General features: G+C 64.5%; 59 protein-coding genes (1 of these 59 running past the window's edge). 21 read left to right on the forward strand and 38 right to left on the reverse strand.

The genetic code is table 11. The annotated features are described in order from the left end of the window. Positions 1-175: transposase (locus tag A39O_RS0116150; protein WP_020505705.1), on the reverse strand; the 175-nt coding region annotated here is incomplete at its 3' end. Positions 176-239: 64 nt separating this feature from the next. Here A39O_RS0116150 and A39O_RS0116155 point away from each other — a divergent pair. Then, on the forward strand, positions 240-605 hold the full coding sequence (locus A39O_RS0116155; RefSeq protein WP_020505706.1) for a Mor transcription activator family protein: 366 nt from the start codon (positions 240-242) through the stop codon (positions 603-605). Between the two features lie 640 nt (positions 606-1245). Here the strand turns inward: A39O_RS0116155 and A39O_RS0116160 are convergent. Then, a complete protein-coding gene (locus tag A39O_RS0116160; protein ID WP_020505707.1) occupies positions 1246-1629 on the reverse strand; it encodes a hypothetical protein in 384 nt (127 codons plus the stop codon). A 744-nt stretch (positions 1630-2373) separates the two neighbouring features. Here A39O_RS0116160 and A39O_RS40880 point away from each other — a divergent pair. Next, on the forward strand, positions 2374-2655 hold the full coding sequence (locus A39O_RS40880; protein ID WP_157640187.1) for a hypothetical protein: 282 nt from the start codon (positions 2374-2376) through the stop codon (positions 2653-2655). Here the strand turns inward: A39O_RS40880 and A39O_RS0116165 are convergent. The 13 genes from A39O_RS0116165 to A39O_RS0116205 form a co-directional block, all read right to left on the reverse strand. After that, positions 2583-3257: a hypothetical protein gene (locus A39O_RS0116165; RefSeq protein WP_083924712.1), complete on the reverse strand. Its 675-nt coding sequence runs from the start codon at positions 3255-3257 to the stop codon at positions 2583-2585. The genes A39O_RS40880 and A39O_RS0116165 overlap by 73 nt on opposite strands. After that, positions 3206-3520, reverse strand: a complete 315-nt coding sequence (locus A39O_RS43595; protein WP_407635643.1) for a phage minor head protein — start codon at positions 3518-3520, stop codon at positions 3206-3208. The genes A39O_RS0116165 and A39O_RS43595 overlap by 52 nt, the downstream gene beginning before the upstream one ends. After that, positions 3414-3737: a hypothetical protein gene (locus A39O_RS40890; protein WP_157640191.1), complete on the reverse strand. Its 324-nt coding sequence runs from the start codon at positions 3735-3737 to the stop codon at positions 3414-3416. Before A39O_RS40890 ends, A39O_RS43595 begins: the two co-directional genes overlap by 107 nt. Before the next feature lie 348 nt (positions 3738-4085). Beyond that, positions 4086-4229, reverse strand: coding sequence for a hypothetical protein (locus A39O_RS40895; protein ID WP_157640193.1), 144 nt, complete (start codon positions 4227-4229; stop codon positions 4086-4088). Next, complete coding sequence (locus tag A39O_RS42205; RefSeq protein WP_020505710.1) at positions 4213-4386, reverse strand: hypothetical protein; 174 nt, start codon at positions 4384-4386, stop codon at positions 4213-4215. Before A39O_RS42205 ends, A39O_RS40895 begins: the two co-directional genes overlap by 17 nt. 183 nt (positions 4387-4569) lie before the next feature. Beyond that, positions 4570-4971 (reverse strand): DnaT-like ssDNA-binding domain-containing protein, encoded by a 402-nt coding sequence (locus A39O_RS43155; RefSeq protein WP_281170086.1) that lies wholly within the window; start codon positions 4969-4971, stop codon positions 4570-4572. 246 nt (positions 4972-5217) lie between these two features. Next, on the reverse strand, positions 5218-5370 hold the full coding sequence (locus A39O_RS41760) for a hypothetical protein (protein WP_169338452.1): 153 nt from the start codon (positions 5368-5370) through the stop codon (positions 5218-5220). Between the two features lie 3 nt (positions 5371-5373). Then, entirely contained in the window at positions 5374-5523 is a 150-nt protein-coding gene (locus A39O_RS40905; protein WP_245561911.1) for a hypothetical protein, read from the reverse strand. Further along, entirely contained in the window at positions 5520-6170 is a 651-nt protein-coding gene (locus A39O_RS40910) for a hypothetical protein (RefSeq protein WP_157640195.1), read from the reverse strand. Before A39O_RS40910 ends, A39O_RS40905 begins: the two co-directional genes overlap by 4 nt. A gap of 99 nt (positions 6171-6269) precedes the next feature. Next, entirely contained in the window at positions 6270-6494 is a 225-nt protein-coding gene (locus A39O_RS0116190; RefSeq protein WP_020505713.1) for a hypothetical protein, read from the reverse strand. Between the two features lie 15 nt (positions 6495-6509). Next, the gene (locus A39O_RS0116195) at positions 6510-6836 is read right to left on the reverse strand and encodes a hypothetical protein (protein ID WP_020505714.1); all 327 of its coding nucleotides are present in this window, start codon (positions 6834-6836) and stop codon (positions 6510-6512) included. A 31-nt stretch (positions 6837-6867) separates the two neighbouring features. After that, a complete protein-coding gene (locus tag A39O_RS0116200; protein WP_020505715.1) occupies positions 6868-8073 on the reverse strand; it encodes a tyrosine-type recombinase/integrase in 1206 nt (401 codons plus the stop codon). A 719-nt stretch (positions 8074-8792) separates the two neighbouring features. Beyond that, a complete protein-coding gene (locus tag A39O_RS0116205; protein WP_020505716.1) occupies positions 8793-9113 on the reverse strand; it encodes a YMGG-like glycine zipper-containing protein in 321 nt (106 codons plus the stop codon). Positions 9114-9546: 433 nt separating this feature from the next. On the opposite strand from A39O_RS0116205, the gene A39O_RS40915 reads away from it, so the two are divergent. Both A39O_RS40915 and A39O_RS43160 read left to right on the forward strand, forming a co-directional pair. Beyond that, the gene (locus tag A39O_RS40915) at positions 9547-9723 is read left to right on the forward strand and encodes a hypothetical protein (protein ID WP_020505717.1); all 177 of its coding nucleotides are present in this window, start codon (positions 9547-9549) and stop codon (positions 9721-9723) included. Between the two features lie 9 nt (positions 9724-9732). After that, positions 9733-9864, forward strand: a complete 132-nt coding sequence (locus A39O_RS43160) for a hypothetical protein (RefSeq protein ID WP_020505718.1) — start codon at positions 9733-9735, stop codon at positions 9862-9864. Between the two features lie 43 nt (positions 9865-9907). Here the strand turns inward: A39O_RS43160 and A39O_RS0116220 are convergent, their stop codons facing one another. The 13 genes from A39O_RS0116220 to A39O_RS0116280 form a co-directional block, all read right to left on the reverse strand. Continuing rightward, a complete protein-coding gene (locus A39O_RS0116220) occupies positions 9908-10672 on the reverse strand; it encodes a hypothetical protein (RefSeq protein ID WP_020505719.1) in 765 nt (254 codons plus the stop codon). 412 nt (positions 10673-11084) lie between these two features. Further along, positions 11085-14942, reverse strand: coding sequence for a DUF3683 domain-containing protein (locus tag A39O_RS0116225; RefSeq protein ID WP_020505720.1), 3858 nt, complete (start codon positions 14940-14942; stop codon positions 11085-11087). A gap of 253 nt (positions 14943-15195) precedes the next feature. Then, positions 15196-15840, reverse strand: coding sequence for a lipoyl(octanoyl) transferase LipB (gene lipB / locus A39O_RS0116230; RefSeq protein WP_020505721.1), 645 nt, complete (start codon positions 15838-15840; stop codon positions 15196-15198). A gap of 14 nt (positions 15841-15854) precedes the next feature. Further along, a complete protein-coding gene (locus tag A39O_RS0116235) occupies positions 15855-16163 on the reverse strand; it encodes a YbeD family protein (RefSeq protein ID WP_020505722.1) in 309 nt (102 codons plus the stop codon). Positions 16164-16196: 33 nt separating this feature from the next. Continuing rightward, positions 16197-17393: a D-alanyl-D-alanine carboxypeptidase family protein gene (locus A39O_RS0116240; protein ID WP_020505723.1), complete on the reverse strand. Its 1197-nt coding sequence runs from the start codon at positions 17391-17393 to the stop codon at positions 16197-16199. A 103-nt stretch (positions 17394-17496) separates the two neighbouring features. Continuing rightward, positions 17497-18654, reverse strand: a complete 1158-nt coding sequence (locus tag A39O_RS33820) for a septal ring lytic transglycosylase RlpA family protein (RefSeq protein ID WP_245561912.1) — start codon at positions 18652-18654, stop codon at positions 17497-17499. 201 nt (positions 18655-18855) lie between these two features. After that, positions 18856-19977, reverse strand: a complete 1122-nt coding sequence (gene rodA, locus A39O_RS0116250) for a rod shape-determining protein RodA (protein ID WP_026199465.1) — start codon at positions 19975-19977, stop codon at positions 18856-18858. Further along, positions 19967-21796, reverse strand: coding sequence for a penicillin-binding protein 2 (gene mrdA / locus A39O_RS0116255; protein WP_407635644.1), 1830 nt, complete (start codon positions 21794-21796; stop codon positions 19967-19969). Before mrdA ends, rodA begins: the two co-directional genes overlap by 11 nt. Positions 21797-21859: 63 nt before the next feature. Continuing rightward, on the reverse strand, positions 21860-22348 hold the full coding sequence (mreD, locus tag A39O_RS0116260; protein WP_020505727.1) for a rod shape-determining protein MreD: 489 nt from the start codon (positions 22346-22348) through the stop codon (positions 21860-21862). Next, positions 22345-23358 carry a rod shape-determining protein MreC gene (gene mreC / locus A39O_RS0116265; protein ID WP_281170089.1) on the reverse strand — a complete coding sequence of 338 codons (1014 nt, stop codon included), beginning with the start codon at positions 23356-23358 and terminating at the stop codon, positions 22345-22347. The genes mreD and mreC overlap by 4 nt, the downstream gene beginning before the upstream one ends. Beyond that, positions 23283-24329, reverse strand: a complete 1047-nt coding sequence (locus tag A39O_RS0116270) for a rod shape-determining protein (protein WP_026199467.1) — start codon at positions 24327-24329, stop codon at positions 23283-23285. Before A39O_RS0116270 ends, mreC begins: the two co-directional genes overlap by 76 nt. 299 nt (positions 24330-24628) lie before the next feature. Beyond that, positions 24629-24979, reverse strand: a complete 351-nt coding sequence (gene mazF / locus A39O_RS0116275) for an endoribonuclease MazF (protein ID WP_020505730.1) — start codon at positions 24977-24979, stop codon at positions 24629-24631. Beyond that, positions 24979-25221: an AbrB/MazE/SpoVT family DNA-binding domain-containing protein gene (locus A39O_RS0116280; RefSeq protein ID WP_083924715.1), complete on the reverse strand. Its 243-nt coding sequence runs from the start codon at positions 25219-25221 to the stop codon at positions 24979-24981. Before A39O_RS0116280 ends, mazF begins: the two co-directional genes overlap by 1 nt. Positions 25222-25489: 268 nt before the next feature. Between A39O_RS0116280 and gatC the strand changes: the two genes are divergently transcribed. The 4 genes from gatC to gatB all read left to right on the forward strand — a co-directional run bounded on the left by gatC (position 25490) and on the right by gatB (position 29867). Next, the gene (gene gatC / locus A39O_RS0116285; RefSeq protein ID WP_020505732.1) at positions 25490-25777 is read left to right on the forward strand and encodes an Asp-tRNA(Asn)/Glu-tRNA(Gln) amidotransferase subunit GatC; all 288 of its coding nucleotides are present in this window, start codon (positions 25490-25492) and stop codon (positions 25775-25777) included. After that, on the forward strand, positions 25777-27231 hold the full coding sequence (gatA, locus tag A39O_RS0116290) for an Asp-tRNA(Asn)/Glu-tRNA(Gln) amidotransferase subunit GatA (protein WP_020505733.1): 1455 nt from the start codon (positions 25777-25779) through the stop codon (positions 27229-27231). The genes gatC and gatA overlap by 1 nt, the downstream gene beginning before the upstream one ends. Positions 27232-27459: 228 nt before the next feature. Continuing rightward, positions 27460-28398 (forward strand): J domain-containing protein, encoded by a 939-nt coding sequence (locus A39O_RS0116295; protein ID WP_020505734.1) that lies wholly within the window; start codon positions 27460-27462, stop codon positions 28396-28398. A gap of 32 nt (positions 28399-28430) precedes the next feature. After that, on the forward strand, positions 28431-29867 hold the full coding sequence (gatB, locus tag A39O_RS0116300; protein ID WP_020505735.1) for an Asp-tRNA(Asn)/Glu-tRNA(Gln) amidotransferase subunit GatB: 1437 nt from the start codon (positions 28431-28433) through the stop codon (positions 29865-29867). Here gatB and A39O_RS0116305 read toward each other — a convergent pair. Further along, positions 29864-30562: an SDR family NAD(P)-dependent oxidoreductase gene (locus A39O_RS0116305; protein WP_020505736.1), complete on the reverse strand. Its 699-nt coding sequence runs from the start codon at positions 30560-30562 to the stop codon at positions 29864-29866. The genes gatB and A39O_RS0116305 overlap by 4 nt on opposite strands. A gap of 518 nt (positions 30563-31080) precedes the next feature. Here A39O_RS0116305 and A39O_RS0116315 point away from each other — a divergent pair. The 10 genes from A39O_RS0116315 to ccmI all read left to right on the forward strand — a co-directional run bounded on the left by A39O_RS0116315 (position 31081) and on the right by ccmI (position 39991). Next, positions 31081-32004 (forward strand): SDR family oxidoreductase, encoded by a 924-nt coding sequence (locus A39O_RS0116315; RefSeq protein WP_026199469.1) that lies wholly within the window; start codon positions 31081-31083, stop codon positions 32002-32004. Positions 32005-32501: 497 nt separating this feature from the next. Then, entirely contained in the window at positions 32502-33119 is a 618-nt protein-coding gene (gene ccmA / locus A39O_RS0116320) for a cytochrome c biogenesis heme-transporting ATPase CcmA (protein ID WP_020505739.1), read from the forward strand. Between the two features lie 23 nt (positions 33120-33142). After that, positions 33143-33814 (forward strand): heme exporter protein CcmB, encoded by a 672-nt coding sequence (gene ccmB / locus A39O_RS0116325; RefSeq protein ID WP_020505740.1) that lies wholly within the window; start codon positions 33143-33145, stop codon positions 33812-33814. Positions 33815-33837: 23 nt separating this feature from the next. After that, positions 33838-34596 (forward strand): cytochrome c biogenesis protein CcsA, encoded by a 759-nt coding sequence (gene ccsA / locus A39O_RS0116330; protein WP_020505741.1) that lies wholly within the window; start codon positions 33838-33840, stop codon positions 34594-34596. A 64-nt stretch (positions 34597-34660) separates the two neighbouring features. Then, positions 34661-34855, forward strand: a complete 195-nt coding sequence (gene ccmD, locus A39O_RS0116335; protein ID WP_020505742.1) for a heme exporter protein CcmD — start codon at positions 34661-34663, stop codon at positions 34853-34855. A gap of 8 nt (positions 34856-34863) precedes the next feature. Further along, positions 34864-35379 carry a cytochrome c maturation protein CcmE gene (ccmE, locus tag A39O_RS0116340; protein ID WP_020505743.1) on the forward strand — a complete coding sequence of 172 codons (516 nt, stop codon included), beginning with the start codon at positions 34864-34866 and terminating at the stop codon, positions 35377-35379. Beyond that, the gene (locus A39O_RS0116345; RefSeq protein ID WP_020505744.1) at positions 35376-37364 is read left to right on the forward strand and encodes a heme lyase CcmF/NrfE family subunit; all 1989 of its coding nucleotides are present in this window, start codon (positions 35376-35378) and stop codon (positions 37362-37364) included. Before ccmE ends, A39O_RS0116345 begins: the two co-directional genes overlap by 4 nt. Before the next feature lie 101 nt (positions 37365-37465). After that, a complete protein-coding gene (locus tag A39O_RS0116350) occupies positions 37466-38035 on the forward strand; it encodes a DsbE family thiol:disulfide interchange protein (RefSeq protein WP_020505745.1) in 570 nt (189 codons plus the stop codon). A gap of 13 nt (positions 38036-38048) precedes the next feature. After that, positions 38049-38564: a cytochrome c-type biogenesis protein gene (locus A39O_RS0116355; RefSeq protein WP_020505746.1), complete on the forward strand. Its 516-nt coding sequence runs from the start codon at positions 38049-38051 to the stop codon at positions 38562-38564. Then, the gene (gene ccmI / locus A39O_RS0116360; RefSeq protein WP_020505747.1) at positions 38561-39991 is read left to right on the forward strand and encodes a c-type cytochrome biogenesis protein CcmI; all 1431 of its coding nucleotides are present in this window, start codon (positions 38561-38563) and stop codon (positions 39989-39991) included. Before A39O_RS0116355 ends, ccmI begins: the two co-directional genes overlap by 4 nt. A gap of 32 nt (positions 39992-40023) precedes the next feature. Here ccmI and A39O_RS0116365 read toward each other — a convergent pair whose 3' ends face one another. The 5 genes from A39O_RS0116365 to A39O_RS0116385 all read right to left on the reverse strand — a co-directional run bounded on the left by A39O_RS0116365 (position 40024) and on the right by A39O_RS0116385 (position 49197). After that, the gene (locus tag A39O_RS0116365; RefSeq protein ID WP_020505748.1) at positions 40024-40506 is read right to left on the reverse strand and encodes a YbhB/YbcL family Raf kinase inhibitor-like protein; all 483 of its coding nucleotides are present in this window, start codon (positions 40504-40506) and stop codon (positions 40024-40026) included. Between the two features lie 433 nt (positions 40507-40939). Further along, positions 40940-43420, reverse strand: coding sequence for an amidohydrolase family protein (locus tag A39O_RS0116370; RefSeq protein ID WP_020505749.1), 2481 nt, complete (start codon positions 43418-43420; stop codon positions 40940-40942). A gap of 109 nt (positions 43421-43529) precedes the next feature. Further along, on the reverse strand, positions 43530-45968 hold the full coding sequence (locus A39O_RS0116375; protein ID WP_020505750.1) for a hypothetical protein: 2439 nt from the start codon (positions 45966-45968) through the stop codon (positions 43530-43532). 85 nt (positions 45969-46053) lie between these two features. After that, entirely contained in the window at positions 46054-46857 is an 804-nt protein-coding gene (locus tag A39O_RS0116380) for a hypothetical protein (RefSeq protein ID WP_020505751.1), read from the reverse strand. 30 nt (positions 46858-46887) lie between these two features. Further along, a complete protein-coding gene (locus A39O_RS0116385; RefSeq protein ID WP_085954699.1) occupies positions 46888-49197 on the reverse strand; it encodes an ATP-binding protein in 2310 nt (769 codons plus the stop codon). A 268-nt stretch (positions 49198-49465) separates the two neighbouring features. Between A39O_RS0116385 and A39O_RS0116390 the strand changes: the two genes are divergently transcribed. Next, positions 49466-49744 (forward strand): hypothetical protein, encoded by a 279-nt coding sequence (locus A39O_RS0116390; protein ID WP_020505753.1) that lies wholly within the window; start codon positions 49466-49468, stop codon positions 49742-49744. Positions 49745-49749: 5 nt separating this feature from the next. On the opposite strand, the gene A39O_RS0116395 is transcribed toward A39O_RS0116390, so the two are convergent. Further along, on the reverse strand, positions 49750-50499 hold the full coding sequence (locus tag A39O_RS0116395; RefSeq protein ID WP_020505754.1) for a hypothetical protein: 750 nt from the start codon (positions 50497-50499) through the stop codon (positions 49750-49752). A gap of 387 nt (positions 50500-50886) precedes the next feature. On the opposite strand from A39O_RS0116395, the gene fusA reads away from it, so the two are divergent. Beyond that, entirely contained in the window at positions 50887-52932 is a 2046-nt protein-coding gene (gene fusA / locus A39O_RS0116400) for an elongation factor G (RefSeq protein WP_020505755.1), read from the forward strand. Positions 52933-53299: 367 nt separating this feature from the next. Here the strand turns inward: fusA and A39O_RS0116410 are convergent, their stop codons facing one another. The 3 genes from A39O_RS0116410 to corA all read right to left on the reverse strand — a co-directional run bounded on the left by A39O_RS0116410 (position 53300) and on the right by corA (position 55729). Further along, positions 53300-53602: an RNA recognition motif domain-containing protein gene (locus A39O_RS0116410; RefSeq protein ID WP_020505757.1), complete on the reverse strand. Its 303-nt coding sequence runs from the start codon at positions 53600-53602 to the stop codon at positions 53300-53302. Between the two features lie 319 nt (positions 53603-53921). Continuing rightward, positions 53922-54497, reverse strand: a complete 576-nt coding sequence (locus A39O_RS0116415) for an RNA recognition motif domain-containing protein (protein WP_020505758.1) — start codon at positions 54495-54497, stop codon at positions 53922-53924. A 293-nt stretch (positions 54498-54790) separates the two neighbouring features. After that, positions 54791-55729: a magnesium/cobalt transporter CorA gene (gene corA, locus A39O_RS0116420; protein ID WP_020505759.1), complete on the reverse strand. Its 939-nt coding sequence runs from the start codon at positions 55727-55729 to the stop codon at positions 54791-54793. Positions 55730-55951: 222 nt separating this feature from the next. Between corA and A39O_RS0116425 the strand changes: the two genes are divergently transcribed. Further along, positions 55952-56477: the 5' portion of a Uma2 family endonuclease gene (locus tag A39O_RS0116425; RefSeq protein ID WP_020505760.1), read on the forward strand. It continues 92 nt past the right edge of the window; only the first 526 of its 618 coding nucleotides appear in the window; its start codon is at positions 55952-55954; its stop codon lies off the right edge, out of view.

Raw genomic sequence — 56477 nt, forward strand, 5'->3', positions numbered from 1 at the left:
TTTCAAACAGCGTCCCGGCCTGCTCCAGGATCTCCTTTTTCCACTGCCCCACCTGGACCGGATGGACTCCATGCTCCTGTCCGATCTCGTTCGTCGTTTTGACCCCGCGGATCGCCTCCAGGCCGACTTTGGCCTTGAAGGATGCCGTGTACGTCTTGCGCTTCGCTTCGCCCATTATGATATGCCCCTTTTGGTTCGACGCGAGCTTAAATTACTGTCCGGTTTTCAGGGTCCACTATATGGCCCCCGGCAGCGCCCCCACCCCGCACCAGCGTAACCTGCGCGATGCCCTGGGGCCGGACGGCCTAGCCGTGCTGGTGCGGGCCTATGGCGGGCTGCGCATCCGCGTGCATACCAAGCCGCGGCTTGACACCGAACTGGCGCGGCGGCTTGGCCCCGAGATCTACGCCCAGCTTCAGCGCTGGTATGCCGGCGAGGAAATCGGCGTGCCGAAGCTCTTGGGCTTGGCCGCGGCAGAGCGTGCGCAGCGCGTGCTGCAACTGCGCGCGGATGGGCAGACGGCGGGGGCGATTGCGCGGGCCGAGGGTATCTCACTGCGGTGGGTGCGCACGATACTGGCGCGCGAGCAGTCGGGGACGGATTAGGACGAGCGATACAACAAACTGTAATCCCACAAACGGCCCGAAAAAGCCGCTTACACGGATACAACACCGAACGGCCCCCACGAATCCCATAGGGCGCAAGTAATCCATGGGACAATTAAGGGACACTGAAGGCGACAAATTGCAATAATTACCAATTCAGTCTGACACCATAAGGCGCACAATAGACTGATTTGTATGTTAGTTCTTGTTGTGTCGTGCTAAAGGCGCGGACTTTTAATCAGGTGGTCGCGCGTTCGAGTCGCGCAGGGCGCACCAAAAAAACAACGGCTTAGGCGCTTCGGCCCTGAGCCGTTTTCGTTTGAGTCACCATAGAGTCACCACGCGGAGCAAAGTCACCAGCGGCCTACCGCTCGTCAGTCTGACAAACGGTAGTCTCACGGCGTCGGCGCCGGACACCAGGGCGAGCCGGCCGCGTGCCCATGGGAGGTTAAGCCGGATTTCAAATCCGACTTCTTTGAGCCGACACCGGGACCTCGAACCAGCCGCGGCGGGCTTGGGCTCCTGGAGGGTGTCCAGGGCCTCGGGCTCGGGCTCCTGGAGGGTGTCTTTCCGGCCGTTCAGAGTTCAGAAAAAAGCCCGCACAGGGCGGGCTCGGTTGGTATCGGCGGGGGTCAGGTGGTCAACTGCGGCTGGACCGGAACAGGTCCCCGTCCAGGTGGTCATCAGAGCCCCACATCATGCGGTCGTCGGCGCCTTCCCCGATCACCCCACGGATGGTGTCATGTGCATACCGCGCCAGCACGGCAGCGGCGCCGATCAGTGCGCAATGACGGCCAGCGGTGAAAGGTCGTTGCCAGCCTGGGGCGTCGCCTCCCTCGTCAATGGCTCCCTCGCGGTCTACCTCGGCAGCGATCAACAATTCCGCAATCGCCTCGATACCACGCAAGGCCGCGCCGATATCGGGCGCGCCATGAAGCAGGCGGTACCGGGTGTACAGGGCGAGTTCGTGGGCTTCAAGGGGGTTGGCTGGTGTGGTGTCGGTGGGTGTCGTGGATGCGGTCATGTCGTGGGGTTCCTGAGTTGGTGAGGGAACCGCAGCACCCTGGGTTCGAATCGGGGGCGGCGGGAACACGCGGGGTTCGAACTACCGGACTCAGGGACCGGCCTACCCGAAGGTAGCCCCGCGCATCCCGCCATGGACAAACCACGCGGGCATGAAAAAAGCGCCGGCATGGACAGGGGGCGCTTGATGCGCCTGAGTGTTCCGGGGTTCGAATCCCGGCCGCCCATGTGGAGCGGCAGGATCATCATCAGTCGGCAGGTGCGGGTGCGTCAAGAGCTATCCGAACCTCGGGCGCCGGTCGATAGGCAACCACTATCGGGCATGGGCTTTACGCTCGCGGCAAATACGACACGCGTGTCGTATTTAGGGTCTACCCCGCGCGCGAGGACGGAAGTCTCGCTCCTTGACCTCAAGGTGTACGCCTATACGTGCGCCCCACGCGCGCGAGGACGGAAGCTACTAAAGTAGACAGCACGCCAGAGGGTGACGGCCGTCCGCGGTTCCTGGGAGGTTGCCAGCGGGTCAGGATCGGCCCCGGAATCCGCCCGGCCGCCAACCTCGAACCGGGACCTCGAACCAGCTGCGGCAGGATCGGCGCCAGTGCCTTCGCGATGCGGCGCCCGTGGATCTTCAGGGCGGCCAGATCGAGCGGACACCCACGGGGTGTCAACTGGAGGGCACGGGCCGGGATCACTCGCACTGGCTGGGCTATACTGACACTAGGCAACGACGAGGACACCGACCATGGAAACCATCTTCGACCACCACCCGACCCCTGACGAACTGCGCTATTTGGGGGACGGGGATGCAGACGCCTATCGGGCCGGGCTCACGCTGGATCGGGCGCTTGAGGACTTGAGTATGTTGTTCGCCATGCGCGGCGATGGACAACGCGCTGAAGCCTACGCCCGCCGGATATCAGATCAGGATTACGTCAGACTCAACCTGCTGAATCATGACTTGATCCCGCCAAGTCGAGAGAGAAACAGCGCATCCTTCGCCAGCAACAAGTCTAAGGCCGCCTGAATCTTGTCCGCCGGGTAACCGCTACGCCGGCCAAGAAGTTTCGCAACCTGCTTGGCGCCTTCCAGTAGATTGGCCTCGCGATTCACCGTGGCCAACTCCCCGGCGACATCCAGCGGACTAAGACCGCATTCCCGCACGATCTGCCAGAAGCGGCTGACGGTGGCCGCGTAGCCATAACCGTTGTCAATGACCCAATCCTGATGCACCGATTGCCCTCCCAATCGCTCGATAAAGCTCGGGTAGGTCAGCCTGGCAGCCGCTTGATTCAAGGTTTCGGCAAATCGGCGCACTGGATGCGTCGGCTCCAGCGCCGCAACGGCATCCATCCCCGTTTGCCGGTTGTGCCAAATTTCGTGCCACAGGGATTCGAGGGCGTATTCCTCGTCACGTGTCATCTGGGGGCGCTGCTTGTCCGCACACTTCGCCAGCCCGCCAAAGAGGTCACGGCGCGAGTTGAAGGTTCCATACTCGACTTCGCGGAAATAGAATCCGCCCTTGCCGTTGGTGCCCATGTAGAAATCATCATCCGGTCCGCCTTCCTTCACGAACTTCACCCCGTGTGGCAGGTCACCCGGCAGGCGGTAGGCGTACTCGCTGAGCAAGGTCTCAAGGGATCCCAAGTCTTTCCATCCATTGCGGAATGAGCCGGGCGAGTACGTGAATCGTTCACAGCGTCATAAAGAAACCAGGGGAAAGCAGCAACCGCAGCCATCTGTTGTTCATAGCGCCCGCGGTTATAGGCTCCCTGCACATTGGTCCTAAAAATATTTTCCAGGCGATGGGGGCGGGAGGTCCAGGGGAATCTCGCCGGACGCCACCCGCTTCTTCCAGCCGCCGAAACTTTCGCCCGTCTCCAGCACGGCATCGAGCGAATCCTTGACCGCCTGCAACTGATCGAGCTTGGCGAGCCCCGCGATACTGAAGGACATGGCCCGCGCCAGACCCTGCAGGTCGTTATAGTAGGGGCCGGGCAGAACCACTCCCCTGGCCTTTGCCCAGGTGATCGCTTCAGCGAATGGCAAAGGCTCCAGCGGCTGGAGAGGGCCAACGCCACCATCGGCGGCAAGGGTGACATCGTTCACTCCGCGGGCCACTCGTAATGGTTGCCATCGTTGAAGCGACCACCCCAGATGCCTCCTTGCGGCTCCCCCGCGCGTTCCCGCCATAGAAGGCAGGCACGACAAAACCGCTTTCGCGGCCTGTGGGCCTCATGCTGTCCGGGGTACCAAACCCGGCCGCCAATGAGTGACGGCGGGGGCATCATCGGTCGGCGAGTGCGCCGTCGTCAAGGGATACCCAAACCTCGGGCGCCGGTCAATAGGCGGTGCCTATTGGGCATAGGGTTTGCTTTATTCGCGCACGTCATTTATTCCCCGTATGAGCAAAAACCGTACCTGATAGGTTGCGCCGATGAATCGACCGGGCTCCGGTCAAGCCCGATGAACCCGTGCGGTCGCCTGTGCCAGCATGGTTGCAAGCTCGACAGGGCTTCGGTAGATCAGCAGGGTCGATTGCTCTACCGTGGCGGTCTTGGCTTCCAGGGCCTCAAGCCTGCGTTCAAGGCTTTCTGCCATTGGCGGATTCCTCCAATCGAATGATGCGGGCTTCAAGTTCGGTTGCCTCGCGGACCTTGACCAGCGACGCCATGACGCCAGCCAGGGCGCCGGCCTGATCGGTGCCGATGGTCCCCGCCGATAGGGCCGCCAGGACGGCCGTAGGGGCGCCGGCCAAGTCGGACAGGTCAACCCAGGGGGCAGCGGCACAGGCGCGTCCTGGGGCCGTAGGGCAGGCAAACAGCGGTCTAGGATCAGGCGGGCCGCCCGCGCATCCCCTCCCTTGGCTTGAGACAGCCAATCAAAGCCTGCTCGGCATGGATCGAATGCGGCGGAACGTGAAGGTCTGACAGGTTCATGGTCAATCCTCGGGGGCGAAGTAGCGGTAGGCGGCTCCGGTCGGTTCGGGTCCGGATGCGCGGAAACTCGCCCCGGCCGATTTGCTGCCAGCGTCGCGGAGCCTGATTAGGGTTCCCTCGACCTTGCCGTTCTTGCGAAAGCTGGACTGCCAGTCGGCGCGCTTCGTGGTCCGTTCAGCCCAATAGCCGCGGAACTCCAGAACCGCAGGACGCGCGGCCTCGACAGTTACCCCGAAGCTCTCGATCCACTTCTGAGACATCGCGTCAGGCTCCCAGTCCGAAGGGCATTTCGTCGGTGACGCACGCAACGCACGCGACGCACGCGACCGACGTTTTTCGTCGGCGCGTACTCCTGACGGTTCTCCTGACGGATCCCCTGATGGTTCATAGCCCCTGCAACCCATTGCCGGTTTGCCTACGCTGGATTGTCGGCTTGAAGCGGCAATGGATTGCCGGTTTGCCCAGTCAAAGCGGCAATGGGTTGCCGGTTTGGTTTGGTCGGCGGATAGGGCAACGCCTCAAGGTCGAACTGGTACCCGTTCGACGTGCGCCCCCCTCCCAGCTTCCCCCGCGGGTGTGCGGTCAGGATGCCCCGACATCTCAGTTCCGCGAGGTTGTAACGGGCCTGTCGCTCACCCTGCCCAAGCTGTTCAGCGATCCGCGCAATACCAGGGTAGGCGTAGCCTGCTCTGTCCCTTGGTGCCGCGGTTTGCCCCCGCGGCATTCTCACGTTTGGGGCGTGGATCCTTGGCAGGATCGCCCGGCCGGCCGCTCTGGGCCGGGGTCTGGTTGGTGGGGTCCATGGTTCAGCATCCCCGCGCCCGACTTGCTGGGGCGGGTCCGGCCGATGGTCCGGTATTGGTGCGGATGCGATCATTCAGCCAGGCGTCAACCGCCGTGGGGTCGTAGCGCACGCTCGGGCCGATCTTCAAGAAGGGCGGGCCGTCCCCCTTCAACCGCCAGCCTTGCAGGGTCTTGACGGAGAAGCCAAGCCGGGCGGCTTCGCGTCGCTCGGTGTGAAGGGTCTTGAGGGGTTGCTATTGATTCTGACATTGTGAGTTCCTTTACCGTGGTTTTCGTTCCACGGCAAAGGTACGCGGGGCGGTGGTGGTCGCTCTACCGAACTGGTACGAGTGCTAAGCAAACGTACCGGATTTTTTTCGGCGCGGCGGTTAGCGAGATAGGCGCGGGCGTGGCGGTCCTTGATATCGCCGCGGCGGTGGTGATCCGGGTGTCCAGTTCCTACGATACGAAGCGTCACCAACAGCAGCTTGGTATGTCCGCGCTGCTTTGATCCGTCTGCCTCAAGCTGGGAATACGCTTGATCGAAGATCGGGCGCATCCATTCGTTATCGGCTCGGGCCTTCGCCGCGCGCGCCTTGGCACCCATGCTGCGTGCATTTGATGCGCGGTCCATATCGTATGCAGCGCGCTCTAATGCGTCCTTTATGCGGCTATTCACGTCATCTTCCCACCAATTATCCGACTCCGGTGTATGGCCGGTGCAATGCCTTTTCCCATTGCCGTATCGGAGTATTGGCGGTAATTCCTTATGCGCTTCCAAGTCATACAGATCGTCCAATAACTCGGAAATTTCAGTCATAACGCGCACCTTCGGGCGCAAGCCTTCAAGAAGGTGGCCGGGTCAGGGCGGTGAAGGGGCCGCCCGTTCGGGGATCAGCCTAGACCCGGCCGTAACAGGTCAGTGGTCGGTCAGTTCCAACCGCCGTTCGATGCGCTCAACGCGATGAATAACGGTTTGTAGGGTTTCCCGGTCACTGGCAGAAAGGGCATACAGGCCGCCTAGCGTCTGTTCCATGACAGACATCCTCAGGTCCATACGGTCGAGCCGTTGCTTGATGTCTGCGATATCCCCTCGCATCGCGCGCAAGTGTTCGAGTACCAGGCTTTCAATGTCTGCGGTCATAGGTTTCTCGTGTTGTTAAACCAGCTTCGCGACCTTCAACAGAACGCCGATGATGATGGTCGTTTGCAGAAAGCCCACGCCAATAACCCATCGGGTCAAGTCGGCTTTCGTCTCGGCAATCCGGGTGTTGGTCTCGGCAAGGTCGCGCTTCAATTCCAGGCGTAAGACTTCAATTGCGTGCTGTAGGTTGTTCTCGTGCTCGGCAACCTCGGCCTTGGTCGCCATTTGCCGATCCAGGATTTCGGCCAATGCGCGGGCCTGGGTTGCGGCTTGCTGCTCGCTGAACCCGCCAGCTCTGAGGGTTTCGGAATAGGCCAGGGTGTCAAGAATGAAGGTGGTCACGGGTGCGGGCTCCGGGTGAAAGAGGGGCGGGTCACTTGGCGGCGGTCCGGGCACGGGGCGCAAGCTCGGCAACCTCTGCGCTTGGGGTCAGTCCGGCCGCCCCCATGAGCCGGGCGCCGTGTTGGTCCAGGGCCGCCCGTACCGAGTCCTCGCCGAACCGGGCATAGACCGCGGTGGTTGACTGGTTGGAGTGATTCAGAACCCGGCCGATCAGGTGCAGGGAATTGCCGGACTGTGCGAGCCATGAACCGACCGTGCGGCGAAGGTCATGCAGTCGCACATCAGCGACCCCGGCCGCCGTGCGGACTCGCCCCCATGGCTTGCTGATGTTGACCAGGTGGGCGCCTGGCAGCTTGCCGGGCAGGACGTAGGGGTTGCCCTCGGTCTGGGGCAGGTCGCGCAGCAGGGCCACGGCAGGCGGGCTCAGCGGGATGTAATGCACCCGGCCGGCCTTGGTGTCGGGCAAGCGTAGTTCCGCCCGTGTCCAATCCACATCGGACCATTGGGCCGTGAGTAGCTCGGTCTTGCGGGCGCCAGTCAGCAGGTACAGCCACAGGGCGGCGCGGGCCGATGCGTTCGGTTCTTCGTTGATCGCCTGGGCGAGACGGGGTAGTTCGTCATGCGTTACCCAGCGGTCGCGCTTGGCTTCCGTGAAGCGGTCAATGTCGCGGGCCGGGTTGCCGTGGCCGTCGGGAACGAATCCCCAGCGGCGGGCAAGCTCGAACATCTTGGACAGCAGGGCAAGCACCCGGTTGGCCTCATAGGGGGCGCGCTTGCCGATGGTGCGATGCAAGGTTTCCACGTCCGGCCGGGTGATCGCCCGCGCCTTGAGGCTTCCCCACTTGGGCAGGACGTAGGCGTTGATCCGCCGTTGGTCCTCGTCGCCTGACTTCTTGGCGTTGCCGTGCCGATCCATGTAGGCGGCGCACAGGTCGCGCATGGTCTCGCCTTGGCGTTCCTGCTCGCGGGTCGCGACCGGATCGGCGCCTTCGGTCTCGACCTTCGCCAGTTCCGACCGGGCTACGGTGCGGGCTTGGTCCAGGGTTAGGACGCCATAGGTCCCGATGGTCAACAGGCGCTTGCGGTCCCCGACTCGGTAGGACAGCACGAATGCCTTGCGACCTCCCGGATAGACCCGACAGCCGAACCCCGGCACTTCGTCATCCCACAGGACGCACCGGGCGTTGTTCTCGCCCGCATACCGGGCCGCGTCTACGACTCGCTTTGTCAGCTTCACCTTTCCGCCCTCAAATTTGAGTCACCACTGAGTCACCAGAAGGGGGCGAATCAGGGCGTACCGTGCAGTAAAGGATAGCACAAGCGAACGGGCTAAACTGTTGTTGCAGCGTAAGGAATCGTAATCGATAGTAACCGAGCGAAAGGGCGACTCTCAGACTTTTAATCAGGTGGTCGCGCGTTCGAGTCGCGCAGGACGCACCATACTTTCAATAACTTAAGGCGCCTTTATGGCGCCTGTTCTTTTCAGGTGTGCCGCAGAATGTGCGAAGCGTTTATTGATCGTCATTTTTCACCAGAGTGACCCGTCCCTCGATCGTCCTTGCGTGCTCCGCCAAGTGTCCCGGGGCGAGACGAGCGCAGCGCCTCAATATCTCCTGAAGACCATCCGCCAGGGACGCGGCATTCGCTCAGCCGCCTCGCTGAGCATCGGGCAGCAGTGGTTGAGGCCAGTGCCCGGGAAACGGCGCTGACCGGGGAGAAGAATGCCCTGACCCTAGAGCCGCAGCGGTTGCGACAGCATCTTCGGATGATGCAGTCCGAGATCAATGATGAGGTTCGCACACCGGGAAGGCGGTACGGCGCCTGCGACGCCTATTCTCCAAGAGGAGGGGGAGGCACCGCACGCAGCGCCGACCACGGGGCTGGGCTGTCGGCCAGAGGCGACTCGGCGTGACCCGCGTCTCAACCGCTGGGCGGCCTTGACCTGCTATTTAGCACCTACCAATCAAATCCGTTATCCTGATACTGGTTGTTCCGGTATCGGGTGTTTTGATACCTGTTGTTTTGGTAGGTTTGATACCGGTAGTTCTGATTGTTCTGCTGAGTTTTCTGGTTTTGATCGTAGATCAGGCCGCCGATGGCACCGGCGCCGGCGCCGATCAGTGCACCCTTACCCGCGTCGCCGCTCAGCGAGCCGATCGCGGCTCCGCTGAGCGCACCGAGGGCGGCCGAGCTGCCGGTCCGCGAGGCGGTCGTCGTGCCGCAGCCGGACAGAATGGCCAAGGTGGTCACGAGTATAGAGGCAGTGGTGAGTTTCATCGAGTGTTCTCCAGGGTTGACGATACCAAAAGCCCCGCGTCGCGGTGGCTTACAAACTGTCGATCCATTGTTTCCCACTGTGAACGCCAACATTGGCTAACAATCAGGAAGCCATGAATAGACAGTTTCTTACCGTCTCCGTTCTAATCGTAGGCGGCAACGGTCGGCGCGTGAGCGGCACCACGCATGGGCGCGTTCTGCGCGGCGCGTGACGCCAATTGCCGTACGGCTGCGCAACCGTCGCCTCAGGCTCTTGTTGATGCTTTCATAACGGCCCTTGACTTGTTCGACGGCATGCTGATATGGCATTGCGCTATGACCAGGGTGATCATAGCCGGCGCGTGGCACGAGGCCTCACATCGCTATGGGGCATAGACTACCCATTTCGTGACGGCCCTTCGGTGCGCCAACGCACAATGGCGAAGGAAAGGCGGTGTCGGTGCGGACGCGGGGGATCAGCGACGGCAAGCCTACGGAGGTCGCCGTGATCAAGGTGCTTCCCGGCGACCTCGTGGCGCTCGCGGCCGGCGACCTGATCCCGCCCGACAAGCCAGGTCCCGAGGCCCACGACCTGTTCGTCAAGCAGGCGTTGCCGACCGGCGAACCCTAGCCGACCGACATGATCCTGCTGGATCAGGACCTGCACGGTCTCGATGACGGCGAACTGGAAGGCCGCCGCGCCGTCAAAGAAGGTGTTGATCAGATCATAGAGGCTGACTGTCCGGTCCAGCCCGAACAGGTCACTTCATGATTGGCTGCTTCTCAACAGCCGGAGGCATCAATTACCTCGGACATTATGGATTACAGAGCTTGCGAATGGTGTCAGCCACCGCCTGATTGACATCAAAATGTCTCTCCAGGAACGCGAGAATCGCTTGCGCAGACTCACAACTGTGGTCATAGCCTTGAATGAAACACGGGAGTTCTTGTGCTACACCGGGGAACCGCTGCTCAAAACGCCGTTCATTGGCGAATGCATCCCTAGGCGCCCCTATCTCTTGCGCAATGACGGCGGATAACTCCAAGACCCGGTCCACCGCGTACTGCTGAATAAAGCGACTCGCCGACAACTTTTCGCCGCGCCGGAATCGCCCCAGACCAACAAGCAGATTGGTCAATGCCTCGCCGACCAACCACTCCGTCGCGCTCTGGCAGACGGCCGGAAGGGGAACAACAGGTTCGGCGATATCCTCATTCAGACCGGGCACCTTCCAAACGATTCGCCCACGGGAAAACGGAATAGTGCCTAACTCGGCAAGCTCAAACACCGCGAACTCGCAGAAAATACCATCCTGGAACAGCACCTTAAAGCCATCCGGCGTATTCCGGAACTGATAGGCGAGCGGACACAGGCAACTCAACCAATCGAGATTGCTGAGATAACGACCCTTGTGACCCTGCTCCACGATCGCGAAAAAATCCAGATCCGACCAGGCATCCAGTCGCTCCAGTTCAACGCCGACGGAGCCCAGACCAATCAGCGCAAGGGCATGGCCTGAGCGTTCGAGCGACGCACCGATCTCATCCAAGCGGGTGAGCAATCTATTGGTCATGTTCATCTATTCCATCGGCTGTTTGATGATCGTTCGCAATTTCGATGGGTCTGCTTCACGGGCGTTGATCATCGTTCCGGACGCAAGAAGAACGGTATATCACTGCCTTACCGGCTCGGGAACCGGCCAAGCAGCAGCCAAGGTCGGTTTAGGGTAGCGTAACCCGACAATGCGCGCCAGAATGGCGAGTGATGGCGAGCGTTAACCGTCTGTTTTCGCGTGCCAAGGCAAGACCGCGCGCACCTATTCCGGCGTGAGGCTCGTGGCGCGGAGCGCCACGACGATGCGCGACACCGCGGAGCGGTGTCGCGAGAGTCCGGGCGGTGTCACGGGGAGTCCGCGCGCCGAGACCCCAACGCGGTCAACCGCTCGATCGCGATTGGGCAACATGCGGCGCACGCCGCTGCGCTATTGCGCCCTACAGCAAGACCCGCTCGATTCCGCCGGCCTGCACTTGCTTGATGAATGCGGCCTGCCAGCCCTCGCCGAGCAGCCGGCGGGCCAATTCGACGACGATGTAGTCCGTGGTGAGGCCGGTGTCGTCGGCGTACTTGGCGAGCCCCTGCTGACAGGCCGGACAGGCGGTGAGCAGTTTGACCTCGCCGTTGGTCACACGGTCGGTTCCGGTCAGGCCGCGGATGGCGCCGATCAGTTCCTCTTGTTTGCGAAAGCGCACCTGATTGGCGATGTCGGGCCGGGCGGTGCCCAGGGTGCCGGCCTCGCCGCAGCAGCGCTCGGAGAGCCGCACATCCTGGCCCATCAGGCTTGCCGCTACCTTGACCGGGGCATAGGTCTTCATGGGTGTATGACAGGGGTCGTGGTAGAGGTATTGGACCCCAGGCACGCCATCAAGACTGATGCCTTTTTCCATCAGCCACTCATGAATGTCGAGCAATCGGCAGCCGGGAAAGATTTGCCCGAATTCGTATTGCAGGAGTTGATCCATGCAGGTGCCGCAGGAGACCAGGACGGTGCGGATGTCCAGATAGTTAAGTGTATTGGCGACGCGATGGAAGAGGACGCGGTTTTCCATGGTGAGCTGCCGGCCGCGCGCCTCCAGGCCCGCGGCGCGTTGCGGATAGCCGCAGCACAGATAGCCGGGGGGCAGGACGATCTGGGCGCCCTGGCGGTAGAGCATGGCGAGTACGGCCAGCCCGACATCCGAGAACAGGCGTTCCGACCCGCAGCCGGGGAAGTAGAAGACCGCCTCGGCATCGTCCGCGCTCTGGCGCGGGTCGCGCAGGATAGGCACCTGGGTGCGGTCCTCCAGGTCCAGCACCTGGCGGAAGCCGCGCTTGGGCAGTTGCACCCGAATCGGCCGGCTCACCAGGTCCAGCACTTGACCGGCGATGGCGGGCCGGCCGGTGGTGGCCCTGGGATGCGCGGTGCGCGCGTGGGTGAGACCCAGGGTGCGTGCCGCCCCGTGCGCCAGGTTGAGCGCGGCGAACCCCCACTGGGCCAGGCCCTTGCGCAGAAAGCGGATGGTGCGCGGGTGCGTGGTGTTGAGGAACTGCATGGCCGCCCAGGCCCCCGGGTTGAAACGCTTCTGACCGCGGCTGACCAGGATGCGGCGCATGCGCATGGTCACATCGCCGAAGTCGATCGACACCGGACAGGGGTTCAGGCACTTGTGGCAGACGGTGCAGTGATCGGCCACATCATTCATCTCATCGATGTGACGCAGCGACAGACCGCGCCGGGTCTGGTCCTCGTAGAGAAAGGCTTCGATGATGAGTCCGGTGCCCAGGATCTTATTGCGCGGCGAATAGAGCAGGTTGGCGCGCGGGACATGGGTCATGCATTTTGGCTTGCATTTGCCGCAGCGCAGACAATGCTTCACGTCGTCGTTGAGTGCGCCGAGCTCGCTCTCCTCCAGGATGATCGCCTCCTGCTGCACCAACCGCAGTGAGGGCGTATAGGCGCCGGCGAGTCCGGAACCCGGCATCAGCTTGCCGGGGTTGAACCGGCCGCGCGGGTCCACCCGTTCCTTGTAGGTGACGAAGGCCGCGAGCTTCGCCGGCTCCAGGTAACGCAGCTTGGTGATGCCGATTCCGTGCTCCCCGGAGATGACCCCGCCCAGCGCGCCGGCCAGCGCCATGATCCGGTCGACCAAGCGGTCAGCCTCCTGCAGCATTGCGTAATCGGCTGAATGGACGGGGATGTTGGTATGGACATTGCCATCCCCGGCGTGCATGTGCAGGGCAATGAAGAGCCGGGAGTCGCGCCCCCGGCGGTGGATGGCGGCAAGCCGATCGCGCACGCCGGTCAGGTCCTGCCCGGCGAAGATCTCGGCGAGCCGGGCGCCGACCTCCTCCCGATAGGACTGACGCAGGTCGCGCCGCAGCATCAGATCCAGCAGCAGGTCGCCCGGCCGCAGCCGCGACTGTGCCGCCGCATCGAGTAATGACAGGTGTGCGCTCGCCGGCGCATCGAGCTGAGCCAGCACCGTCTGCCAGCGGGTGCGGGCACCGGTCACGACGGCGCGGGCGGCGTCGCGCTTGGCGTCGAGGATGGCCGCCTCCTCGGCGGAGTCGTCGTAATCGCCCGCCGGACGCGCCTCGGGCAACCCCTGCGCCAGGTAGCCGAGAACAGCGGCCATGATCGCGTCCTTGTTCCTGATCGACTGCTCGATGTTCATCCGTTCGATGCCGCGGCTGTAGTCCGCCAGCCGCGGCAGGGGAATCACCACGTCCTCGTTGATCTTGAAAGCGTTGGTATGACGTGAAATGGCCGCGGTGCGGGCGCGGTCCAGCCAGAAGCGTTTGCGCGCCTCGGCACTGACGGCGATGAAACCCTCGGCATCGCGCGCCCGCGCCAGTTCGACGACACGCTCGGCCGCGGCGGCTACGGCCGCCTCGTCGTCACTCACCAGGTCGGCGATCAGGACCATCTTCGGCAGTTCCCGACGATTGGCCTTGGTGGTGTAACCCACCGCCCGGACGTAGCGCTCGTCCAGGTGCTCCAGACCCGCTACCTGCACGTCCGGCAGGGCGTCGACCGCGTCTTTGATCTCGCAGATGGCCGGCACCGCCAGTTCCAGGTCGGTCCCGAAGAACTCCAGACAGACGGTGCGCACATGATCCGGCATCCGGTGCAGGACGAAGCAGGCGGAGGTGATAATGCCGTCGCAGCCCTCCTTCTGGACGCCGGGGAGTCCGCACAGGAACTTGTCGGTCACGTCCTTGCCCAGCCCGACCGTGCGCAGGGCGCTGCCGGGCATGGTCAGGATCTCGGGCTCACCCTGCGATGTGGTGCCATCCGGGGCGAAGCGCGACAAGCGGAAGCGCACCGTCTGCTGCGCGTGGATCTTGCCCAGATTGTGGTCCAGACGCTCGATCAGGAGCCAGTCCGCATCCGGGGTGACCATGCGCCAGGACACCAGATTATCCAGGGCCGTGCCCCAGAGCACCGCCTTCTTGCCCCCGGCGTTCATCGCCACGTTGCCGCCGATGCAGGAGGCATCCTGCGAGGTCGGGTCTACCGCGAAGGCGAGCCCGCTGGCGTCCGCCAGGTCCGAGACCCGACGAGTGACCACCCCGGCACCGCAACGCACGGTGGGGACCAGCCCCGCCACGCCGGGGAGCGCGATCCGCTCAACGAAGGACAGGTCTTCGAGCTTTTCGGTGTTGATGACGGCTGTCATCGGGTGTAGCGGGACGCCCGAGCCGGTATAGCCGGTGCCGCCGCCGCGCGGAATCAGGCTCAGGCCGCAGTCGATGCAGGCGCGCACGATGGGGGCCACCTCGGCCTCGGTGTCCGGGGTGATGACGACGAAGGGCAACTCGACACGCCAGTCGGTCGCGTCGGTCGCGTGCGAGACCCGCGCCAGGCCGCCGAAATCGAGGTTGTCCCGGCGGGTGATGCCGGCCAGCGCCTTGCGCAGCCGCGCGCGCGCCGCGCGCTCGGTATCGAACCAGTCCTTGAAGCGGGCCACCGCGGCGCGGGCGCCAGCCAGGAGTTGTGCCGCCGACGCGTTGTCGTTCAGTCGCTGCTCGAACTGATCCAGACGATGGTCCAGCGCACCGAGCAGCAGCCGGCGCCGCTTGAGGTTCTCCAGCAGATCGTCCTGGAGGTAAGGATTGCGGGTGATGACCCACATGTCTCCCAGCACCTCGAAGAGCATCCGCGCCGAGCGTCCAGTCCGCCGGGTCCCCCGCAAGGTATCGATGAGCGCCCACATCGGCTCGCCCAGGAAGCGGATCACGATTTCCCGATCGGAAAACGAGGTGTAGTTGTAAGGGATCTCGCGGATGCGTGGCTGGCTGTCGGGAATCATGGGGGGTCGGGGGTCCAACGGGGGTTCATCATGCACTGCACAAAAGTGTAACCGAACCCAAGGTGACCTTCGCCATCGATCCGCTGAGGTTGCGCAGTGGTGCCGCATGCTGACCATGAAAATCGCACCGTGCCCCGTGGGAGCGGCCTCCGGCCGCGATGAGGCCATCGCAGCGTCTGAGTTTGCGGCGCGCTCCCATCGCGGCCGGAGGCCGCTCCCACGAAGGACGTTGACGCCGCGCGCTCGTTTCTTGCTAAGGCTGCCGCAGCACCCGCTGCAAAGCCGCACCCAGCGCCGTGGCCGTCGCGTCGAAGTCCACCCCGGTGATCAGATCCGCCACTTGGGTAACGGCGAGCCCCGGATAGCCGCAGGGGTCGATCCGGCGGAAGGGTTCGAGATCCATGTCGATATTGAGCGCGACACCGTGGTAGCTGCAGCCGTGACGGACCCGCAGGCCGAGCGCGGCGATCTTGGCTCCGGCGACATAGACCCCGGGTGCGTCCGCGCGGGCGCCGGCGACGATCCCATTCGCGCCGAGCAACTCGATCACCGCCTGCTCCAGCAAATGGACCAGGCGCTTGACGCCGACCCCCGAGCGGCGCAGGTCGAAGAGCAGGTAGGCGATGATCTGACCAGGGCCGTGGTAGGTCACCTGACCGCCGCGATCGGTCTGCACCACCGGGATGGCGCCCGGATCACGGACATGTTCCAGGCGGCCGGCTTGACCCAGGGTGAAGACCGGTGGGTGTTCCAGCAGCCAGATCGCGTCCGGGGTGTCCGCGTCGCGCGCGTCGGTGAAGGCACGCATGGCCTCCCAGGTTGCGCGGTAATCCTGGAGTCCGGCCAGACGGCGGACGATGAGCGGTGCCCCATCGTTCATGCGCGACTCGATCGTCATGTCCGCCAGTCGCCCTAGAGTGCCCAGATGACCCGTTCGTCGGCAGTCAGGTCCTGATAGATCGCATCGAGTTGGGCCCGGCTCTCGGCCTGGATCGTGACAGTCACCGCCAGCCACTTGCCGCCGCTGCTCTCGCGCTGGCTGACGGCGGCCGCGTCGAATTCCGGAGCATGTCGGCGCACGATCGCCACAACCAGGGCGGCGAAATCGCCGTCCGCCCGCCCGGCCGCCTTGATGGGGTAACTGCAGGGGAACTGGAGCAGCGTCTGCGTGGCGGACGCCGGCTCGGACAGCGGTTCAATCGGTTCAATCGGTTCAGACATCGCCTACAGGCACCTTGGTTTTGTCACTCCGGATCAAAACCACTGTAACACGGTATCCCGGATCCGTTCCCACAGCCCGCCCTCGGCCACGGCTTCGAGCGCCACCAGCGGAACCCGGGTGATCTCCACGCCGGCCAGGGTGACGACGATGTCACCCAGCCGGGTACCCTGCGCGATCGGCGCGGTGAGCGTCGGCGCCTGGTCCATGCGGGCGCTCAACTCCGCGTAGCGGCCACGCGGAATGGTCGCCAGGACATCACGCGCCGGACCGATCGGGACCTCCTCCCGATCACCCTTCCAGACCCGCAGGCTTTTCACCGGCTCGCCGCCCGGATAGAGCCGATGACTTTCGTAGAAGCGGAAGCCATAGTTCAGCAGTTCCAGACTGGCCGATGCGCGCGCTTCCGGATTCTTGGCTCCCAGGACGACCGAGACCAAACGCATGTCATCGCGTTTGGCCGAGGCGACCAGGCAATAACCGGCGTTCTGGGTATAGCCGGTCTTGACCCCGTCCACGGTCGAATCCCGCCACAGCAGACGGTTGCGATTGTGCTGCTTGATGCCGTTGTATTCGTACTCCTTGGTCCCGTCCCACACATAGTATTGCGGAAACTCACGGATCAGGGCGACGGTGACCTTGGCGATATCGCGGGCAGTGGTGTAGTGGTTGGCGTCGGGCAGCCCGGTGACGTTCACGAAGTGAGAGTTAGTCATCCCCAGCCGCTGGGCCTGGGCATTCATCAACTCCGCAAAGACCTGCTCGCTGCCCGCCACATGTTCGGCCAGGGCAACGCTTGCATCGTTGCCGGACTGGATGATCATCCCCTTGAGCAGGTCCTCCAGACCGACCCGCTTGCCGACCTCGACGAACATCTTGGAGCCGCCGGTGCGCCAGGCGTTCTCACTGATCAGCACCTGGTCGGTCAGGTGCGCATGCCCCTCGGCCAGTTCCCGATACAGGGTATAGCCGGTCATGATCTTGGTCAGACTGGCCGGCTCCAGCCGCAGGTCGGCGTTGGACTCCGCCAGGACGGCACCGGTATTGAAGTCCACCAGGAGATAACCCTTGGCCTCGATCTGGGGTGCGGCCGGGATGATCGGCGCCGCCTGAGGGGCCGCCGGGGGGTTGATCGAAGGGTTGGTTGGGGTGCTCGAAGCCCCCTGCGCCCCAAGCCGCGCGGGCAGGAGGGCAAGCAGACACAGGAGCAGCAGCGCGGGATGCAACTTCATGGGGAATAAATAGAGACTCGCGGTGGTAACAGGCGAATGGCCCTTAATTCTAACCGTGCGCCGGCTATTTGACACCCGCCTTGGGCGCTTGCCGGAAATCGCCTTAGTTCCAGACCCGCCGCGGTTCACTCACGCCAAGGGTCGACAGCTTGGCGGACACCCGCCGCGCCTCGCCTTCCGACCCAAAGGGGCCGACGCGGACTTTGTAGAGACTGGCGCCGCCCTCCGCGGGGCGCTGCACGCGCACTTGCTCGGCCAACTGGACGGTCAGTCGCTCACGCAGGCGCTCGGCGTTGTGCGGATCGCCAAAGGCGCCCACCTGGAGATAGAGCCCTTCCTTCCCTGCCCCATCGGCATCCGCGGCGACCGCTGGACGCGAGGGCGCGGCGGCGGCCGTCCTGGTGTCGGAGGCTGAATCGCTCTTCGCTGCGACGACCGTGGGCCCGTCATCCGCCGATTGCGGCCGCGAGGGCGCCTTGGTGTCGGACGCGGGCCGCGTCGGCGGCCTGGATTCGATGGCGGCGAGTGCCGCGGCGACGGCCCGGTCGTGCGACGCGGACGCTTTGGCCGGGGCCGAGGTCCGCCGCGGTGCCGCACTGGCGGTCACCGCCGACGCGCGGGCCGGAGGCTGTTTGGCCGCGAGGAAAGGTCCGCGCGAGGGTCCGGGGTCGGTAGCGGGACGCCCTGGATCGATGGCACGTACCTCGACCATCGCCGTGCCATTGGACACCACCCCGATCTTCGTGGCCGCGGCGTAAGACAGATCGATGACCCGCGGCCCGTGGAACGGCCCCCGGTCGTTGATGCGCACGACCGCGCTCCGACCATTTTCCACGTTCGTCACTCGGGCATAGGTCGGCAGCGGCAGCGTCTTGTGGGCCGCCGTCATCGAGTACATGTCATAACGCTCGCCGGAACTGGTTTTTTGCCCGTGGAATTTCTTTCCGTACCAGGACGCCATCCCCAGCTCCACATGCCCGTGACTATCCGGCTTCGTGTAGTAGCGCTTGCCGCGTACAACATAGGTGGCCATGTTCCCGTACTTGGAGCGGGGCTCCACGCGCGGGACCGCATCCGGAGTGTCACCCAAATTCAAACCCCGATCACCGGGTGCACCATCCGCTGTATCCCCCCCCCGGCTGGCGCACCCGCCCAGCGCCACCAGCAACCCGCAGATGGCAGCCGTTTGCAGGACACTGGCCGCCATGGCAGAACGACGGCGCCTCGACGCCTCTTGAAAGCTCGCGTTGCGCGCGTTCATTGGACCACTCCCCCGGTTTTTTTCGGTAAATGCCACCGCGTGTAAAGTTCCAAGAAACTTTAATTTTAAACCACGTCTCCACCGAGGTTGGTTAAACCCCCAAGGCCGAACACACCATGAAAATTACGCGTTTCGCGCCGGACGCGGTTTAGATTATCAGGCATTACTTTGAGTATATCCGCAAAGCCGCTCAATACAAAGCTATTTGCGATGCGTTTGGATCGCCATCAACATGCCGAAACCAGCCATCAGCGTGACCATGGAGGTCCCGCCGTAGCTGATCAGCGGAAGCGGAACACCGACCACGGGCAGCAAGCCGGTGACCATGCCGGTGTTGACGAAGACATAGATGAAGAACACCAGCGACAGGCCCCCGGCGAGCAGCCGCCCGTAGGTGTCGGGGGCATTCACCGCGATCACGAGCCCGCGATAGATGATGAAAAGATACAGGGCGAGCAGCACCAGGATCCCGAACAGACCGAACTCCTCCCCGATCACCGCAAAAATAAAGTCGGTGTGACGCTCCGGCAGAAACTCGAGGTGGGACTGAGTGCCGTTCAACCAGCCCTTGCCGTGCAGACCGCCGGAGCCGATGGCGATCTGCGACTGGATGATGTGGTAACCGGACCCCAGCGGATCCGACGCGGGGTCCAGAAAAGTCAGGACCCGCTGCCGCTGGTAATCCCGCATATGGTGCCATAGCAACGGCGCCAGGCCCCCCGCGGTGGCGGCCGTCATCGCGATGACGCGCCAGCCCAAACCGCCGATGAAGAGGACCGTGAGCCCGGCGCCGGCCACCAGAATCGCGGTGCCCAAATCCGGTTGTTTGGCGATCAGGACCACCGGGACCAGGATCAGCGCGGCGACCGCCAGCACCCGCAACAAACCGGGCGGCAAGGGCCGCGCGGCCAAGACCCAGGCAACGGTCATCGGCACGGCGAGCTTGAGCAGTTCCGATGGCTGAAAACGCACCACCCCCAGATCGAGCCACCGCTGGGCACCCTTGCCCACGTCGCCGAACAGCAGGACCGCCAACAACATCAACACACCCAGCACATACAGCGGGAACGACCAGCGGCGCAGGTGATCAGGCGAGACCTGGGCCAGGACGAACATCAGTCCGAACGCCAGGGCGAGCCGCAACAACTGGCGCTCGACCACCGCGAGGTCGCGGTCCCCGGCACTGAACAGCACGGCCAGACCGAAGGCGCAGAGCAAGAGCAAGCCCCCCAGGAGCGGGGTGTCGAGGTGCAGACGCCGCAGGAAACCCGCGCGTCGGTCAACCAGCGACTGGAAGCCCGCTGACAAGGGCCTAGTCGCCATCGACTGATCCCGAGTCGGTCATCGGCGAGGAGCCGCCGAGATAGGCATCCATGACCAGGCGCGCCACCGGGGCCGCCGTCGAACCCCCATGCCCGCCGTTCTCCACGATGACCGCCACCGCAATCCGCGGGTCGTCCACCGGGGCGAAGGCGATGAACAGCGCGTGATCACGCATGCGCTCGTCGATGCGTGCCGCGTTATACGACTGGTTCTGGCCCAAAGTGAAGACCTGCGCGGTGCCGGTTTTGCCGGCGATCCGGTAGTCCTGACTGCGGATGCCCTTGGCGGTGCCCCGCGCACCCTCCACCACCTGGGTCATCGCATGGATGATCTGATCCCAGCGGTGCGGATCGGCCACGTCGATCTGGTGAGAGACCACCGGCAAATCCTCCGCGGCGGATGCTCCCGGCAGTTTGGCGCTGCGCGCGACGCGCGGCTGGAAAAAGTGTCCACGACTGGCCAGGCTCGCGGTGGCGACCGCGAGTTGCAAGGGGGTGGCCAGAAAGGCGCCCTGGCCGATCCCGACGATCAGTGTCTCGCCCGGGTACCAGATTTGTTTACGCACCTGCTCTTTCCACTCCTTCGACGGCACCAGCCCACTCATCTCGCCGGCCACGTCGATCCCGGTGCGTGCGCCGAAGCCAAACGCGCCCAGAAACGGCTTGAGACGTTCGATCCCGATCGCATGGGCGAGATCATAGAAATACACATCACAGGATTGCACCAGCGCCGGCTCCAAGGTCACGGACCCGTGCCCGCCGCGCCGCCAGCAACGATACCGGTGACTCTGGCCGGGAAGCCGGTAATAGCCGGGGCAGTAGGTGGCCTTGCGGGCGTTGGTCACCTCGGTCACCAGCCCGGCAAGTCCGACAAAGGGCTTGACCGTCGACCCCGGCGGGTACTGACCGCGAACCGCCCGATTGTAGAGCGGTTTATCCGGCGAATAGAGCAAGGCGTGATAGTCCTTCTGCGCGATGCCCTCGACGAACGGGTTGGGATCGAAGCTCGGTTGACTCACCAGGGCCAGGACGCCGCCGGTGCGCGGGTCCACGGCCACCACGGCCCCACGACGATCGCCCAGTGCCCGCGTGGCGGCGCGCTGCACCTCGATATCCAGAAACAGGTGCAGATCCCGACCCGGCACCGGCGGCTTGCCTTCCAGTGTCCGCAGGACCCGCCCGCGGGCGTTCACCTCCACCTGCTGATAGCCGACATGCCCATGCAGCAGTGACTCATGCGCCTTTTCCACGCCGCCCTTGCCGATGAAATTGGTCCCGGCATAGTCGCTGGTATCGATGCGCTCCATTTCCTGCTCATTGATCCGCCCCACGTAACCGAGGACGTGGGCCGTCAGCTCGCCGTGAGGATAGGTGCGCAGCAGTTCCGCATGGACCTCCACGCCGGGAAAGCGATAGCTGTCCAGGGAGAAGCGGGCCACCTCCTCCGGGGTTAGATTGAGCCGCAGCGGGACACCCTGAAAGCGCACGCGCTGACGTTTCATCCGCGCGAAACGTTCACGGTCCTTGTCGTCTACACGGATGATGGCGGCGAGGGCGGCGATGGTCGCGTCCAGATCGACCACTTTTTCGATGGTGATCTCGAGTGAAAAGGAGGGGTGATTGTCGGCCAGCACGACGCCCTTGGCATCGTAGATCAGCCCGCGGGCGGGCGGCACCGGCTGGACCTTGACCCGATTGTCCCGCGACAGGACCGAGAAATGTTCGTGATCATGCACCTGCAGCCGCGCCAACCGCACCGCCACCATCGCCAGTGCCGCGAAGACCAGGACTCCGGCGATGATGGCGCGCGTGGCGACCAGGCGCTGCTCGCGTTGCCGGTCCGCAAGCCTGGAATCCACGGGCCAGGAATCGCGCGCCATGGCTCAGCAAGCCCCCGCCCGGCGCCCAAGGTCACGCAGGACCGCATAGGTCCAGGGCCACAGGGCGGTGCCGATGAAGGTCGGTGCCCAGTAGATCAGGGTGGGGGTCGGCGCCGCGGTGGCGCCGAGCACCCACAGGTAAAGCAGCCGCTCCACCAATAACAACACCCAGACGAACAGGGTTTGTTGCCACAACGGAAAAATCCGCAGCCGCTGGTGAAGCTCCACCACCAGATAAGCGACGACCGAGAACCCCAGCGCATGGTGACCGAGCACCGAGCCGGTCATCACGTCGAGCACCAACCCGGCGCCGAAGGCCCAGAAGACACCCACCCGCTGCGGCAGGGCCAATGACCAGAAGATCAGCGTCAGCACCACCCATTGGGGCCGGAAATCCTCCATCCAGCCGGGCATCGGCAGAATACTGAGGAACAGCGCCGCCAGGAGACTGACGACGATCGCCCAGGTGCCGCGCCGGGCGACCTCGTTCAAGGGAATGACCCGGCGGGCACCGGCCCGCCCAGGCTGGAACCCAGGGGGCTGGAACCGGGGTGATCGACCCGGCCGCGCAGATCCGGACGCTCGTCGGGGGTCAGGGTCCAGACCAGCAAGACCTCGCGGCTGCGATCCAGCCGGGCGGTCGGTTCCGCCTTGACCGCGGTGAACGGGTTGTCCGGCTCATGCCCGACGGCCGTCACGCGGGCCACCGGATACCCCGGCGGGAAGCGCCCGCCCATCCCGGAGGTCACCAGCAGATCGCCGATCCGGATGTCCGCATTCTTGGGAATATGCAAGAGATCCAGCTCCTGGCTGAGACCGGTTCCGGCCGCGATGGTGCGTAACCCGTTGCGGTTCACCTGCACCGGCAGCGCATGATCCGCATCGGTAATCAGCAGAACGGTGGCTGAAAACGGGTTGGTCGCGACCACCTGCCCCATCACGGCGTTGGCGTCCAGCACCGGCTGACCCACATAGACCCCGGAGTTGGTTCCCTTGTTGATCAGGACTTGCTGCCGGTGATCGGCCAGGTCCACCTCCAGAATCTCCGCGATCAGGACCCGTTCCCCGATCTTGAAGGATGAACCCAGGAGGTCACGCAGGCGCATGTTCTCAGCCTCCAATGACGCGAGTTGCTGGAGCCGCGCGCCGAGGAGCATGTTCTCGCGCCGCAGGGACTGATTCTGATTGCGCAGCCGACGCTCGTCCACCAGTCGACCCTGAGCACCGCGGACGTAGCGGATCGGCAAATCCGCCAGCAATTGCAGCGGATAGACCACGACCGCCACGACCGAACGCACCGCCCCCAAGCGCTGGTAGCGATGGTCGGCCACGATCAGCCCGAGCGCCATGAGGACCGCCAGGATCACCCGGAAGGTGGGTGACGGCCCATGGAGAAACAGTGGTTTGATCGGAGAAAACCGCCCCGCTACTCGGTAGCGAGCAGGTCGATTGCGCGGGTATCGAGCATCTCCAGGGCCTTGCCGCCGCCGCGCGCCACACAGGTCAGCGGGTCCTGCGCCACGATCACCGGCAGGCCGGTCTCTTCCTCGATCAGCCGATCGAAGTCGCGCAGTAAGGCGCCGCCGCCGGTCAGCACAATCCCCCGCTCAGCCACGTCCGAACCCAGTTCCGGCGGGGTCTGCTCGAGCGCCGATTTGACCGCGCCGACGATCCCCGCCAGGGGCTCCTGCAGGGATTCCAGAATTTCGTTGCTGTTGAGCGTGAAACTGCGCGGAATACCTTCCGCCAGATTGCGCCCGCGGACCTCGATCTCGAGCACCTCGTTGCCGGGGAAGGCCGAGCCGACCGCGTGCTTGATCCGCTCGGCCGTGGCCTCGCCGATCAAGGTGCCATAGTTACGGCGCACGTAGTTGATGATGGAATCGTCGAAGGTGTCCCCACCGATCCGCACCGAGTTGGAATACACGATTCCGTGCAGTGAGATCACCGCCACCTCGGAGGTGCCGCCGCCCACGTCGATCACCATGGAGCCGCGCGCCTCCTCCACCGGCAGCCCGGCACCGATCGCCGCCGCCATCGGCTCCTCGATCAGATAGACCTCCCGCGCCCCGGCCCCGGCCGCGGATTCCCTGATGGCCCGCCGTTCCACCTGGGTCGAACCGCAGGGCACGCAGATCACCACCCGCGGGCTCGGGCGCACCATGCGCGCCTCGTGCACCTTGTGGATGAAGTACTGAAGCATCTTCTCGGTGACGGTGAAGTCCGCAATGACGCCATCCTTCAGCGGGCGAATGGCGGTAATGTTCTGCGGCGTGCGCCCGAGCATCAGCTTCGCCTCCTCACCCACCGCCACCACTGTCTTCGCTCCCCCGGCACGGTCCTGACGAATCGCCACGACCGAGGGCTCGTTGAGCACGATGCCCTGACCGCGAACATAGATCAGGGTGTTGGCTGTCCCTAAGTCGATCGCCAGATCGGTGGAGAACATGCCACGAAAACGTCTGATAAACATCAGTAACTTACCTTAGCAACTGGGGCGCTTGACAGCACCCTGAATAATCCGGGGCGCGGCGACAGGGTCTCCCGAAGAACGACCGGACGCGGGACTCCGACCGACCAGGCCCGCGGACAGGTCCGACACCGAGCGGCGACAGCACAGGCCCGACGGTCTTCGCAACGGCCGGGGGATGGTCAGGATAGCCGGCTAATCTAACAACGCGTGCGGAACTCGGCAAGGCGCTGCACGCGTCATCCTCAGGCAACGACCAGCAGCAGGGTCAGGCGATTACCGGAAAATCCTGTTAGGACAGATCATCCCGACCTGCCAACCGGTCCGACCAGGGCCATGATCTTTGCCTGGACGTCATTCAACTCGGCGGCTGAAACCTGTCCTTTGTACTGCGCCCGACGCGCCCCCCAATCGAGACTCTTGACCTGGTCGGCCAGGGCGGCGCTCGGACGGTCGCCCGCAATCGGCACTTCAAAAGGATAACCCTTGATCTGCGTTGTCATCGGGCAACAGAGCATCAGGCCCGTCTTGCCGTTGTAGGCCGCAGGGCTGACGACCAGCGCCGGCCGATGACCGGCTTGCTCGTGCCCGGCCTGCGGATCGAAATGCAGCCACACAATATCGCCCGCCTCCGGCACGTAACGGCGAACCATCAGAGGGCTTCCTTGCCCAGTGGTGAGCCGAAATCGACCTCGGCGTGCAGGTTCTCCGCCGTGATGTCGGCCAGCAATCGAGCGAGGTCATATTCTTTCGGGCGAATCGGCTCGATCACGATGCACCCGCCTTCCTCGCGCATATCAACCGTCTCGTCCAGACTCAGGTGCGCGGCCGCCATGATGGCCGCGGGAATACGCACCGATGCACTGTTACCCCACTTTTTCACAGTCACTCGCATGTTGGTCTCCAGCGTATCTTCAATGTTGATACTTTACGCCAACAGCGGGGGTGCAACAAGGTCAGCTCGATGTACCATTTTTCGGCAATCGCCTGACTCCCCGGCTGCCGTCCACAGGGAGTTCCAGCCGCCCTGCAGCGGACGCGATTCACCCGCCCCCGCACGGTCCGCGTTCCGCCACCCCAATGGGGTATGTTATGTTGCACTCTATGACCGCATGACCGCGACGGCACCCGCGCCGCCCAGCCCCAGAGGAAACCGCATCGCAATGGCACTGGATCAATCGGACGTCGAGAAGATCGCCCACCTGGCACGGCTCGCGCTTCCACCCGCGGCCTGTACCCGTTATGCCCAGGATCTTTCAAACATTCTGGCGCTGGTGGCGCAGATGGATGCAGTCGATACCGCGGGCGTCGCACCGATGGCCCATCCCCTGCACCAAACCCAGCGGCTGCGGCCGGACGTACCGACCGAGCCCGATCAGCGCGCGCGCTTTCAAACCATTGCGCCCCAGACCGATGGCGGGCTCTATCTGGTTCCCAGGGTGATCGAGTGATGCACGAGCAGAACATCCTCGCGCTGGCGGACGACTTGCGCACCCGCCGCTATTCCAGCGTCGAACTGACCCGCCATTACCTGGAGCGGATCGCGCGCCTCAATCCCGACCTCAACGCCTTCATCACCGTCGCCGCCGAGCCGGCCCTGGCCGCCGCCGGGCGCGCGGACGCGGCACTCGCCGCCGGCACTGCCGGGCCGCTCACCGGCATCCCCATCGCCCATAAGGACATTTTCTGCACGCAGGGCTTACGCACCAGTTGCGGCTCACGGATGCTCGACAACTTTATCGCCCCCTATGACGCCACCGTCGTGGAGCGCCTGGCGGCTGCCGGTGCCGTGGTCTTGGGCAAGACCAACATGGACGAGTTCGCCATGGGCTCGTCCAACGAGACGAGCTGGTACGGCCCGGTCAAGAACCCCTGGGACCACACCCGGGTTCCCGGCGGGTCGTCGGGCGGCTCGGCCGCGGCCGTCGCCGCCCGGCTGTGCGCCGCCGCCACCGGCACCGATACCGGCGGTTCCATCCGCCAGCCCGCGGCCCTGTGCGGCATTACCGGGATCAAGCCGACCTATGGACGCTGCTCCAGATGGGGCATGATCGCCTTCGCCTCGTCGCTCGATCAGGCCGGCCCCATGGCGCGCTCCGCCGCCGATGCGGCACTCATGCTCCAGGCCATGGCCGGATTCGATCCACGGGACTCGACCAGCATCGACACCCCGGTCCCCGACTATACCGCGGGTCTGAATCAGGACCTTGCCGGTCTGCGGATCGGCCTGCCGAAAGAATATTTTGGTGATGGACTGGACGCGCGCACCGCCGCGTCCATCGATGGCGCCATTCGGGAATATGAGCGACTCGGCGCGCGGGTGAGCGAGATCAGCCTGCCCAACAGTCCACTCTCGGTTCCGGTCTACTATGTCGTCGCCCCGGCCGAGTGCTCATCCAACCTCGCCCGTTTCGATGGCGTGCGCTACGGCCACCGCTGCGAGGCGCCCAGGGACTTGGAAGACCTCTACCAACGCAGCCGCGCCGAGGGCTTCGGGCCGGAAGTTCAGCGCCGCATCATGATCGGCACCTACGTGCTGTCGGCCGGCTATTACGACGCCTATTACCTCAAGGCGCAGAAAATTCGTCACCTGATCGCCGAGGACTTCAAGCGCGCCTTCACGCAGGTCGACGTCATCATGGGCCCCAGCAGCCCGACCACCGCCTTCCCCATCGGCGCCAAACGCGACGACCCGGTGGCGATGTACCTCAGCGACATCTACACCATCGCCACCAACCTCGCCGGCTTACCCGGCATGTCCATCCCGGTCGCCCCGGTCGACGGCCTGCCGGTCGGGCTGCAGATCATCGGCAACTATTTCGAAGAGGGGCGACTGCTCAACGTGGCACATCGGTTGCAGGAGGAGACGCACTGGCATTGCGCAGTACCCACAGGCTGCGCGTGACGGCCTTGGTCATCGTTTTGGCCGGCCGCGGATGGTCCGCACAGCGGACCCTACGGGAAACCGTGATCCGTAGGGTCCGCTGTGCGGACCGACGACCGCGCAGAGCGCAATGTGGCCGGCTTTATGACCAAGGCCCGCGTGATACCATGGGATGCACTATCCCGTGATCCCGTTGACCAACATGAATGCTTGACTTCACTCTGGTACAGCTAGACCGTTGACACTCAGATGAACGTGAATAAGGACTATTACGCGACGCTGGGACTGACGCCATCAGCCGACTCGGTCGTGCTGCGTGCAGCCTTCAAAGCGCTGGCGCAGCGTTATCACCCGGACAAGTCGGGGATCGACCGCGACCAGGCCAGTCAGCGCATGGCCGCTATCAACGAGGCTTATCGCGTCCTCAGCGATCCGGCCACCCGCATGGAATACGATCGGCTGCGGGAGAAAACAACGCAAAACGCGGATACCGCCTTCGCCGACGGCGACACCGAACCCACGGCGGGCAGCCCGTTGGATGCGGATTGGAAGATCGCGGTCCAGTTCTATCCCGAACTGAAAGAGATCCGTTTGGGACTCGCCAGGATCTCCTGGAAACTTGCCGAGTCCTTTCGCGCCCGGCTCCTGAAAACCAAAGAGTTCGTCAATGCCCGCACATTGGCCGCTGAACTGGAAAACGAGTTTTTGGCTCTCTATTTCGGAGCCAATCCCAAGACGCTGGGTTTCGGCAAAAGTCTTATTCTGGATGGCCGCCGGGATGCCGCCAGAGAACTCAACCGGGCCATTCGGATTTTGGGTGACGGCGCCGACCCTGACAAGATCATGCAGGTCATCCGGGACAAATATGATATCCCCGACACCGGCGCGGCCTGGCGTTACGATACCACCGGCAAACGCCGGGGAATCAGAGCCCAACGGTTTGCCAGTGAAAACGGCATGGTGTTGATGGAACTCCTTGAGCGTATCCGCAACCGCGAAGTCCCAGGATTCGTCGTCGACGGCATTTTTTATGTAGAGATCGACGAGCATGGCAGACCATTGCCGCCAAACCGCAGATCGGCGCGGGTCAAGCGCTCGTCCGCCAACATCGGCAACTATGTATTGATCGGGCTGCTTTTTACTTCGATCCTTGCGCTGTTTTTTCTGATTTCAAATTATTTATTCTAGAACGCTCTTCAGCTTCCCCCAGGTACTACAGCATGCAATGGGAAACCGTGATCGGCCTCGAGATCCATACCCAACTCGCGACCCAGTCCAAGATCTTCTCGGGTGCGCCCACCCGCTTTGGGGCTGAGCCCAATACCCAGGCTTGTGCCATCGACCTGGGCCTGCCGGGCGTGTTGCCGGTCCTCAATGCCGAAGCGGTCCGACTCGCCGTGCGCTTCGGCAAGGCAATCGCCGCGGAGGTCGCCGAGCGTTCGGTATTCGCCCGCAAGAATTATTTCTATCCGGACCTGCCCAAGGGGTATCAGATCAGCCAGTACGAGTTTCCGATCGTCGGCGAAGGCCGGGTGGAGATCGTGCTGGATGACGGGACGGTGAAAGAAATCGGAGTGACGCGGGCCCATCTGGAGGAGGACGCGGGTAAATCACTGCATGAGGATTTTCATGGGCTGACCGGGATCGATCTGAACCGCGCGGGCACCCCCCTGCTCGAGATCGTCTCGGAACCCGATATGCGCTCATCCCAGGAGGCGGTGGCCTATGCGCGCAAGGTTCACCAGATCGTGCGCTGGATCGGAATCAGCGACGGCAACATGCAGGAAGGCTCGTTTCGGGTGGACGCGAACGTCTCGGTCCGTCCGCTGGGTACGGCGACCTTCGGGACCCGCGCCGAGATCAAGAACATCAACTCATTCCGCTTCCTGGAGCGGGCGATCCAGTTCGAGGTCGAGCGTCAGATCGATCTGCTCGAAGCCGGCGGCCGGGTCGTCCAGGAAACGCGGCTCTATGATCCGGACCGGGATGAGACCCGCACCATGCGCACCAAGGAGGAGGCGAATGATTACCGCTATTTCCCGGACCCGGATCTCTTGCCGGTCGAGGTCGATGCGGCCTTGATCGCCGCCGCGACGGCGGATTTGCCGGAGTTGCCGGATGCCATGCGCGAACGCTTCCGGGAAGACTATGGCCTCGGCGAGTACGACGCCAATCTGCTGACCGCCAGCCGAGACCTGGCAGGCTATTTCGAGACGGTCGCCCAGACGAGTGCCGAACCCAAACTGGCGGCGAACTGGATCAGCGGGGATCTGGCGGCGGCACTCAACAAGGCCGGGCTGGAGATCACCGCGAGTCCGGTGACGGCGCCTCAGCTCGCCGGGATGATCCGGCGCATCAAGGATGGAACCATTTCGGGCAAGATCGCCAAGCAGGTGTTCGAATCGCTGTGGAACGGGGGCGGCGATGCGGATACGGTGATCGAGACCCAGGGACTGCGGCAGATCACCGATACCGGCGCCATCGAAACACTGATCGATACCATCATCGCCGCCAACCCCGGTCAGGTCGAACAGTACCGCGCGGGCAAGGATAAGGTCTTCGGGTTCTTCGTCGGCCAGGTGATGAAGCAGAGCCAGGGCAAGGCCAACCCGCAACAGGTCAATGACCTGTTGAAGCAGAAACTCGCCGGCGGCTAGACCCGCAGGCTGGAGAGCCCGGCGTCCAGATGCAGGATCTGGCCGGTGGTCAGGCGTGCATCATCAAGCAGCCAGACCCCTGCCCGCGCCAGATCGGCGGCCTCCCCGATCACTTTGAGCGGGTGTCGCTCCGCTGCTGCCGCGCGTTTCTCCGCGGTTGCCAGCAATCGCTCGGCCAAGGGGGTCGCGGTCAGGGTCGGCGCGATGGCGTTGACGCGGATGCGCGGGGCCAGTTCGGCGGCCAGGGCGCGGGTCAGCCCCTCGATGGCACCCTTGGCCGCCGCCACCGAGGCGTGATAAGGCATTCCAGTTCCCGCGGCGACACTGCTGAAGAGCAGAATGCCGGCGCTTTCAGCCTGACGTAATGATGGTAAGGCGCCCTGGATGGCGCGCACCGCGCCCATCACATTCAGGTCCAGATCCTCGCGCCACTCGTGCTCGGTCAATCGCTCGAAGGGTCGCAGACGGATACTCCCCGGGCAGTAGGCCAGTCCGTCAAGCACCGGCGGTAGTCGATCGCCCGGGAAGGCGTCCTGACGGACATCCCAGCACACACTGGTGATCCGCGGGTGGTCGGCGACCAACTCCGGATGCCGCGACAATTGGGTGACCTGGTGCCCCTGTTCAATGAGTTTCGACAGCAGGGCGGCACCGATTCCGGAGGTGCCGCCGACGATCAGGAAGTGTTTGGACATGGTCCGAATTCCGGTTGGGGGCCCGGGGAGTCCGGGCAAGAGTCACGAGGTATCGTCTCACCTGAGTTTTTCAACGGCTGTTCAGCGGGCGCGCAGACCCAACCCCGGCCGAGCCGGTACGCACCGCGCCATGCATCCTTCAACACCAGGAAACGTATTGGAACCGGCTGACTTTTGCGCTGATCGACACCGCCCATCCGACCCCTTCCGGAGGGTGCCGGGATCGGAGAGCACCCTTGACATCGCCTGGACAGGTACCATTTTCCTTGGTGCCCGGCAACAGACCGGGTCATGCAAAGAAATCCGGCCGCGCGCCGGTCAACCACCAGGAGAACACGATGAACGATCCGATCGACATACTCGAGTCCTACTGCCCCGACAGCCGGGTTCATGCAATGATCAACAATCCGGAAACCGAGGGAATCGACGAAGGCTGAGCCTGTCCGGGGGCCTTGCCGGCCCCCGCGAGGTCTCGGCGTTCAACAAAATTTCAATCTAATCAGATAGGAGTGCGCGGCGTGAAGGTGGCAATCATCGGCGGTACCGGGTTCGTGGGCACCTATCTGATCGAGCGACTCCTCCAGGATGGCCACCTGCCGCGGTTGCTGGTCCGGGCAGGGAGCGAATCGAAAGTTGAGCGACCGACCGAGTGCGAACTGGTGACCGGCGAGGTTGGAGACCTCGCGGCGCTCCATCGCTGCGTCGAAGGGGCTGACGCCGTCGTCTATCTCATCGGCATCCTGCGCGAGTTCCCATCACGCGGCATCAGCTTCGATGCACTTCAGCATCGTGGGGTGGTGGATACCCTAAGTGCGGCCAGAGCGCAGGGCGTGAAGCGTTTCCTCTTGATGAGTGCCAATGGGATCCACGCCGACGGCACCGCGTATCAGCGCACGAAGTTTCAGGCCGAGGCAGCCGTGAAAGCATCCGGGATGGACTGGACCATCTTCAGACCCTCGGTGATTTTCGGCGATCCGCGCGGCCGGATGGAATTCTGCGACCAACTCAAGCGCGACATTATCGACAGCCCGATCCCCGCACCCCTGTTCTACACGGGCCTGCTGCCATTCAATGCCGGTCAGTTTCAGCTTGCGCCGGTGAGCGTCACCGATGTGGCGGCCGCGTTCGTCCAGGCGCTCACCGATCCCCGCACGCACGCCCAGACCTACTGTCTCTGCGGCCCGGACGCACTGAGCTGGAAGGCGATCCTCGGCACCATCGCCGCGGCCGGCGGTCGCTCCAAGTGGATGCTGCCGGCCCCCGTGTTCGGGATCAAAGCGGCCGCGCGTCTGTTCGATCGCTTTCCCTGGTTCCCAATCACCCGTGGCCAGATCGAGATGCTCATGGAGGGCAATGTCTGCACGCAGGACGACGGCTTCGCGCGGCTCGGCGTGACCCCGCACCCCTTCAACAAAGACGCGCTGGCGTACCTGAGGAACTGACCCGACGGTCATATCGCCATCGAACGCGAAAACCGGACCTAGCAGCCTGTCGGACTTTAGGCGATTTCCGAATAAGACGCTATCAAGAATCAAGCTCCGTAGGAGCCCGCTTGCGGGCGACGTGACCTGCCGGAATCGCGTCATTGCCCACCCGTCGCCCGCAAGCGGGCTCCTACGGGTTGGATTTTTCGCGGAAATCACCTTACGTTAGATTGTGGAGCAACAAAGAGCCTTTATGTTGACTCATACCCTAATCCTAGGGGCTAAGTCCGACAGGCTGCTAGGGGCGAGTTTAAAACCCGCCCCTACACGCGTGTTCGTCTGGGTATCGGGTACGAAAGCTGTCATCAGGCCGCGGGCGGGTTGTCGGAATCCGCGCCAACGTTTAAGGTTGCGCCCTTGCGGCGACGGGACCGGCAGCGGCCGTCGCGACGCGACGGCGTTGCCCAGACCGGGCGGCCAACCCTGCGACTACCCCAAGGATCCCCGTAACCCTCATGCTTCAGGTAGCCCAGCTCGAATGTCGGCGTGGCGACCGCTTGCTGTTCTCCGGACTGGACTTCGAGGTCGGACCCGGTACCCTACTTCACGTGCGGGGACGTAACGGCAGCGGCAAGACGACCCTGCTGCGCACCCTGTGCGGTCTCTACACCGCCGATCACGGGGAGGTGCACTGGCGCGGCAAGTCGATCCGCGCCTTGGGCGAGGATTACCGGCGCGACTTGCTGTATTTCGGCCATCTGAACGGAATCAAGGGCGATCTCACCGGGGTCGAAAACCTGCGCCTGGCCGCCACCCTGGATGGCGACAAGGCCGACACGCGCACCGTCTGGGCCGCCCTGGCCCGCATCGGGCTGGCCGGGTTCGAGGATATTCCCACGCGGATGCTCTCGCAGGGCCAGAAAAAGCGCACGGCCCTGGCACGTCTGATCCTGAGCCGGGCGCCGCTGTGGATACTCGATGAGCCCTTCACCGCACTCGATACGGATGCGGTCGACCTGCTCCAGCTGTTGATTGCCGACCAGGTCGCCGGCGGCGGGCTGGTGGTGCTCACCACCCATCAGGAAGTGCCGCTGACCTCGGGTCAGGCCTGCCACCTGGACCTGGGCCGCTGAGCCCGGAGCCGAGACCGGATACTATGTTCAAGGTCTTCTGGAGCGTCCTGCACCGTGACTTGTTGCTCGCCATGCGGCGGCGCACCGATGTGTTGACGACGCTGTTTTTCTTCCTGATCGTCGTCAGCCTGTTTCCCTTGGGCGTCGGCACCGAAACCGCGGTCCTGCGCATCCTGGGACCGGGCGTGGTCTGGGTGGCGGCGCTGCTCGCCTCCATGCTGGCCCTGGAGCGGCTGTTCGCCGCCGACTTCGAGGACGGGACCCTGGAGCAATTACTGCTGACCGATCAGCCGCTGGTGTTGCTGGTACTGGCCAAGATCACGGCCCACTGGTTGCTGACCGGGCTACCCCTGGTCTTGATGGCACCCCTGGTCGGCATGCAATATCACCTGACCGACCCGGCTATCGGTATCATGATGGCCGCCCTGCTGCTCGGCACCCCGGTGCTGAGCCTGATCGGGGCCATCGGCGCCGCGCTGACCCTGGGCTTGCGCGGCGGGGGCATCCTGTTGTCGCTGCTGATCCTGCCGCTCTATATTCCTGTGCTGGTCTACGGCGCGGGGGCGGTGGAACTCGCCGCGGTGGAACTTACCGCCACCCGGCCCTATCTGATGCTGCTGGCAGCCTTCCTGCTGTCGTCTCTGATCCTGGCGCCGCTCGCATCCGCGGCCGCGCTGCGCATTTCAATCGAATGACACTGCACCGCCCGAGCCACCCGATGTCCAGCGCCTGGTCCAAGTTCGCTTCACCGTCCACCTTCTATCCCCTGGCGGGCCGGATGATTCCGGTTTTCTGGGTGCTGGCGGCCGGTTCGCTCCTGGTCGGTCTCTACTGGGGCTTCTTCGAGACGCCGGATCAGCTCGGCGGCAGCAATGCTCAGAAAGGCTACTACCGGATCATCTTCCTCCACGTCGGCGCCGCCTGGATGTCGATGTGGCTCTATGCGGTCATGGTGGGCTGGGCCGCGGTGGGGCTGGTCTTCAACACCCGGCTGTCGTATATGATGGCCAACGCCATCGCCCCGACCGGGGCCATCTTCACCTTCCTGGCACTCTGGTCCGGGTCCTTCTGGGGACGCCCGAGCTGGGGGACTTACTGGGATTGGGACCCACGGCTGACCTCGGAGCTGATTCTGTTCTTTCTCTACATCGGCTACATCGCCCTGCACTCGGCCATCGACGATGCCCGCCGGGCCGACCGGGCCGCGGCCCTGCTGGCCATCGTCGGACTGGTGATGGTGCCGGTGATCTTCTGGTCCATCAACTGTCCGGATCCTAATCAGTGCGCGGCCCTGCACCAGCGCTCGGGGCTCGGCAAGGTGGACGGCAATATCCTGTTCGCCATGCTGATGACCACGCTCGGGTTCTGGATGTACTCCTTCGCGACGACCCTGATGCGCGTGCGCACCATCATCCTGACGCGCGAGGCGCAGACCACTTGGGCCGCGGAGACGATCCAGGCGGAGGCCCGCTCATGATCGCAAACCCTGGCCCGGCGCACCCGCGCAGTACACGTCAAGGCGCCACGACGCCGGGAAAACCATGAACGAAGGCTTGATGCATTTCCTGTCCCAGGGCGGTTACGCCCAATTCGTGTGGGGCGCCTATGGCATGGCCCTGCTGCTGCTGGTCGGCGAGGTGATCGGTTTGCGTCGCGGGCGGCGAACTATTTTGGCGCGGCTGAGTCGATTGTTGCGGTTAGGCACTCCGCCGGACCACCCGCGAGATCACGAGTGAGGCATTTCATGAAGGCACGACAGAAACGGCTGGTCCTGGTCAGTGTGGCGATCATCGGCGTCGGCGCCGCCGCGGCGTTGGCCCTGAGCGCACTGCAAAGTAATATCTCCTACTTTTTCAGCCCCTCCCAGGTGATGGCCAAAGAGGCGCCGGCGGATCATGTGTTCCGCCTTGGGGGTCTGGTTTCCCAGGGTTCGGTTCAGCGGGCGGAGAACGGGCTCACCGTCACCTTCGATGTGACCGATCTGGCGCAAACCGTCAAGGTTTCCTACACCGGCATCCTCCCCGATCTCTTCAAAGAGGGTCAGGGGGCCGTGACCCGCGGACGGCTGGGCCCGGATGGGGTCTTCTATGCCGAAGAGGTACTGGCCAAGCACGATGAGGAATACATGCCGCCCGAGGTCGCCGACAGCCTCAAAACCGAACATGCGCAGGGGCTGACACAAAGCCTGAGCACCCCTTCGGCCGCTACCTCTCAACAAGCCGCGGTGCAGCCTGCCGACCCGCGAACGGTGACCCGATGATTCCCGAACTCGGCCATTTCGCCCTCATCCTGGCCCTGACGCTGGCCGTCACTCAGGCGATCGTTCCACTTTGGGGCTCCTTCAACGGCCGGCGTTCCTGGATGGCGATGGCCCGGCCGCTCGCCTGGGGTCAACTGACCTTCCTGAGTGTCGCGTTTCTCTGCCTGGTTCAGGCCTTTCTGACCGATGACTTCTCGGTGGTCTACGTGGCCACCAATTCCAACAGCCTGCTGCCGACCGCCTACAAGGTGTCCGCCGTCTGGGGCGCGCACGAGGGTTCGTTACTGCTGTGGGGGCTGTTGCTCGCCGGTTGGGGCGCGGCGGTCGCGCGCTTCAGCCGCAACCTGCCGCTGCCGATGATCTCCCGCGTCATCGCTGTACAGGCGATGATCGCCATCGGCTTCCTGCTCTTCATGCTGCTGACCTCGAACCCGTTCGCACGCATCTTCCCGGCACCCCTTGAAGGCCGAGACCTCAATCCGCTGCTCCAGGACTTTGGTTTGATCATTCACCCGCCCATGCTCTACATGGGTTACGTGGGCTTCTCGGTGGCCTTCGCGTTCGCCATCGCCGCACTGATCGGCGGGCAGCTCGACGCCGCTTGGGCACGCTGGTCGCGGCCCTGGACCACGGTCGCCTGGATCTTCCTCACCATCGGCATCGCGCTCGGTTCCTGGTGGGCCTACTACGAATTGGGCTGGGGCGGCTGGTGGTTCTGGGACCCGGTCGAGAATGCCTCGTTCATGCCCTGGCTGGTCGGCACCGCGCTGATCCACTCGCTGGCCGTGACCGAAAAGCGCGGGGCCTTCAAGAGCTGGACGGTGCTGCTCGCCATCGCCACCTTCTCACTCTCGCTGCTCGGCACCTTCCTGGTGCGTTCAGGCGTTCTGACCTCGGTCCACGCCTTCGCCACCGACCCGGCGCGCGGCTCCTTCATCCTCGCTTTCCTGGTGATCGTCATTGGCGGTTCACTGGCGCTCTATGCCTGGCGCGCCCCGACGGTCTCCGGCGGCGGCCGCTTCGATCTGCTCTCGCGCGAGAGTTTCCTGTTGGTCAACAACCTGCTGCTGGCGGCCCTGGCCGCGCTGGTGCTCTTCGGCACCCTGGCACCGCTGATCTATGAAGCGGCCGGCTGGGGCAAGATCTCGGTCGGCTTCCCCTGGTTCAACACCATGTTCGTGGCGATCTCGCCGCTGCTGGTGCTGGCCATGGGTATCGGTCCACTGACCCGCTGGAAACACGATGAACCGGCCCGCCTCCTGCGGCAACTGTGGCTCGCGCTCGGTGTCGGCCTGGCCGTGGGAGCGCTCGCCGTCACCGACCTGATCCTGCCCGGCAACCTCTACGTCAGCCTCGGGCTGGGCCTCGCGGCCTGGCTGATCAGCACCCACCTGATCGCCTTGGGTGAGCGCCTTTGGCATCGCGGGTTCCAAGGCCTGGTCGCGGACCTGGGCGGCCAGGGCCGCAGTTGGTACGGCATGTGGCTGGCCCATCTTGGCATCGCCGTGTTCATCATCGGTGCCACGCTGGTCTCCAATTACGGCAGTGAGACCGATGTCCGGATGGCCCCGGGGTCAACGCACGAGGCCGCCGGTTACCGGTTCCAGTTCAACGGCGCCCAACCCGTCATGGGTCCGAATTATCGGGCTCAGCGGGGGGAATTCCTGGTGTTCCAGGGCGACCGTCAGATCGCGGTCCTGCACCCCGAGAAGCGCGCCTACCTGACAGGGGGGATGCCGATGACCGAGGCCGGGATCGATCCGGGCCTGCTGCGCGACCTCTATATCTCGCTCGGCGAACCGGTGGGTACCGCGGGTGATTGGGCGGTGCGTCTCTACTACAAACCGTTCGTGCGCTGGATTTGGCTCGGCGGCATTCTGATGGCCCTGGGCGGGCTGCTGGTCATCAGCGACCGACGCTACCGCACCGAACGCCGGACCGCGACCGTACCGACCGTAGCGGCCGGCACGCCGGTACCGGCCTGACCGAAGCACTGCCCGACCGCGGCGCGCGTGGCGAATGCGCGCGCCTGGCGGGCGCCGCGGCGCGGCGGCCCGCGGCAACCGACCGACATTGAGGATCGATCATGGCACGTTCCACCACCAGTTATCTGGTGCCCTTGGGCCTCTTTCTGGCGCTGGCCGCCTTGCTGTTCTACGGGCTGTCACTGGACCCGCGCAAGGTGCCCTCGCCCCTGGTGGGTAAGCCGGCCCCGCCCTTTACCCTGGAATCACTCAAAGAGCCGGGAACACAGATCAGCTCGGACATCCTCAAGGGGCAGGTCTCGCTGGTGAATGTCTGGGCGTCCTGGTGTCCGTCCTGCCGCCAGGAGCACGGCGAACTGGTGCGCATCGCGCGCGATTCGGACGTTCAGTTGATCGGCTTCAATTGGAAGGACGAGCGCCCGGCCGCCCTGGAGATGCTGAGCCGTTTCGGCGATCCCTACACCCTGAGCGTCTTCGACCCGGACAACCAGGCTGGGATCGACTGGGGGGTCTACGGGGCTCCGGAGACCTTCGTGATCGATGCCGAGGGCATCATCCGCCATAAGCGCATCGGTCCCATCGACGGCAAGGTCTGGGCCGAGGAGATCCTGCCGGTGATCCAGCAATTCTCGCCGAAAGGCGAGCCCGTCAATGCCGCAAACCAACACTGATCCTTTGTTTTCAATGAGCAGTAACCATCTGATCGGCAAAACACTCCGGTCCGCCGCACGCGCCGGTGTCCTCGCCGGCGCGCTCGTCTGCGGCGGCGGCGCCGCCGCTTACACGCTACAGGAATTCACCTTCGACAGTCCGGCTCAGGAGCGGACCTTTCGCGACCTGACCAGTAAACTGCGCTGCCTGGTCTGTCAAAACGAATCGCTGGCCGGCTCCCAGGCGGATTTGGCCCAGGACCTGCGCAAGGAGGTCTACGGCATGCTGCGCGAGGGGAAAAGCCAGGATGAGATCATCACCTTCCTGGTGGACCGCTACGGGGATTTCGTGCTCTACCAGCCACAGATCAAACCCTCCACCTATCTTCTCTGGTTCGGTCCCTTCGTCCTGATCGGCGTGGGGGGTTGGCTCCTGCTGCGCGCCCTGAAGGCCAAAAAGGCTGAACCCGAACCGGAAACCGACGCCGCCGAGCGCGCCCGCCTCCACCAACTCCTCGCCGCTGCCGAGCCGCACGACCAAGCCAAATGATTATTTTCTGGATACTTGCGGCCGGGCTCACGGGCCTGGCCATCCTCTTCATCGCCCGGCCCTTACTGAGCGGCCTCGCGAGCGATCCATCGCCCAGCCAGTCCGAGCTGAATCTTCAGATCGCCCGCAGCCGCCTGGCGGAACTGGATGCCGACCTCGCCGCGGGCGTTCTCGATCAAGGCCAATCCGCTGCCGCGCGCAAGGACCTGGAGCGCGAACTGTTATCCGACCTGCATGACTGCGAGTTGCAAGGGGACCAGGCCCCCGGCTCGCCGAGATCGACCGGCGCCCGCACCCCGGACGAGCGCGCACACGCGGACCGTGCACCCTGGCTCGCACTCGTATTGATACTCGCCGTGCCGACAGCGGCCGTACTGACGTACCTGGAACTGGGTGATCGCGCCATCATTCCGCGTATCGAGAACGCCGTGGTTGCCGCGGTCGCACCGACCGCTGAACACGTCGTCGGACCCGAGGGGCAATCCTTGCCGTCACTCGACACCCTGGCGCAGGGGCTCGCCGAGCGGATGCAGCAAAATCCCGACAATCTGGAAGGCTGGCTGATGCTCGGTCGCACCTACGTTGCCATTGATCAACCGGCCAAGGCGCTGGAAGCCATGGAGCGGGCCTTTCAACTGGCTCCCGACGATGCCGGAGTGATGGTCGGTTATGCTGAGGCGCTGGCAGCAAACAGCGGCAACCAACTCGACGGCCAACCGGCTGAACTGATCCAGGCGGCACTGGAGCGTGAACCGGACAACGCCAGCGCACGCTGGCTCAGTGGGATGCTGGCCTTTCAGCAAGCGCGCTTCGCCGAGGCCGCGGCAACCTGGCAGGGAATCCTGACTGAGCTGGACCCAGCCGGCGAGGATGCCGTTCAGATGCGCGAGATGATTACCGAGGCGCGCCGTCGCGGCGGCCTGCCGGAAGCGCAGAGCGGTGCCCAGAGCAGCGCGGCGCCCGGCGGAAGCGGAATCAGTCCCGCGCTGCCGCCGGAGGCGCCGGCGGCAGCGGCTGCGCAGGCCCAGGTGAGCCAGGCCGACCCCGCGCAAGACACCCAGGCATCCGCGGCAAGCCAGGGGCCCCGCATCCAGGTCAGCGTCAACCTCGCCCCCGAGCTCGCCGCCCAGGTCAATCCGACCGACACCTTATTCATCTATGCCCGCGCCGCGGCCGGCCCGCCGATGCCCCTCGCGGTAAGCCGGGTCACCGCCGCGGATTTACCGGCCACCGTCACCCTGGACGACAGCTCCGCCGTGGTACCGGCCATGCGCCTTTCGAGTTTCCCGCAGGTGATCGTCGGAGCGCGCATTTCCAAGTCCGGACAAGCGACTCCCGGTCAGGGCGACCTGGAAGGCCAGGTCGGCCCGCTCGCTACCGCGACGCCCCAGTCGGTTGCGGTGACCATCGATCGCGTCCGGCCCTAAGGCGACAACGATTCCACCGTGACCCACAGACGTCAGTTGTCGATCTTTTGATAGGTCCCGACCAGGGTCGCGTGGGTCAGGATGTGTTCATCCATGGCAAGCAGCAACTCGTCCTTTGACGGATAGCTCAAGGCAGCAGGCAGTCGGGTGTCCAGGGCGTACAGGCGAAAAAAATAGCGATGCCGGCCCACGGGCGGGCACGGCCCCCCATAGCCGGTGCGTCCCCAGCTATTGAGCCCCTCGGCGCAGCCCGCGGGAAGCTCGGCGGGAGTCACCCCCGCCGCGAGTCGGTGCGTCGTCACCGGCACGTTGTACAGAATCCAGTGATCCCAGACCATCCGGGGCGCGGCCGGGTCTGGGGCATCCGGGTCGTCGATGATCAGGACCAGGCTCGCGGTATCATCCGGCACGCCAACCCAGTAGATTTCCGGAGAGCAATCCTCCCCCTCACAGGTATACTTGGGCGGAATCTCACCACCGTCATCGAATGCTTCAGACTTGAGAACCAGAGTCATTTTCTGCCTTCCGGTATGTGCTAAGGTAACCTAGTAGAATCATCATCAATGGATGGATATCGGGCGCCCCGCGGGGAGCCCCTAAGCAACGATGTGGGGTCAAAAATTCACGATTTAGTACCCGATGATCGACACGCCGGCCCTGACGCGGTGACCCCTCACCGCCGGGCCGAACGCCGAACCTGAATATAGATCATGAGGCTGCAACGATGAAACAATTTGCGCCATACTGCGATCATCGGTTCATAGAGACAAAATCGCCCTAGAGACGGTTTTACCACTCCCTAGCTGTGCGTCCTTCGGCGGCCAAATGGCCGCCTTTTTTTTCTTAAGCGTGGCGTTGGGGGTAGTGTATCGTCCAGCGTCGCCCCTGCGGCCATGGACCCAACCGTTTGGGCTTGGCTCCTGATTGCCCCCCGATCGGCCATGCCCCTCAGGCCGGGCGTCCAAAGCGAAACCGGTTGCCCGACTCCACCATCTCGCGGATGGCGCGCCAGGCCTGTTCGGCGTTGCCATCCCGCTCCAGGGCCGCCTCGTACAGCATGCGCAGTTCCAGGGGCAGGTCGGTACCGAAGGTCAGGGGGTTGTCGGTGTTGGCCAGGATCGGCAGCCGGTCCTTGAGTGCCAGCAGGGGGTGGTCCACCAGGGATGGGATACCGGTAATGGTGAGATTGCTCAGTGGGCAGGCCTCGACCGCCACATGGCGCCGGGCGAGCAGGTCCACCAGATAGCCCTGGAGGTTGCGCAAACGCAGGGCCTCCTGTTCCCGATCGGCCTTGGTGGCCCGGAAGGGATAGGGCTGGTGGGGCAAGGGGAACTCGTCCTCCCGGTCGAGCAGCCCCAGGTACCGCTCCAGCGCCCAATTGACATGGGGTTGGGTCCAGAGCCGGTCGCAGTCGCTCGCCCGGTAGCGGTCGACACCCGACCAGGCCACCGGAAAGCCGCGTGATCGCAGCACCAGGTTTGGGCAGTGGAGCGCGCAATAGAAGTCGTACCACTCGCGGGCGGTGCGCGGCCGCTCCGGCGACTGGTCACCAGTGCCGAGCAGGGCCTCGCCCACCACGGCAATCTCCTGGGCGAGCCGCTCGCGCATCCCCGGGTCCATCGGCACCCGGCCGGTGGCCGCCAGCCCCCATTCCCACACCAGGTCGAACAACAGCCAGTCCAGTCGGCTCACAATCATCGGCACGCGCCCCTGCCACTCGCTCGGGTCCAGGCCCAGGGCCAGCCCATGGCCGACCCGGTCGCCTTCCTCCCAGGGGAAGAACTCCATGACCTCGCCGATGTGACGCAGCCCCTGGGCGAGGTGTACGAAATCCTCGCCCGCGTGGAAGGTGTAGCCGAAGCCCCGGCAACCCGGGCAGCGCGGGGCCAGGTGTTGCCGCCACCAGTCCCGCAACTCGACAAAGGCCGGCAGATAGAACCAATTCGGGCGTGCCAACTCGCGCCCGGCCACGTCCAGCCCCACCAGGAAGCGCGGCAGGCCGCGCGGGGCCTCGATCTCCATCAGGGTCTGCAGATCGCTGATGTGTTTGCGCAACTCCATCATGGCCCGGTCCACGCCGCCCCCCTTGGCAAGCGTGTCCCACTTCACGGCGTGGACCACCAGCGACAGGCTGGCTCCCGCCCCGCCCCCGGCCTCCGGCCCGCCGGCCATGGTCTCGGCGACCTGGAGCATCTCATGGAGCACCGCAGGCGGGTCCGGCACGATGCGCAACTCCAGGTGGCGCAGCCGCCCGAGCGGGTTGAGGTGACGCATCAGTTCCGCCGGGTCCGCCTGGACCCGCTGACGCAGGGCCGTAATGGCCTTGGAGCGCTGATAGACGTCGGTGAAGAAGCCCAGGCCCTCGAGCCCCGGATCGTCAATGAAATGACGGTGGAAGCCCGCCCGCACCCGGGCATAGAACCACCAGAGCGCATCGAATAGGGCCGGTAGTTCGGGGTCGGCATCGATGGCGACCCGTGACTCCACCAACAGCCAGGGCTCCTCCACCGGGGGCAGATTCAACTGGAGCCACAGGGACTGGAAACCGCGCAAGGTCTCGGTCCAGAAGAACTCGGGCTCTTCGTCGAGAAAGTCGTCGAGCCTCAGGAGGCCGTTGCGATCGAGACGCCGGCCAACCGCGAGGATGCCCCCCCAAAAGCCCCGCCAGCGGTTCAGGGCCAGCAGGGACAGGATGCGGCGCACCGCCGCGGCCATCGCCAGGAGCGGGGTATCGCGCGCCAGGGCATGCTGGGGACCGGGCTGATGCAGGAAAAACCGGCAATCCCGATCCAGCGCACCGAGCAGGTGTGGCCAAACGAACTCGGCGCGCAGTGCGGACCCGGCGTGCACATGACAATCGGCCAGCCCTGCCCCTCTGGGCTCCCCTTGGTCCAGCAGGTCGGACAGGGGGCGCATCGCCGCATCGTCCACCACCAGACCGGCGGCGATCAAGGGTCGCCGTGTCGCCGGCGGCAGGTCGGACACCAACAGGCTCGGCAACAAATCCGGTCCGACCCGCAGGCGCACCAGGTGGGCCAACTGTAGGGTCTCCAGCCGCGTCAGACCGAGCGCAAGAACATCTCCGCGGGGGCTGAGCTCCAGCCGGTCCCCGGCCGGGCGCAGGAAGCCGTTCGCGAGGCGCCGATAGTGGGTCGCAAGCCCCACCGGGTCGTCGGACCGCGGCCAGACCTGCGCCAGCAGGGCCTGGGCGAGTTCCTTGCCGATCCCATGCACGCGCTCGCGCTCGAACAGGTTCAGCCAGCGTTGCTCGATCGTCGCGGGATGCAGCGAGGGGTCTGGGGGACCGGCATCGCCCTTGGGGATGAGCCGCACCAGGCCCGGCCGTAGAGGCCAGAGCCAGGCCTCGTCCTCGATCGGCAGGGTGGCGAGGCGGGCGAGCAGAAAGAGTCGGGAGTGGTCGACCGGCATGGGTCAGTCGCTGCCTCGGTAGGGGCTTGAGCCAGGATCGCGGACTGTGCCGGGATGGTTGGATTGCCTGGTCCAGGGCAGGCGGGTGCGCGGCACGGTCGGGGCGTCCTTAAGGGCTTGGGTCGCCCATGGGGGTTCCGATCGCGTCCGCGGAACCCGGCCCCACGGTGGGGGTGCCGTACTCAGTGAACTCCTGGCCCGGAGCGTCGATGGCTCCAACCTCTGCGCTAGCGGCCCCAGCCAGGCGGATCCCGACCTGGAATGCGCGCCTCATCCGACTCCCCTTCTGCTGCTCAAAGACCTTAAGTTCGATCTCATCCACGAGGCCGCCGATGTTTTGGCGCAGGAGCGGGCGTTCTTGGGCCAACTCCCGCGCGGTGAGCCCCAGCACCAAGTCTTTCACTCGGGACGCGCTCAGTCCACAGGCGCGGAAGGGGCTGTTTCCGCCTTGCTCCGCACGCATCAGGAAGCGAAAGAGCCCAAGCTCCACCCACTCCGCAAGGATCCCATCCCCATCGGTGATGTCCTTGAAATAGGACCCTTGGAGTCGCCGCAGGATGGCATCGATCCCGAGGTTGGCCTGGGTCTCAGGCTCGAGCCGCCCGAGGGGCGCGGGCTCCTCCGCCAGGGGGGCCATGCGCCCAATCTTAATCGCCGCCTCCACCAAATGGAATAGAAATAGCAGTTGCTGCTTCCCCATCGCCAGTCCCGGATCGAAGACAGCGACCTGATCCCAGTACCGGGTGAAGATGAGCCACTGGATTGGCCAGCGCCAGGCGGGCATTGGCAGACAATAGAAGCCGCCGGGGGACCCGCCTGCCACGGCCAGCGGATAGAAGGTCTCGAACAGTAGCCGGGTATCGCCGACATCCAGATCGATCGGGCCTGTCGCCGCTGCCGTTGGCTCGACGGGGCCGAGTCGGTCGATACCGAGGCTCGGGAGATGGAGCCCGGGCAGGATGTCCGCCAGCTCTGGGCGTTGCAGATCGCGGAGCGCTAAGTAGCCCAGAGTCAGCGCGGGGGGCAGCAGGGCCGGGGTCTCGGCGCCCGATCCGGCGAAGATCGGGCGGCGGACCCTCAGCCCGATCTCATGGCCCGCGAAGAGATACAGGCGCGGGGTCCCTTCCACTGAGCCGGGGTAGGCACCGGGTGCCGGGCTCAGTACCCGCCATGGGGTTATTTCGGTCGCCACCGCCGTGTTGGTCAATGACTGGGCGATAGCGCGTCCACCATCCGACGCCTCGTCGGCCTGGGATTGGGATGCGGCCAGTTGGTCATTCGCCAGATCCCAGACAAAGAGTCGGGCGAATCCGGTCAAGACCTCGCGTCGCGCTCGGTCCAAGTCTGGCGCCCCCTGGCCTGGGACGCGGCGCAGGACGATGTCATAGGCCTGCTCCAGGAGTCGGGGATTCCCGCTCAGGACGGATGCGTAATGGGACAAGGTCGCAGTCCCCTTGATCGCCCAGTCGAGGCTCAGGAAGCGCCGCAGACCGATTCGATCCAGCAGATCCCCGAGGGTCGGGAGAGCGTCGTCGGGCCGAAAGGCGATACGCCCCTGCTCGTTCAGGGCGGTCAGACGGAAGCGCCCCTCATCGGGAAAGAACTTGGCGAGGAACTGAAAGGCCAGCCCCTGCGCGACCTCGTTCACCTCCCGGGGGCTGAACAACCGAGCGTCGGGGTCAGGCGTGTGCGACCAGTCCGGAAACATGGTCCGGGCATAGCGCGCCTTGGTGCAACGCAAGGCAAGCCGGTCGTCGGCGGTTACGAGCAGCACCAGGCGCGATAGAGACGGTGAGACGATGCGGATAAAGGTCATCACCTCGTCGAGGTACTCGGGCACCAGGTCGGTGTCGTCGATCGCCAGAAGCATCAGGGGGGGCCTCTTAGTGTCCTGGGGGCGGCCCCCGGCGCCAGCCAAGCGCCGGTCAGTCAGATTACGGACGAGCTGGTCGAGCCCCTCGGCAAAGCGCCGACCGCGACTCAGGTAATGGAGCCTGAAACGCTGTTCCAGGGACCCTCCCCCGGCGGACTCGCCCCCGGATTGAAAGAGCCATCGAGCCTGCTCCGCCAGGTCGTGGAAAAGCTTGTTGAGGTCATCCGCGCCCTCTCGCCGGTGGCCCAGCCCAGTCGGCTGGGGCAGCCCCATCCACTCATGGCTCGCGCCCCCGGTAAGACGCTCGACAAGAGGTTGCAGGGCAGCCAGAAACGAGTAGAGAACCCGATCCCCCGGCACGAAGCGGTGGGGATCGATGATCGGCAGGATAAGATCCCCCGGCGAGCGCTGCCGAATGTGCTCGAGAAGGGTGAGCAAGGCGCTGGTCTTGCCCGAGCCCCTGGGCCCGAAGATGCTGATCACGGGGTGGAACAGGAAGGGCTTGGACCAGTGCTCGGCCGAGTTGCCGGGGCGCTCCCGCTGTTCGGTCTCCTCCAACTCGGCAAAGCGCAGCCGGTAGAGATCGAGGGTCGCCAGGGCGTCGTCGAGCCAGGGGAAACACTCGGGCTGCAGTACCCGGGCACCGCGAGCGAGTTTGGATGAAGGCGTCATCATGGATGCATCCGTGTCGGTTGGAACGGTGTCGGCGCGGGGTCTCAGTGGGATGCGGGGACGAATCGGCGCCCACGAGGACCTTGGATCAGGACCGCGTCTCGCTTTGCCGGTCCTCGATCTTCTGGATCCAACTGCGATAGGTGTTGTACGCGATCCCCAGGGCGACCGCCCGCTCGCGCTGGTTGCCGATGCTGTCCCGCACCATCGCCCGATCCAGGAGGTCCATCAATTCCAGTTGACCCAGGTCCCAGAGGCGGGCATCCGGGTCCCCCTTTTGGCGCAGGTAGATCCCGGCGAGGCGCGTCTGCAGCGCCGGACAGGCCCCGCCCGCCAACAGGATCACCAGTGCCCCCAATAGCTTGCGTGCCACCAGGTCGGAGAAGGGTTTGGGGTATACCCAGGTGGCGCCATGCCGGAGCAGGAAGCGGGTCCAGGGCAGGGTCGGGGTGGTGAAGCGGGCGAAGTTGGTGCCCACGGCCACCGCCGGGACGCCAAGGCCCAGGCCCCGCAGCCGCTGCAGCTCGCGCAGCACCCAGAGCCCACCGACCCGTTTCAGGTCCGGGCATTCCCAGAACCGCTCCATATCCGCCTCGTCGGTGACACGATCGCCCAGATCTTTCACCGCCACCTCCTCGGCCCCGGAGAGCCCCAGATCGAGCAGCAGGAGCGGGGCGCCCAGGTCCAGGGCCTCCCACAGTGCATCCTGTGCCTCCACCGCGTTGTGCTTGAACACGGCAGACTCTTGCATCAGGCGCGGACGCACCCGGTCGCGCTGCAGCCACTCCAGTGCCCCGGTGGCTTCGATCCAGAGATGCTCGGCGGTCAGTTCCTCCTTGACGCGTCCAAAGTCGTCCGGGTCGTTCTCGATGACTGGGATCAGGATGTCCATGGGGTGCGGTCTCTTTTGGGTAATTGGGTGTCAGAATTGCAGACTGGTTTGGCCCGGGTTGATCGGGAAGCGCAAGGTGACTTGTGTGCCGACTCCGGGTTGCGAGTCCAACTCCACCCCGCCGGTCTGCCCATCCGCGCCGACCAGAAGGTTGAGGAAATAGGTGGCCAGGGGCAGGCCGAGCCCGAGCCGGGCACCGCTGCGCGCGCCGCCGTGGCGTTCCAGCGAGAGCCCCTGACCAAGTCGTGCCGACTCGGCTACCCGGGCCAGTCGCGTCCGCAGTGCCTGGAGTTCGGCCTCACTCATGCCCCCCGCCCGATCCTCGACCCGGATCAGCACAGCGCCAGGCGTCGGCTCCATCCCGACCCGAATCGACCCACGGCCGGGTTCGGACTGGACCATCTCGGGTGTCAGCGCCTTAAACGCATTGTCGATGGGCACAAAGACCGCATGGAAGCTCGCCGGGCGAAAACCGCGGACCTGGGGGGTCCCCGCCAGGCCCGCCAGGTCTGCCAGATCAGGAAGCTCCAGACGCACCTGATCCCGGACCCGCTCGAATGACTCCTGCTGAAAGGCCCGATCGTCCACCAGTGCCGCGAAGACTAGATCGACCTCGGCGAGTAGGACGCCGAGGTCCAGGGACTCGGTCTCCAGCGCCCTCGAGTTGGGCAGCCGGAACACGTCCAGGGCCTTGAGCTGGGTGTCGAGCAGGTTGGCGATCCCCTTGATCCGCGCCGCCAGGGCCGGTACCTCATGGGGCTTGGCCCGGCCCAGCCGGCTGGCAACATTCAGAAGCGGGGTCACGGTGGTCTTCGGCAGGTTGTGACCGAAGAAAGCCGAGAGCCCGCGCACGAACTCGAAACGCCCGAACTCGCGGCTGAAATGATGGATCAACAACCCATTGCGCAGATCCTTGGACTGGGCCAGCAGAGCCCGTTGCAGCCCGGCCCGCAATTCCGGAACCAAAGGCAAGCCGGCACGGGGCCAGGCGACCTGGGCGACCAGCGGGATCGACACGCCGTCTCCACCCAGGGTCTCTGCATGTACAGGGATAAGCAACAGCGTGTCCCCCCGCTCACCCTCACAGAACAGCCCCTCAAAGCGCTCGAGTTCGGACAGCTCGTCGTCGATGGGCCAGTGACAGGGCAGGCCACTTGCCAGCACCTGCGCCAGGTGCTGGGTTGGGACCAACGCTCCGGCGATGGCCGTTAGGCGATCCGACAGCGGCGATGCCCCAGGGACTTCCCCCACCGAGCGGCGCTGCTCCCAGTCCAGGGCATAGCCATAGCTCCCGTCTTCCTGTTGGAGGAGAAAGGTCAGGACCAGGGGGTAGTTGTCGAGCACATAGCCGAGCATGGCGGCCAGCTCGGGGGCCTGGTTGTCCGACCCCAACCAATCCCCCCCGATGACGGCCATGCGGGCATCGAACAAAACCTGATCCAAGATACTGGTGCGCTCCCGGTCCCGCGGCACCCCCCCGGCACCCGACCGGGCCTTGCGTTTGCCGGCGAGGATGCGCGCCCCCTCCTGGATGAAGCGTTCGAGTGTCTTCAGACTCCAACTGGCCGGGCGAGGCAGTGGCCCGACGGTGAACACCTCGATCGGGACCATATCCGCCTCCGGAGGCTCTTCCGGGGCCTTGGGGCCTTCGCGGTCCAGGTCCGGCAGATAAACCTGACCCCAGGCGATCCACTGGGAACGGCCGGCAAAGGCCGTCTCGTCCGCCGTGAGCCCCAAGGCTCGGGCATCGGTCTGGCCTCCATCGCCTGCGGGCGGGGGCCGCCAATCACGATAGGGGGCCAAAACCTCTTGCGTGTACGGCGAGAATTCGCGGCGCGAACCTGAACCTTCGGCTGGCCCCAGCCGCACCCACCAGAGGCTGGCCCCCAGAAAAGTTTGAATGCCCTGATCCGTGATAACCCAGAGTGCCTCCCAGCCGGTCATTGGCAACCCCTGGAGCAGTTCGCCCGCCCAGTCCCGCAGGTCCTGCAGCTCCCCCTCTTCTTCGGCGATCCGGTGCTCGGTGGGGAGCTCCAGGCGATACTCGATCCAGGGGTTGAATGCCTCACTGTCCACCCTCGCGGGCCGGGTCCCCGAGATGCGGTAGGCCGAGGTCAGGCGGCGGCGCGAAGACCGCTGGGGCGGGCTCGGGGTGTCCGGGACATCGCTATCCTCGACCCCCAGGCCGCCGCGCACCCCGAGCACAGTACCTCCGTACCAGTGGACCCTCAGACTCTCGGGGTCTACCCGCCCCGGCAGGTTGACCCGGAACGCGAACGCCCCTGCCTTAGCCCTGTCCTTCTGTTCCGAGTTCAATGCGCGATAGATTCGTCCGCTCATCCGAGTCCACCCTTTGCTGACGGATCAAGCTGATCCACCGTGAGACACATTAGAGACCCGAAATCCGCATCGCGATCACGTCTGCGCCGCGTGACCGGCCGCGGTAGAGAGAGTTGAGCCGAGACCCAGGCTCAACAAGCGATAAAACTATCCTATTCTTAGACCTTTCGATCAGAAGGGAAATGCGGCTAGCATTGCCTGGCAAACAAGGATACCGGCCCTCGCAAGGACATGCGCCCAATAAACAACGGCACGGCATGGAACATCGATGACCATCTTCGTACGACGGGTTAAGGAACATCCGGGCTCGGGAGGGGCGAGCCGCAGGCGCTCCGACATATTTGCCGGCGACCCAGGCAAGTCCAAGGGCATTTGGGAAAAGATTGGCAGCTACACTCCCGGGGCGAATGGTGATCCGGACTCGGTCACGATCGACTGCGACACGTTGGACAAGTGCATCCGTGCGGGCCACCGCCCCTCGCCCCAGGTGCGCAAGCTCGCCAAGACCCATTGCCCCGGTATCGACCTGAACCCCGAAACCGATTGACCTGATCACGTCGGCGCACCGCCGCCTTGATCGGGTTTCGGGAGCGATGATGCCACCGTCACCCCCGCCGCCAGGGAGGCGACCAGTTCCTCGTGCTGATAGCACAGGTAGCGGTTCGCCTCACGCACCATCAGGACCGCGACCACGAGCAGGGGCAGCGCCATGAGCCCCAGCATCGGACTGCCGCCCAGTGGCGGTAACCCGCCATAGGCAATCCCCGCCAGCACCGCGGCCCACAGAATGGCTGCACTGGCAAGCCCGTCGCAGGTGGCACACATCACCCAGTAACGTAGCACCAGGGCCAGCGAGGCTGCGCGGGTCGGGTCATGGCGCAGCTCGGCCCAGAGCCGGGTGTAGAGCCTCCAAGGGCGGCGCAACGCATCATCCGCCGACCCGGTCAAATAGGGCGCAAAGCGCGGGTCCCCATCCAGCCCATGGGCGCGAAGGATGTCGGGCAGCACGCGCCCGCCGTCGAGGGGCGACTCGCGGGTCCAGAGGCGCCGGTTGTAGGCCGCACGCAACCAACGCCCGACGACAAAGGCCGCCAAGCCGCTCCCATAGACCAGCACCAGGGTGACCAGGACGGCGAACCAGCCGCCCGGCAGGCTTGGCAGGGCGATCCCCAGGCTGGTTGTTAGAAAGAACAGTGCAGCCAGGCTCAGGGTGCCGGCCACTAGGAAGGAAAGGTCGAGGATGTCGAAAAATCCGGCGATTCGCGCGAGCACTGCGCCCAAGGTGCTTTCGAGATCCTTCATCTGCGACCCCCAGTCGAGTGAGTTCCAACCACGGCGAGTCCCGAGAGGTTATCGACGACCCGCGACACGAATTGCTGCGGCGCAGTTTCTAAACCTGACAGGTGCCGCACCGCGCAGTTCGCGTGATACTAAGCCGCCTCGGCCTTCTGGGCAACCCGACCTGTTGCGCCCTGCCGCCGGCAGCTTCCTGATCGCCCGGAGCGGGCGCCTCGCTCCCGCTGCCGGCTCCCAACCAATCCGCACGGCACCCCTGAGCGCGACGGGGCGCGACGGGCGAGTTACGGTATAATTTCAGTTTCCTGATTAGACCGATGGGGATATGACGATCTACTCGCCGTTTCCCCTTAGGCGCATTCCCCCACGCCACTCCACAAAACAGGATCACCGATGTCTGAATACAACGCCGAGGACGTCCGCAACATCGCTCTGGTCGGACATGCCGGCAGCGGAAAAACCACACTGGTCGAGGCACTGCTCGCCGCCACGGGCGTCATTCCCGTCCCCGGCAGCGTCGCCAAAGGCACCACGGTATGCGATTTCGACCCGCTGGAGAAGGAGTTGCAGCACTCGCTCGACTCCGCCATCACCAGTGTCGACGTCCACGGCAAGCACATCAACCTGATCGACACCCCCGGCTACCCGGACTTCCTGGGCCGCAGCGTCTCCGTACTGCCGGCCGTCGAGACCGCCGCCGTGGTCATCAACGCCCAGGCCGGGATCGAATCAGTCACCCAGCGCCTCATGAAGGCACTCGATCACCGGCACCTGTGCCGGATGATCATCGTCAATCAGATCGATGCGCCGGATCTGGATCTGGGTGCGCTCACCGCCCGCATCCGCGAGACCTTCGGCGCCGAGTGCCTGCCCATCAATCTGCCGGCCGACCGCGGCACGCGGGTGATCGACTGCTTTTTCCAACCCAGCGGTGAGGGGGCGGACTTTTCGTCCGTGGCCGAGGCCCATGGCCACATCATCGATCAGGTCGTGGAAATGGATGAGGCGCTGATGGATGTCTATCTGGAACAGGGGGAGGATCTCGCTCCCGAGCAACTCCACGACCCCTTCGAGACGGCGCTGCGCGAAGGCCACCTCATCCCCATTTGCTATTGCTCCGCCGGCACCGGGGTCGGCATCCCGGAGCTGCTGGAGATCATGGTCCGCCTGATGCCTAACCCGTCCGAGGGGAATCCGCCCGCCTACCTGAAGGGCGAAGGGGCCGCCATGGAGCCGGTGCGCGTGTCGCCTGACCCGACCAAACACGCGCTGGCCCATTGCTTCAAGATCATCAACGACCCCTTCCGCGGCAAGCTGGGCATTTTCCGCATCCACCAGGGGCGCATCAGCACCAACAGCCAGCTTTACGTCGGCGACGCCCGCAAGCCGTTCAAGGTCAACCACCTGTTCAGGCTCCAGGGCAACGAGCAGATCGAGGTCGCCGAGGGCGTCCCCGGCGACATCCTGGCGGTCTCGCGGGTGGACGACATCCACTTCGATGCCGTGTTGCACGATTCGCACGACGAGGATCACTACCACCTGACCACCATGGAGTGCCCGGTGCCCCTGTTCGGGCTGGCCATCACCCCAACCAAGCGCGGGGATGAACAGAAGCTCAACGACGCGCTGCACAAACTCCAGTCCGAGGACCCCTGCCTCCATATCGAGCATCACGCCGCAACTAACGAGACCATCATGCGCGGCTTGGGCGAATTGCACCTCAAGGTCCTGCTGCGGCGGCTCTCGGAGCAGTTCCATGTGGATGTGGACACCCGTCCGCCGAGTATCCCCTATCGTGAAACCATCACGGCCAAGGCCGATGGACACCACCGCCACAAGAAGCAGACCGGCGGTGCCGGCCAGTTCGGTGAAGTCTATCTGCGGATCGAGCCGCTGGAGCGCGGGGGCGGATTCGAGTTCGTGGACGCCACCGTGGGCGGCGTCATCCCCGGCAACTTCATCCCCTCGATCGAAAAGGGCGTGCGTCAGGTATTGGCCGACGGCGCCATCGCGGGGTACCCATTGCAAGATGTCCGGGTATCGGTGTACGACGGCAAATACCATCCGGTGGACTCCAAGGACATCGCCTTCTCGACCGCCGGGCGCAAGGCCTTCATCGACGCCGTCGACAAGGCCAAACCGGTGATTCTGGAGCCGATCGTCAAGATCCGGATCAGTGCACCGGACTCCTGCATGGGCGATCTGGCGGGCGACCTATCCGGTCGGCGCGGGCGGATCAGCGGCAGCGAATCCCCGAGCCAGGGGCGCATCGACATCGACGGCGAGGTACCGCTGGCCGAACTCTCCGGCTATGACGCCCGACTGAAGGCGCTCACCGGGGGTGAGGGGACCTACGGGATCGAACTGAGCCACTACGAGGCGGTCCCGGCAAGCATTCAGAAGCAACTGGCGGACGCCTATCAACGCAGCGAAGACTAAGGACCGGTGACGGCGGCCGGCTGCAGATCCAGCCGCGCCGTCGACGCAAGGACGTTGACTCGACAACCGTCTCTGCTACTCTGACGAGTGATCGGTCATGGGGCCGGTCTCGTCCCCTCAACACGGCAATAGCCTGGAGTGACTACCATGACGAAAGAGCGCAGCCCCAAGAAGGAAACCAAGAAAAAGTCCGGCTTGAACCTCAAGGAAAAACGGGCCGTCAAGAAAACCAAGCAAGAGAACAAGTCCTGACCCTGGTTGTTCACCACGCAGGACACCAAACAAAAGCCCGGCTGACGCCGGGCTTTTGTTTTCACTCACCACGACGGCGCTCGGGCGCCGCCGCGGTGTTCAGAGGTTCGATGCCTCAATAACGACGGCCACCGCCGCCACCGCCGCCGCCAAACCCGCCGCCACGCGGCGCATCCGTCTTAGGCTTGGCTTGGTTGACCGTGATGTTACGGCCCTTCATGTCGGTGCCGTTGAGACCCTTGATCGCGGCATCAGCCTGGGAATTGTTGGCCATCTCCACGAACCCGAAGCCCTTGGACTCTCCGGTGAACTTGTCGCTGATCAGGTTGACCTGCGAGACTTCACCGAAACGGGAGAAGGTCTCCCGCAGATCGGCGTCGGTGATGCTGAACGGAAGATTGCCTACGTAGATATTCATATCTGTCTGTCTTTATAGAATGCGTGCATTGATGAAAATTGACACTATCGAAAAAAGCCAAGCACAAAATTCCTTCGACAGCGGAATGCCGCTACCGCGGCAGAGGAGGGCACACAGAGACCGGATGGGCTGAAAGCGCATCGATGTGATTGATTTCAACGACTCTACTGCTCTTCCTGAGCACTGTCGGCCGCTGATTCAGAATGTCCTCGCCCCGATACAGTAACAGGTCTCTCTTGGAAACGCACGTCTCTTCTGGACTGCGTTGATGATCGCCGCGGCCGCCTGCGCCTATGCACCATCCGGATGCAGACCGGCCTTATTTCTTGGGGTTGACGGCCGCAACGCGCGCGCTCTTGCCGGTCAAATTACGCTGATTGAATGCCGCGGCACAACCGACCGCGTACTCGGTGACCTCCTCCAGGCTGCCGCGGTGAAACCCGGTGATACAGGAGCGTCCACTCGACAGGACATAGCGATACCAATCCGCACCGGCGCCGTCCCCCGGCAGGTCCGCGCGCTCGACCGACGCCACTTCGTAATGGTGCCGGATGAGGATGCTGGGGAGTTCATCGTCGGGTGTTTGCGCGGCGACGGCCGCGCGGCGCGGTGTGCCGTCCGTCGCTTCGGCATCAGGACACACATTGATCACGACACCCATGAACACACTCCCGTGAAGGCCCGCAACGGCGCGCTCCGCGGCCTCGTGAGCGATAACCACATAGCGGACAACCCGCGCCTCGCTGCCCGGCTTCACCGGACCGGGATCGACCCGATGGGTATCCCCGTAGGGCGCCAGCAGGGCGCGGACGTCGTCATCGCCGACCCCAGGCGGAAGGTTGCTGATACGTAGAGTCGAGAGCGAGTGCCCGATAGGGGCGGATTTCGAATCCATGACGGCACGCCTGTTGCGATACAAAGGGCGCCGCCACGAGTGAACGCGGCGGAGCGGTGGTTGGTCGGCATGTCCGATTGCGCTTGGATCCGGTCGATCACCGGCGCCCGACCGCCGCGGCGGGCGTGGGTAGGACGGCGCAAACCGGCTCTACGTTTTCTAAACACGCAAGATATTGGGGCGATACGTCCTAAGTCAAGCGGCCGGACCAGGCCCTCAGGCGACTGTCGGCTGCCCGGCCGGACTGCCTGGCAGCCACACCCGGAGCGCGTGCCGGAAGCCGGTGCGGTCCGTCACAACCATCCTTTGCGCTTGAAATAAACAACCGGCAGCGCCGCCGAGACGACCATGATCAGGATCGAGAGCGGATACCCAAGCGGCCACCCCAACTCGGGCATGTGCGCGAAATTCATGCCGTAAATGCTGGCAATCAGGGTCGGCGGCAGGAAGGCGGCCGCGGCCACGGAAAAGATCTTGATGATCTTGTTCTGCTCGATATTGATGAAGCCCTGAGCCGCCTGGAGCAGGAAGGTGACTTTCTCGAACAGATAGTTGTTGTGGGGCAGCAGGGCGTCGATCTCGGACAGCAGGTACTTGAGCCGCTTGGCGCACGGCTTGGACGCCTGCGCGCTGCGCCACACGAACGACAGGTCGCGGCGCGCATCCATCAGGCAGAGGCGGACCTTGCCATTGAGGTTCTCGTGTTCCGCCAGACGCTCCAGCGCCTGTCCCAGGTCGGCATCCTTGTCCTCCAGCACCAGGTAACTGGTCTCTTCCAGGTCGCGATAGAGCGCCTGCAGGGTATCGCCCAAGTCCAGTACCGTGGTCTCGAACAGCCCGGCCAGCAGCCCGATGGGCTCTTTCAGTAACTCGGGGCGCCGGCGCACCCGGATCCGCATGAGACGCAACGCCGGCACATCCCGGTCATGGACGGTCACCAGCCGCTCCCGCGTGCAGACCACGTTGACACTGGTGTTCTCCGGACGCCCTTCCACGCGGTGCAGAAACAGGGTCGAGAGATGGATCCCCTGCTCATCGATGAAGGTCCGTGTGCTGGCCTCGATCTCGTCGGCGTCCTCATCCTCGGGCAGTTCGTGCTGAACCAGCGAGCTGATGAGCGCATACTCCGCGTCGGTGGGCTCGGCCACATCGATCCAGGCCGCCTCCAGCAGCCGCTCCGGGTCCTCGATGACGCGCGTCACCCCATCTTGTAATTGGTAGGCATACAGCACAAAAGAGTCTCCAGCCGTGATCGAGGCCCCGCGGTCGAAAGCGACGCCTGCGCCTTGAGTCGATATCTTACAGAGTGCAGGGGCGGCGCGTCCGCCTGGTTGGTGTCGACCCGGGCCGGCGCGTTCAACCGCCGGGGTTGCACACTCGCCGATCGTGCTTTGTGCTAGGCTCCAAGCTGCAGTCCGTAACCCTGTCGAGCCTCACGCCGCGAGGACGCACCCATGGCCGCCACCGCCGACCGTCTCGCCTCCCTGCCGCCCCCGGACCCGCATCGGGTCGACCAGCGCATCCTGCTCAGCGGCGTCGGGTGGAGCGACTACCAGCGCCTCCTCGACCTGCGCGGCGAACGCGGTTCACCGCGCCTGACCTATCTCGATGGGGAACTGGAACTCATGTCGCCATCAGTCGAACACGAGGGACTGAAGACCCGTCTGGGGCGCCTGATCGAGTGCTACGCCGACCTCCGCGGCATCGCGATCGAAGGCTTCGGCTCCTGGACACTGCGTTGCGAACAACTGCAACGCGGTGCCGAGGCCGACGAGTGCTATCTGGTCGGTCCACTGACCGGCACCCCGGCGCTGCCGGACTTCGCAGTCGAAGTGATCTGGACCCGCGGCGGTCTCGACAAGCTGGACGTCTATCGCGGACTCGGCGTGCCGGAGGTCTGGATCTGGCAGGATGGCAGGCTGCGGTTCTATGCCTTGGGGGGCGATGGCTACCGGGTTGCGGCCCGCAGCCGCTTCCTCC

Origin of the sequence: Lamprocystis purpurea DSM 4197, from assembly GCF_000379525.1 — a bacterium.
In the GTDB taxonomy this organism is placed as follows: Bacteria; Pseudomonadota; Gammaproteobacteria; order Chromatiales; family Chromatiaceae; genus Thiodictyon; species Thiodictyon purpureum.

Bases quoted from the DNA above. Each gene is read 5' to 3' on its own strand.
- A39O_RS0116155 (WP_020505706.1), top strand. From the start codon at position 240: ATGGCCCCCGGCAGCGCCCCCACCCCGCACCAGCGTAACCTGCGCGAT.
- A39O_RS0116160 (WP_020505707.1), bottom strand. From the start codon at position 1,629: ATGACCGCATCCACGACACCCACCGACACCACACCAGCCAACCCCCTT.
- A39O_RS40880 (WP_157640187.1), top strand. From the start codon at position 2,374: ATGGAAACCATCTTCGACCACCACCCGACCCCTGACGAACTGCGCTAT.
- A39O_RS43595 (WP_407635643.1), bottom strand. From the start codon at position 3,520: ATGCCGTGCTGGAGACGGGCGAAAGTTTCGGCGGCTGGAAGAAGCGGG.
- A39O_RS40895 (WP_157640193.1), bottom strand. From the start codon at position 4,229: ATGGCAGAAAGCCTTGAACGCAGGCTTGAGGCCCTGGAAGCCAAGACC.
- A39O_RS43155 (WP_281170086.1), bottom strand. From the start codon at position 4,971: ATGGGTTGCAGGGGCTATGAACCATCAGGGGATCCGTCAGGAGAACCG.
- A39O_RS41760 (WP_169338452.1), bottom strand. From the start codon at position 5,370: ATGGACCCCACCAACCAGACCCCGGCCCAGAGCGGCCGGCCGGGCGAT.
- A39O_RS40910 (WP_157640195.1), bottom strand. From the start codon at position 6,170: ATGACTGAAATTTCCGAGTTATTGGACGATCTGTATGACTTGGAAGCG.
- A39O_RS0116190 (WP_020505713.1), bottom strand. From the start codon at position 6,494: ATGACCGCAGACATTGAAAGCCTGGTACTCGAACACTTGCGCGCGATG.
- A39O_RS0116205 (WP_020505716.1), bottom strand. From the start codon at position 9,113: ATGAAACTCACCACTGCCTCTATACTCGTGACCACCTTGGCCATTCTG.
- A39O_RS43160 (WP_020505718.1), top strand. From the start codon at position 9,733: ATGATCCTGCTGGATCAGGACCTGCACGGTCTCGATGACGGCGAACTG.
- A39O_RS0116220 (WP_020505719.1), bottom strand. From the start codon at position 10,672: ATGAACATGACCAATAGATTGCTCACCCGCTTGGATGAGATCGGTGCG.
- A39O_RS0116225 (WP_020505720.1), bottom strand. From the start codon at position 14,942: ATGATTCCCGACAGCCAGCCACGCATCCGCGAGATCCCTTACAACTAC.
- lipB (WP_020505721.1), bottom strand. From the start codon at position 15,840: ATGACGATCGAGTCGCGCATGAACGATGGGGCACCGCTCATCGTCCGC.
- A39O_RS0116235 (WP_020505722.1), bottom strand. From the start codon at position 16,163: ATGTCTGAACCGATTGAACCGATTGAACCGCTGTCCGAGCCGGCGTCC.
- A39O_RS0116240 (WP_020505723.1), bottom strand. From the start codon at position 17,393: ATGAAGTTGCATCCCGCGCTGCTGCTCCTGTGTCTGCTTGCCCTCCTG.
- A39O_RS33820 (WP_245561912.1), bottom strand. From the start codon at position 18,654: ATGAACGCGCGCAACGCGAGCTTTCAAGAGGCGTCGAGGCGCCGTCGT.
- rodA (WP_026199465.1), bottom strand. From the start codon at position 19,977: ATGGCGACTAGGCCCTTGTCAGCGGGCTTCCAGTCGCTGGTTGACCGA.
- A39O_RS0116270 (WP_026199467.1), bottom strand. From the start codon at position 24,329: ATGTTTATCAGACGTTTTCGTGGCATGTTCTCCACCGATCTGGCGATC.
- mazF (WP_020505730.1), bottom strand. From the start codon at position 24,979: ATGGTTCGCCGTTACGTGCCGGAGGCGGGCGATATTGTGTGGCTGCAT.
- A39O_RS0116280 (WP_083924715.1), bottom strand. From the start codon at position 25,221: ATGCGAGTGACTGTGAAAAAGTGGGGTAACAGTGCATCGGTGCGTATT.
- gatC (WP_020505732.1), top strand. From the start codon at position 25,490: ATGGCACTGGATCAATCGGACGTCGAGAAGATCGCCCACCTGGCACGG.
- gatA (WP_020505733.1), top strand. From the start codon at position 25,777: ATGCACGAGCAGAACATCCTCGCGCTGGCGGACGACTTGCGCACCCGC.
- A39O_RS0116295 (WP_020505734.1), top strand. From the start codon at position 27,460: ATGAACGTGAATAAGGACTATTACGCGACGCTGGGACTGACGCCATCA.
- gatB (WP_020505735.1), top strand. From the start codon at position 28,431: ATGCAATGGGAAACCGTGATCGGCCTCGAGATCCATACCCAACTCGCG.
- A39O_RS0116305 (WP_020505736.1), bottom strand. From the start codon at position 30,562: ATGTCCAAACACTTCCTGATCGTCGGCGGCACCTCCGGAATCGGTGCC.
- ccmA (WP_020505739.1), top strand. From the start codon at position 32,502: ATGCTTCAGGTAGCCCAGCTCGAATGTCGGCGTGGCGACCGCTTGCTG.
- ccmB (WP_020505740.1), top strand. From the start codon at position 33,143: ATGTTCAAGGTCTTCTGGAGCGTCCTGCACCGTGACTTGTTGCTCGCC.
- ccsA (WP_020505741.1), top strand. From the start codon at position 33,838: ATGTCCAGCGCCTGGTCCAAGTTCGCTTCACCGTCCACCTTCTATCCC.
- ccmD (WP_020505742.1), top strand. From the start codon at position 34,661: ATGAACGAAGGCTTGATGCATTTCCTGTCCCAGGGCGGTTACGCCCAA.
- ccmE (WP_020505743.1), top strand. From the start codon at position 34,864: ATGAAGGCACGACAGAAACGGCTGGTCCTGGTCAGTGTGGCGATCATC.
- A39O_RS0116345 (WP_020505744.1), top strand. From the start codon at position 35,376: ATGATTCCCGAACTCGGCCATTTCGCCCTCATCCTGGCCCTGACGCTG.
- A39O_RS0116350 (WP_020505745.1), top strand. From the start codon at position 37,466: ATGGCACGTTCCACCACCAGTTATCTGGTGCCCTTGGGCCTCTTTCTG.
- A39O_RS0116355 (WP_020505746.1), top strand. From the start codon at position 38,049: ATGAGCAGTAACCATCTGATCGGCAAAACACTCCGGTCCGCCGCACGC.
- ccmI (WP_020505747.1), top strand. From the start codon at position 38,561: ATGATTATTTTCTGGATACTTGCGGCCGGGCTCACGGGCCTGGCCATC.
- A39O_RS0116365 (WP_020505748.1), bottom strand. From the start codon at position 40,506: ATGACTCTGGTTCTCAAGTCTGAAGCATTCGATGACGGTGGTGAGATT.
- A39O_RS0116370 (WP_020505749.1), bottom strand. From the start codon at position 43,420: ATGCCGGTCGACCACTCCCGACTCTTTCTGCTCGCCCGCCTCGCCACC.
- A39O_RS0116375 (WP_020505750.1), bottom strand. From the start codon at position 45,968: ATGATGACGCCTTCATCCAAACTCGCTCGCGGTGCCCGGGTACTGCAG.
- A39O_RS0116380 (WP_020505751.1), bottom strand. From the start codon at position 46,857: ATGGACATCCTGATCCCAGTCATCGAGAACGACCCGGACGACTTTGGA.
- A39O_RS0116385 (WP_085954699.1), bottom strand. From the start codon at position 49,197: ATGAGCGGACGAATCTATCGCGCATTGAACTCGGAACAGAAGGACAGG.
- A39O_RS0116390 (WP_020505753.1), top strand. From the start codon at position 49,466: ATGACCATCTTCGTACGACGGGTTAAGGAACATCCGGGCTCGGGAGGG.
- A39O_RS0116395 (WP_020505754.1), bottom strand. From the start codon at position 50,499: ATGAAGGATCTCGAAAGCACCTTGGGCGCAGTGCTCGCGCGAATCGCC.
- fusA (WP_020505755.1), top strand. From the start codon at position 50,887: ATGTCTGAATACAACGCCGAGGACGTCCGCAACATCGCTCTGGTCGGA.
- A39O_RS0116410 (WP_020505757.1), bottom strand. From the start codon at position 53,602: ATGAATATCTACGTAGGCAATCTTCCGTTCAGCATCACCGACGCCGAT.
- A39O_RS0116415 (WP_020505758.1), bottom strand. From the start codon at position 54,497: ATGGATTCGAAATCCGCCCCTATCGGGCACTCGCTCTCGACTCTACGT.